Genomic DNA, 57,671 nt, shown 5'->3' on the forward strand with positions numbered 1-57,671 from the left:
ATGGGGATCTTGGAACATGACAGTTAACTACTACGCGTCTCTTTTTAAAAGGTTAAGGTGGGCACGACTTTATCAAGAGCTTGATCAGTATTGTACGAACTTTAAAACAGGAAAATCAGTCATGCTTCCCGTCGTCTTGAAAAGAGCATTTCCATCCATTTATCGAAGTTCTCCCCTACATGAACCTTCTGAAAATCAAAATCAAACACTCATTAGTGCATCATTTGCACAAAGAACAAATGTTTTTGCAAAACTTTTGGAGAATGGTATTGATATAACCGGGACGTCAAAAGAAGATCCGTATGAAATCAGGAAAAAGCACTTTGAACAGCTGTATTATTGGAATAAAAACGGGATTGCCACTACGAAACTATCTTTACGTTACTCCTTATGGGATCGTGATCCTACAAATGATTTACGAGTCATACGTTTTTGTCTGGCTGTGCCAGAAGAACAATACGTTCAGGGTGGCTTACAACGATCGCTGATTCGAAGATCAACTAAAAACATGCTTCCTGATAAGGTTAGATTAAACCAACAAGTTCGCGGCATCCAAGGGGCTGATGTCATACATCGTATAGCTTCAAATTGGCATGCTTTTATTGAGGAGCTAAACCAGCTTGTATGTGATCCAAGAGTTTCAGAGATGCTTAATATGGATGTAATAAAAAGGGCGATTACAAATATCGGGCACAATCCCCGTCCAGAACTCGCGTTTGATAACGAATTTAAATTGTTAACGCGTAGTTTAATGGTTTATCGGTTTATTAAAACGCTTGCGTGAGGGGAGGTGAGTACATGAAAAATAGTTGGGTAGCACCAGTATTGGAAGTTCTTGATGTTAGCTTCACAATGGGTGGACCAGGGAATGCGATTGCTGATAGTTATTGCACGAATAACCAGGATTTTGAAAATCATGATGATATGTCAAATAACAGCTGTACACATAGCAGTTAACTTAAGCATAATTTCTGTAGCCCTTATACCTTTCAAACGTATAGGGGCTTTTTACTAAGTACGACCCAATTAATCACTTAGGGAGAATTACCTATATGATACATACAAATGAAAAAGCCATGTATAGAGCGTTTGGTCGAAATTGATGAGTTATCGCGATTAGGGTCCATGTTAGCTGTTCCTAACGAGTCTTTTATCACTAGAGAGAACTTCGTTATGTTTGAAGTCCCTGATACGGCTATCTACGCGATACAAAATGGAAGCAAGATTACGGTTGAACCTAAGGCTTCACTGCTTATGAGCTTGCTTCCTTAGTCATAGAGACAATAGAAAACGAAAAACAGGCCCATTTATCTAGAGGCTTTATATAATAAGCAGGAAGGGAACAAAAATATGAAGCAAACGTTCTATTTTGTTAAAAAACTACATGCCTTTTCAGGAAAAATTTTATATATCAATCTTCTTGCTATGATTTTCATTAGTCTGCTACAGGGAATCGGAATTTTATTTTTAATTCCAATGATAACGGCAAGCGGTATTATAAAGTTAAATGCAACAGGGATCCCCTTTTCGCATTGGTTTGAGATATTTCATAAGGTTCCTGCTTTACTTGAATTACCCCTAATCTTAGGGATTTATGTTTTACTAGTGATTGGGCAAACCGTATTTCAAAATCATATATCGATTCGCAACGCAAAAATACAGCATGGCTTTACCAGACATCTACGATTAGAGACCTATGGTTTCATACTTCAAGCCAACTGGGATTTTTTCATAAAAAATAGAAAATCTGATTTAATAAACTTGTTAACTTCAGAACTTGCTCGTGTTAGTGCTGGCACACATACCTTTTTGCAATTTATTGCATCCATTATTTTTACGTTGGCTCAAGTGAGTCTTGCTTTTTGGCTCTCACCTAGGATCACTGTTTTTGTTTTAGTTAGCGGATTGCTGCTGATCTTCATCTCTCGTAAGTTTCTTAGAAGATCGCTAAAGTTTGGTAATTCGACATTTGAGTTAGGACAAAGTTATCTTGCGGGTGTCACAGACCAAATTAATGGAATTAAAGATATTAAGAGTAATCGATTAGAAAAAGCGAGAATGGATTGGTATGTTGCCCTGACCGAACGGATGAGAAATGAACAAGTGGCATATACCAAGTTACAGGCAGGATCTAGCAAAATGTATAAAGCTTCATCGGCAGTATTAATCGCAGTTTTTATTTATATATCTGTGAACTTATTTCGTGCTCAGCCTGAACAGTTGTTGTTGATTATTATCATTTTCTCTAGGCTATGGCCTAGATTTATTGGGATTCAATCAAGTATGGAGCAAATTGCAGTGGTAATGCCATCCTTTAAGGCGTTGGTAGAGCTACATGAACAATGCGCGGTTGGGAGAGAATTTAAAGAGGGTATGGATCATGAACCCAAAGAGCAGAGGATTCATATGAAACAAGGGATTAACCTTGAGAATGTCTGCTTCCGCTATGATTTGGGGGAACCCGCATATGCTCTTCAAAAAGTTAATTTGCATATTCCTGCTAACCGCATGACAGCCATTGTGGGGCATTCTGGTGCCGGAAAAAGTACCTTAGTAGATGTAGTAATGGGATTGCTGAAACCAGAGAGTGGAAGCGTCATGATTGATGGCATCCCGCTAACAGATGACATCCTATTATCGCTAAGAGAGTCTTTAGGTTATGTTTCTCAGGATCCTTTTTTGTTTAATACGAGTATAAGAGACAATCTGCTCATGGTTAAACCGCATGCAGAAGAGAAACAATTGTGGGAAGCTTTACAATTCTCATCTGCTGCTGACTTTGTAAGGAAATTACCACAGGGTCTTGATACGCTCATTGGTGACCGAGGAGTCAGGCTTTCAGGTGGAGAAAGACAGAGGCTGATCCTCGCTCGAGCGATGCTGAAGAAACCTTCTATTTTGATTTTGGATGAAGCGACTAGCGCATTAGATAATGAGAATGAAGCAAAAATTCAGGAGGTCCTAGAACAGTTAAAGGGGAAAATGACGATTATCGTGATTGCCCATCGCTTATCGACAATAAGGGATGCTGATGAAGTTATTGTCATGGAAGAAGGTAAAATTATTCAAGTCGGAAAATATGAAAAACTGGCAAAAGAGAAAAAGGGTGTATTCAGTTTTTTGGATAAATATGAGTTGATGACTGTCCAAAAAGCAGAAAATTTCACCTGATGGGACAGCCCCGAATCGCTGTTAGAATGATACGGTGAACCGTACCACAAATGACGCAAATTTTTGGTATTAGCTGTAGTTTGTGGGATCATGCCTTTTTTGGTCCCGATCTTTTCCGAAAAATATGTAAGAAGGGGCCCTCCAAATTAAGAATGAATATTATTTTCAATCTTAATTTGGAGGATGAACTTCACAACATGATGCATACGGATACAGAACTCCGCTTTATCAACGATGTGCGGACAAACATCATTCCAGGATGACCGTGCTTCGTATTATTGATTACGATCAGTTATATAGTCCATTTCAATCTTTGATGAAGTAATCCATCAGAGTCTTTATTTTCTCCCACGACAAAGTCGGTCATATGGTACATTAGATATTCTCCGTAATTGCTTTCGGTGTTGAGCAGGAGCTCATGAACATTATAAATACCTACAGGAATATCATCTAGGATTAGGCTGGCCAAGCCTGCATAAATGCCGCATGCGACTTGGAAATACGTAGCATTCGTTTTGTACTGAGCATAAATGTCACTACTTTTCATCGAATTATACATAAACTTTTCCATATCCTCGTAAACCAAAAGAACCCCAACGAGGTCTTCACCTTCAACTTTGCCCTTCTCTGGATCAATTAAGCGCTGGTTCCAATCCCATAAATCGTCTACATGATCTAAATTGTTTCGGATTAATTCCGTTGTATATTCACTGACACGATAAATAAATCCAATCTGTATATCAAATAATTCACCTAGTGTTAGTACTTCTTCATGCGGCATCAGACATCCGAAAAATTCCTTGTCTCCTAACCTTACTTTGTATTCCATTGCATAGACTTCTTCATAAAAATAATGAGGCAAATGATTATGGACAAACATCGGATAGCTTAATATCGATTCATCCAGGAAACATTCGACCGACCAAGAAGTGTAGATGGTGTTAGGTTCGATTAATGTTTGATCTGCAAAAAAGGAAGTATCATGCTCAACAATGTAGCAGGCTAAAGGTTTTTTGCCTGGATTTTCTTGCATCAGTTTAAGAGCCATCCATTGTACGACACCGGGATTCATACCCGAGCACGTAATGGCCGTTGTATGGGTAAAATCAGTTTTTCTAGTTTTATATCTAAGATATCGCTCTGCAAGGGGAAAACCGTAAAGACTCTCGTCCTCATCGACCTGCGCATTTTCAAGGGCTGAATTGACGTACAATACGCCTAATTCGTTACAGCAGTTAAGCATCTCAATCGTATCGGCCCATGATACATCAATGACTACTTCTGTTTTTGTCTTAGTGAGGTGTTTCCGAAAGGCGTTTACATTTTTAAGATCTAGCTGGTGGAGTTTGATTTGATTCGAGAGATGAGGGAATAGTTGATCAAAATATGCTTTATCCTTTTGATTAATATCAATGAGGTGAAGTTGCGAATGGCTAATGATAGGGTATATAGGGTCATTTTTATCTTGAACAGATTGATTTATAATGGCTAATACCGCTTTAGCAGCACCTCCGCTGCTGCCTAATATCGTAATGGAAGAGGGTCTTGTACAATTCAACATCTCATCACTTCCTTCAAGTCATTCATGCTGTATGTTTTAATATATGATTCTACTAATCGCAAAGTAAGTGTTTCTACCCATTAATAAGAGATATGTTGAAAAGAAACAAGATTAAGTTTAAGGAAGAAGTGGTAATTTTAGCGGTGATAGGTTAGAGGGGGAACTAACTAGTTGATAGAGGAGTTACGCTGAACCGTACCATAAGTAACGGCAAGTTTTGGCGATCCATTGATATGATGTAGTTTATTTCGAAATTGATTGTATGTTGAAAGTAATTTATGAAATAATTGTAATGAAGTGTAGTGGTATGGATTACAAATTTAGGTAATGGAGGTTTTTCGTAATGTCGGATAACACCGCAAGCGACAATCCAGGGAAAATGCATTTCATGTTATGGTCTACGCCGCCAAGAACAACTTTTTCTCAGGATATGACAGTAGAAGAACGTAACATTATGCACCAACATATCGCCTATTGGACGGATAAGCAGAATCAGAGGATAGCTCTGGTCTTCGGACCAGTTCGAAAACCGAACGATCCTCATGGGCTCGCCGTCATTGAAGTTGAGAATGCAGATCAAGTCCCAAAACTCATAGCGGAGGATCCTGCCGTTATCGCGGGAATAATGAATACAGAATTTTATCCAATGATGGCAGTCTTACCGAAATAACACTTATTACTTTGAAGTAAGTAGGATTAACTTAAATCGAGGGACGAATACGATAGCAGAAAATAGTGGTAAAGCAGAGAATTGAAGTAGTAGTTGATCGTATTGCCAATTAAAGAAGTCTTTCTCTTAAAACTATCGATACAATAACTAATTGAAATGATGAGAAGCCTCGTTTAAGGGGCTTTTTTACGTTAAGCAGCAATATATCTTTGTCACTCAGAGAAGAATTCTGCCAATATCCTTCATTTGTAAGCTGGTGATATAATAAGGAGGTAACGAAAGAATTATGATGGTAGTCTTGCTCCAGAAAGATACATAGAGGCTCAGGTTTGGGATGATGAGGTACTTAAATACATAGTGTAAAAGAGCAATTTGATTGAAATTGAAAGGGGTAGCGAGCGTTTCGCATGGGTAGGAATTTGATCGGTAAGGCAAATTTTCAACCCGATGCAAATGAGGGCATCGTTACTATTTTTCACAATAAGAAAGGAACTGATTCCCAGCCATGAACCAATTAATAGATCAATATAGCGATGAGATTGTCCAGATCTTCGGGGAAGCCTCGGCTCAATTGCAGACGCTACCGGAGGAATTGAAGGAGCAAGCTTTGGCGCTTCTGGGCAAGTGCCATCCGTTGAATCGGAAGGACAATGAGGGACCTAATATGATCAGCTACCTTCTCCCGTATTGGGTTGGAGAGACCTTGGGGAGTCCAATCGAGCTGTGTCGGGAATTAGCGGTGGGGAATTTGTACGGGATGGTAGCCTTCTTTCTCTTGGACGATGTCATGGATGAGAAGAGGGAGGTTCGGCGTTCGCTGGCCCTAAGCACGCTTTTGAATCAACGATTCTTGGAGGTTTATCAGCGGTGTTTTCCGGGAGACTCTCAACTGTGGGTTTGTTATCATCGCTATTTAGCGGAATGGGCAGATGCGATGTACCGTGAGGCGGACGAACCAATGGACCCGCGGGATCCTGGCCGCTTGGCCCGCAAGGCTGCCCCGGTGAAGCTGTGCGCCGCGGCATTGTTGCTTCAAGCGGGAAGGGCCCAAGAGATTCGGGGTATGGAGACAGCCATCGATTTGGCCCTTGCGGTTCTCCAACTCTCCGATGACTGGACAGATTGGCAGGAGGATTTGCCGACGGCTTCGTGTAACGCCTTCCTAGTGTTGCTGCGGGAGAACCTTCAGCTAGAGGCAAGCGAAGTTTTGGATGAGAGTATGGTGAAACGCAGTATTTATCGTGAGATGGCCTTAGGAGAATTTTCGGCCCTTGCAAGCGGTTATGCGGATCAACTGAGCGCTATGAAGGATGCTCCTGAATCTCTCCAGATTTTCTCATCCTCCATCGCTCAAAGCTTGCAGAGCAAGGCAAACGAGATCAGAGATCGTTACGATAGTTTGTTAAATGATGGGGGATTTTCAGTTTATCTGACGATAAATGGTTAATAATGGTACAACATGTCTAGTTCTATGGTATTATGAAGATGCAAATTATCCTAATATTTGGGAAGGTTGTGTTGTCATGTCCATGGATACGTTGAAAGTGAATATCATCAAGAAAGCTTGGGAGGACGAGGATTTTAAGGCACGTTTGCTGGCAGATCCCCGTAGTGCGCTGCAGCAGGACTTCGGACACAATATTCCTGACGGTATTGAGTTGCAAGTGATGGCGGTAACACCCACTAAGTATGCGCTGATCATTCCCCCGAAACCGGAAGAATTGGATGGATTGAAAGCTACTGGAGTACAACCACAGATGTATTCTTGGAACTAGGGGTGAAAACGAGAGGGAACCGGACGATGGCTTCGGTTCCTTTTCCATTTTCACTATGGAATTCCAGGGTGTCCTCCAACTCTCTAGGTTTTCGCACACGTCTTCGCTCAAAGCTTGCAGCTTACGGCTAAAATGATCTGAAAGCATTACGATGGTTTGTTGAATCATAGCGAATTTAAAATTTATTTGTCGAATAATGGTTAATAATGGAACAAAAGATCTAGTTCCATGGTATTATGAAAATGCAGATATCCTAATATTTTGAAGGGTTGTGTTGTCATGTCCATGGATACGTTGAAAGTGAAGATCATTAAGAAAGCTTGGGAAGACGCAGATTTCAAGGCACGCTTGTTGGCAGATCCCCGTAGTGCGCTGAAGCAGGACTTCGGAATTGAAGTTCCTGAAGATATTGAGCTGAGTGTGCTGGCAGAAACACCAGCTCATTATGCGCTGGTCATTCCCCCGCAACCGGAGGAATTAGATCAATTGAAATCTACTGGGGTACAACCGCAGATTACTTGGACCTAGGGTTGGAAACGAGAGGGAACCGGATAATGGCTTCGGTTCCTTTTCCTTTTTCACTGTGGAATTTCAAGGTGCCCTCCATCACTTCGATAATACGGAAGGTGACCATGAGGCCGAGGCCGGTTCCTTTGGTTTTCGTTGAGAAGTAAGGCTCTCCTAGTTTCGCGATCTGCTCCGGCTCCATGCCTTCGCCGTTGTCTGCAATGCGGATGATAGCGGTTTCTCCCTCGGCCCAGGCGTTGACGGTAATGTGGCCATCTTCTTGAAGGGACTCGATGCTATTCTTGATGATGTTAATCAATGCCTGCTTGAACTTGGATGAGTTGCCCAGAATGATTTGAGGTTCGGGAACGTGGACTTCCATCTCCCCCTTGTTCAGCAAGACCAGCGGCGTCATCATGGTTTCGATTTGTGCCAGCTCATGCTGCAAATTCATCTCTACCAGGGTATCCAGCTCCGGTTTCGCAAAGGTTAGGAAGTCTGTTATGATGCCTGACGCCCGATCCAACTCCTGAATAGCCAGGGTAAAGTAGGACTTGTCGTGCTCGACTGATTTTCCCGAAAGTAGCTGCAAAAAGCCTCTTGTGACCTGAAGCGGGTTGCGTACCTCATGGGCAATGGATGCGGCCAGTTCGCTGATGATCTGCATTTTCTCCGTCCGCTGCAGTTGGTGATTGTAAAGCTCTAGCTCCTTGGAGTAGGATAGGAGCCGGGCATAGTCAGATGCAATGCGGCGGTTGAGGATCATCACCAGGGATGCGATCAGAATGATGATGCCAAGTTTCCATAAACTGAATATATGGGGTGTATCTATCGCGTACATCAGCAAGAGATCCGTCACACCGCAAAGGGCAAGGCTCAGAATGCCCAGGGAGAGGATCATGGAATTGGGATTCTGCATGGCGTTCCGAAAGGCGAGAACGCTAATGAGAATTAGTTGTCCGATAATAAGCGGTGCACCCAACCAGAGGGTTAGGAACGCGTAAAGAGAATACAATGGCGTTCCGATGATCTTATAACATATCATAACGCAGAAGCTAATCAAATAATAGACGACAAGCCAGCGGAATACCCGTTTGATCCATGGATACCGGCCTTCGAATATGTGGATGACAAAGTACAGCAGGGCAGGAAACAAAATATAAATAGACGTATCAAATAGAAATACGAAAACGTGTCCAAGCTCAGGAAAATAGTAGTAAGGCATAGCAGAGTAGGTCATGATCAGAATGCCGCTGCACATGACGAATAGAGTAAGCGCAAGGGCGGTACTGCGTTGGGCCTGGTTTAGATACCAGGAGCAGAGAAGCATCAGGAGCGACAGGAATACGAAGCCGCCCCCTAACAACAGGTCAGGGAGTTCCTTGCGGACGGCTTGCCAGGAGTTTTCGGAAAGCTCGCCAAGATGGACAATACTGCTGATGCCTGCCTGTTCCTTCGCCGTGAGCCGCAGGTAGAGATCGCTGGCTATCTCAGTATGGTCGAGCGGCAGTTGGAGATGGGTACGCTCGAAGTCAAAGCTGCGATTAACCTGATAGACGGGCTTGCCATTCTCATAAATCATTATGTTCATTGCGAACAGGCGTTCAATATACAGTCCAGGTTTGGATAGGTTGGACGTCGGGGGAACAGTCAGGTGAATCCATGCGCCGACCTTTCCTTTGGGAATGGTATTAAACGGGTGCTCAACCGTGGCAGATAGCCACTCTCCGTCTATGCCAGGAGGCGCGTCTTCTGGAGCTCCAACAGGAATCCATTGCACTCTCCAGGTGGTTATTGGAATCCCCGTGGAATCCTCCGATGAGCTTATATAGGAATACGGGAGCAATGTCAAGAAAGCAAAGCCGCAAAATGTGAGTAGTAACAAGATCAAGTGGAAACGCTTCATTTGTGCACCTCGTGGGAACAACCCAATATGTCATGTATGCCTATAAATTCGACAAAATTGTGTATAAATCCTTTCGTTGCCGACAAATTTTTACAAATCCCTCGACATGCCAAAAGACCCACTTCACAACCGTAAACGAACGGATAGAAGAGGGTCTGTATTCAGATTAGGGCATTAAATTCTATCGACCAGCCAGAATGGCATCAGCCAAGATATCGATCTGATTCTCGACGGCAATAGGATCATCGTTATACAAGTAATTATAGTTAACTACGTGGACGTTTCCATTTTTGACTGCTTTTAAATTTTTCCAGAGAGGGCTGCTCTCTAGTTCTTTTAGAACAGTCGAAGTACCCTCAGGGTCATAGGTCGTCAAGATAATGTGATCCCCTGCAAATTCAGGTAGAACTTCGTAAGAGATTTCACGATACCACTCTTTGGCATTGCGGAATTCTTTATCTACTTTGGGAGCAGGTGTCACTTGCAGACCTTCATATAAAGCGTAGCCTCCCATATTGACAAACCCATATACGCGCAGTTTATTTTTCCAAATGTTGAAAATGGTGAAAGTCTCATCCTTGCTAATTTTGCTGGAAACCTTTTTCCGAGCTGCTTCTACTTTCGTATCAAATTGCGTAATCCATTGTTCCGCTTCAGCTTTCCGCCCCAGAATGTCTCCAAAGATGCGTACAGAATCCTTAGGTCCACCACTTAGTTCCAACGGCACGGTTGGAGCTATCTTGGAGAAATTATCGTATTTCGAAGCTCCCCAGGAAATGATAAGATCGGGCTGCAACTCAACGATCTTCTCCAGCGATTGTCCAATGCTCTCCGTGCCATCTTTCTTAATGAAGGGATGATTCTTGAGTACGAAATCATCTGTACCAATAGGCTTTAGCCCAAGCGCAACGAGTTGGCCATAGTACCAGTCAGTGACTACACGTTCTGCTTTGACAGGAATTTCAGAGGTACCTGACATATGTTTATAGGATCGAGTTTTCGCTTCTGTATTCGGCTTACCCGTTTCCTTAGTAGCGTCTACTGATTGGTTATTGGCAGTTGGTGTTCCCGCGGAATTGCTGGTTTCCTTTGCATTACTGCATGCGACAGTCCCCCCAACCATCATGATGATGATGAAACAAATTAGTATGATTCTCTTTCTACCCATTACCTATTGCCCTCCTATATATAATGATTCTCATTCTCATTTACAATGATAACAAGATCATTCATCCATGTACATGTCAGATTATTCTCTGTTTCTTTGGATAATTGGGCAAAAGGTAATGGATGACATCATGTAATTGGGCATCTAGTGCAGCTGGCCCGTAACCGTACCATTTGGTCATATCCACGGGATATACATATTGTTGCTTCCCGGCAGTTAAGGCAAGCCACTCTGGGCTTCTCATCATGGTCACAGCACGTTGTTTGGCTGCTTGATTATTCTCAATGGATACAAAGTAATGATCGGCATCGAAACTGCTTAACTCAGAGATAGAAAACTCGGGGTGCTCTAACCCTTGGGCGTACATGGACGCAACAGCCTGAGGGCGTTGTAGCTGCAGAATGTCATAGAGTAAGTCTGCCCCCATATAGCCGTAAGCATAAATCAGTGAACGACTACTGCGCACATTCAAGATGGCAACTGCGGCGTGAGGACCCAGTGTATGGCGCAAAGCTTCTCGCACTTGTCCTGCTCTGTGATCGAAGGATTCCAACCAGTTGCGTGCCTGCTGCTCCATACCTGTTATCTGGGCAACACTCATAAAATGCTGCTTCCAAGTAACACCGCGCCACGGAATCTGAATGACCAGCCCCGCCTGGTGATAGCGTTCAATTTGTTGGTATTCATCGCCTTCTACTAGCGGATGCAAAATGATATCAGGCTTGACGCCTGGAGTACCTGCAGCCGTCTCGCATGCTCGGTTTCCCAATAGAGTGGTTGAAACGAACGTGAGTCATGTAATAATTGAAAATGATCATTCATCCAGGTATCTGTAATGGCTGCACAAGGATTAACGCCAAGCGAGAGCAAGTCCAGTGTGTAGGCATGGTCCAGGGATGCGATTGTATGGGGTTTACGTAAATATATCGTTGGGGACATCCCCGTGACTTGCTTAAATTTACGGCTTAAATAGAACTCGTCGGCATAACCGACCTGGCGAGCAACTTCGTTTAACGATTGTCGGGATTGCAGCAAAATAGTCTTAACCTTGTCAATGCGAATACGATTAAGATATTCGGTAAAGGTAGAGCCTGTACGCTGCTTAAAGCTTAGCGTTAACTGCCGAAGGCTTAAACCGGATAGGCGTACAACATCATTTCGTTTGATTTTTCGCTCATAATGCTTATGTACATAAGAAATGACTTGGTCGATACCGTCCAGCGGCTGAGTAAAAGAAAGGCAATCAGGCTGTTCGAGTGCCCAGCATGCATCAGCAAAAAGGGAAAGGAATTGGGCCTGTAGAGGCAGACGCTGTGATAGGCTGTTATAAAGTCGATTTTCGTATGAATCGAATAGGGAGGACACTTGATCAAGCAGAACTGAATGGGTCAGTTTAGCCAGCATCGGCATAAACGGGGAGTCCGTGGACGATTCCTCGCCTATCCAGTCATAGTTGCAAGCATAGAAACGAAGCTGCTCGGTAGATGATGGAAGTTTGTCTATCAGATCCTCAAATTGAATATGAAGGGATGTATGGGACGGTAGGTATACACAACCGATACCTTCAAGCCTGTGTGTGTGATTGTTAATCGTAAGTATAACGGAACGTGCACGTATAAATAATAAACTATAGGCATCCCGATAATAGTGAAAGCCCTCGGTGTGCCAAGCCTCTGTGTACGCGTACATAGACATGTTTTTGAGAACAGGAAGTCCTGAATGCTTCATAACGAGTACCAGCTCCTTCTATGATGCCTCTTCTTCATTAATCAATTTACTTATTCGTGAAAAGAACCATTCTCTCCTGTAGACCTTCCATAACCTCTTTAGGCACTTCCCTAATCTTGATATCTCCACCTAAGAAAAGCAGCCAATTTGTGATTTCGGCCAATTCATCCGAGTGATGAATATTGATGAAAGTCTTTAGAATAGCCGTAGACTGATAAGGATTCGTGTATGAAATTGACATTTTTAACGGATGGTACTTTTTGAACTGGGCAATCGCTTTTGGACCTAGTTCAAGGACAAGATTGATGACTTTTTCCTGCTTGCTTAGTTGTTCTATAATCTTCTTTTTGGTTATTCTTTTTTTCCCAGAGTAGGGTGTAACATCGGTGAGATTGTCGACAGGAATAATGCGCCTCTTCTCTTCCTCTAGGTCAAACCCTTCAATTTGCCATGAGCTTTTTTCACGATATAAGTGCAGCAGATAGATGGGATAAGTCTTGATTTCCCTCCCTACCTCGACGGAAACCACTAAGTAGCTATCCATAATAATGATTTGGATAAGTTGTTCTAACATAGGATGGGGCAGATCTGACAGATCAAGCAGGTCGGGATTGTGGGGGTTGGTTCCCTCAAATAGCAAGATTTGATTTAAGATAACAAGATCATCTTGCTGGTTTTCCGAGATGAGTCCGAGTAATTTTTCCGCTAAAGAGTGACGACTCTTGAGATAGGGGAGTTGTTGATTTCTAGTGGCCATGAAGGCAATAAAAAGGGCTTTGATCTCATTATCGGTAAAGCGGACAGTCGGTAGGACGGAATTTTTCATGACAAAATAACCCCCATCCCTACCGACTTCGGCGACAAGCGGCATTCCCATCGTTTCAATTTCTCTGATATCTCTAATGGCTGTCGATCGAGAGATATTAAATTCCTGCATAATCTCAGAAATGGTAAAGTGGGCGCGGTTATTGATATACCGCATGATGATGTTGATTCGTTCTACTTTTTTCATCGGGTCCTCTAAACAGTATCATTTTTTGACATGGTTTATGGTTATTATAAACGTATCAAGTGAAAAAACAAATCACTTCCAGTTGTTAAGAAGTAAACAGGATCAGAGGAGGAATGAAAATGAGTACAATTATTAGGAATGAAAAAATGGCGAAAGTAGAGTCCCGCCCTTTTGGACGGGTGGCCGCTTATTGGACCGTCACAATCATACTTGCATTCTCAATTGCATTAAGCGGTATCGGGCAACTAATGCGATATGGGGGGAATGTCGATCTAGTGACCGATATTGGTTTTCCGTTATATATCACAAACATTCTCGGAACTTGGAAGTTGCTTGGCGTCATTGCAATCGTAATGCCAGGTTTCCCCCGGCTTAAGGAATGGGCTTATAGCGGTATCTTTTTTCTAATGACTGGTGCGGCCTTATCTCATGTGTTCGCTAACGATTACGGTGATTACGGATTCCATATTATTCTTCCGCTTTTCTATGCCGCGCTTAGTATCGCCTCTTGGGCGCTGCGTCCCCAAAGCCGCAAACTTTAATAGGTAGTAGAGATTTCATCGGATCTTCTAAACAGTATCATATTTTGACATCATTTAAGGTTAGTATAAACGTATCAAGTAAAAAAAACATTAATTTGAAAAAAGGAGATTTACTTATGACAATGTATACCCTTGAGGAAAAAGACAGCTTTATCGTTCTAGGTATTGGCACGGAGCTGAAGAGTAATTACACGGATTATGCCGGTATCAACAAGGAGAAGGAAAACTTTTGGCGGGCAGTAGAGCAAGATGGAAGGCTTGACGCTTTAAAAGCGATTGCTACGAACGACTACATTTTTGCTGTGAACGAAGCGGTCAATCACAAGATGATGTACTATGCTGGTGTCATGACAGGAGCATCGGTACCGGAAGAACACAGAGTTATTCAATTCCCTAAGGGACAATACCTCGTGGTTAAAGGCGAAGGGAAGACGGCGGATGAGTTGAGTAACAGGCTCACTGGTATTGCCTTTGGTCAAGTTCTGCCAGAAGCCCAAAATTTCGCCTATGTAGGCGGGCCAAATACAACGGTTGAGATGGGGCAGCGTGACGGCCTCGTCTATGGTGAAGTTTGGATTCCTGTTGTTGGGAAATAAGCGAGGTCATGGGAGGGATGAGCGTGTCTCAGATCGTTGATTTTAAAAATGTATCTACAGTTGGTTTAGAGTCTTCACCAGTAGCAGAAGCGCTAGCTGGTTTACGTGCGAATGAAGCCCGTTACTTTATGAATAAATACAAACATGAATTTTCGGTTACGCCCGCTAGCGAAAGTCAGGAGAACCTTGAATATGTGAACCGCGTTTTGAAAGAACGAGATATTTCGTTTGCGGCAAAACCGTTAGAAACGTCGCGTTTTCAAGTGGAAAATATCCAATTTACCTACGTCTTTTATGAAGATGGTCTGGGGATCAATGTCATGTATACGGTTGATGACCCTAAGAAGCGGGCTGTGGGTTTTAAGCTTTCTGAGGGAATGGACGTACCTAAGGAATTGGAAGAGAAGAAATTTAAATTCGCTAGACAGAAGTCCAAGTTAGCTGGAACAATTCGAGGTTCGTTCTTTGTCATTAAAGGACAATATTAAAGTAAGCAAAAGCACAATTAGAAAAAGTCTGAATGAACTCCCACAGTTACGTTGCGTGGATTCATTTAGACTTTTTTCTTTATGGTTGGACTAGCGTGTCCATGCTTCGCATTTTTATTGATTATGACGAATTGTTTGGCTGGATTAAGATTTCATCATCATCCCAAAACCAAGCCATTTTGAAGTAAGACACTTCCCGATAAGATGAAAATAACGACGGTGAAGGGAGGGAAGTGGAACGGCTGACGACCGAGTTAAGCAAACTGGTATAACTAGCGCAGGTGTAACCAAGCAAGTGATTTGCCAATAGGAGAGGAGACGATTGACAATGAGTAACGCTTTTTCAATTCGTATGTCCAAGCTTGCGGTTTCTTTGATGACAGCATTCCTACTTTCGGCCCCTTTCAATGTATCTTCATTCGTACATGCAACCTCCACCTACGATACGGCCGTACTGGCTGATAACCCTGTTGGATACTGGCCCTTATCCTCCGCGGTAACGGCTGATCAATCGGGGAACGGTCTGAACGGTACGTTTACCGGAAGCCCGACCGACACGACGATGCCAAATGGGGATGCAGCTCCGGTATTCAACGGAACAAATCAATATTTTACAATCCCTGATAACGATTATCTGGAGGTTACGCGCACAGGGATCTTGACCGTCGAAGCTTGGATGCGGCCAGATACGCTGCAATTTACGAACTATGAGGGCAGCGGGTATGTGCATTGGATGGGCAAAGGGACGTCCGGACAGCATTCTTGGGTGGCTAGAATGTACAATCAGACGAACACCGAAAACCGTCCAAACCGCATCAGCGGGTATTCGTTTAATTTGAGCGGCGGCTTAGGCGCAGGCTCCTACTTCCAGGATACGGTGACCGCCGGTCAATGGATTCACTACACCTTAGTGATTAATACCGTAAATACGAACTCCACATACACAACAGGCTACACGAAGGTGTTTAAAAACGGCGTCCTGCGAGATCAAGACAAGCTGTCTGATTATAGCATCGTACCCGGAAACGGCACGGCTCCAATGCGCATCGCCACGCGAGATCTCGCATCGTACTTCCAAGGTGCAATCGGAAAAGTTGCTGTGTACGATTATGAGCTGACGCCTACCCAGTTGGCTGCGCATTACAGCTCAATGACAAATTAAGCAATAGCTGTGCACAAGGCAGCTTAGAAATGAATAAGGACGATCCTCCAAAGTAATTTGGTCAGGATCGTCCTTTTTTTAGTTCATATGAGCTCGCCTGAACTCGCTCGGCGTAATGCCTGTATGCTTTTTAAACATGCGGTTGAAGGAAGCAATCGTGTAATAGCCGACAAGCGTAGAGACGTCTTGAATTTTGAGATCCGTCTTCTCCAGCAGCTCCATCGCTTTATTCATGCGCACTGTATTGACATAATCGCTAAAATTAATGTCGGTCTTTTCTTTAAAATACGTCGACAGATAAGCGCCTGTAATGTTGAGCTTATCCGCTAACAAGTCCAGCGATAGATCGCTGCCGAAATGCTCATTGACGTATTTCGTTACGAAACTGGTAATGTGGTCGGTCGCTTCTTTCTTCTGACGAATATCGGAGGCGGACTGTGTCAGGATTTCCTTGAAAAACTGCTGAAATTGTTCTAGCGTGCGGCAATTCCTGAGAATATCCGCAGGGCTCCTCTTATCATCCAGCAAGGAGATCGGATTATGGCTGGAATAGAGCGTTTTAATAATCAAGTTGACGATTTCCTTGGCAAGGTCATGGATTTGCGCGTAGGAAGCGCCTCGTTTGACGGCGAGCTCTAACGTTTTTGAAACGATAGGAATTGTGATTGCGGGGTTACCGGAAGTCAAATTCGCCGTAAATTCTTTCATATTAGCCGGTGTGAACCAGAGATCTGGAGGTAGCGTTTCCTTGTCCCTAATGATTTGGACACCTTCCCCAAGCTTCCGTTGTTTGGCTAACAGCAGCGTGTTCTCAAAAGCTTCGTTGAAAATAAACGCATTGTCATGGACAGGACTCACGGCAATGGTGACGGAACAATAGGAAGCATCCAGTTCAAATATTTTTTTAATATCAAGCAGTAGATTGTCTAATACGGAAAGTTCGGAATCGTTTGTAAAAATAATTGTTAGAATTTGATCCTTCTCAATTTGGAAGGTCAAGGCGTCTTTATAGGCCTGAATAAACTGCGATTGAACGAATTCCTTAATGTAATACGAGGCGCGATTAGGATCCATGTCCATGGCGGCTAACTGGTTGTCGATATACATGAGCTGGTAGAGAACGATGACATAGGGTTTATCGGAATCAATGGATATTTTTGCGTCCTCAATATCGGTGTGAATCATTTTCACCTTATTTAAGTAGGCGTAGTGCTTGAGCAGGGAGTTTTTGCTTAGTAGGTCTCGGTTAATCGTTTCATTGGTCAGAAATAAATCATGCAGCTTCTGGCTAATGACGTTGAACTCGCGAATGGGACTGACAAAGGGAGCGCTTTGGTGACGATCCATCTGTTGAATGGAACTGATGATGGTGGTGAGCGGGTTGTTAAACCGTTTGGCAAAGAGAATTGAAATGCTGACTCCGATGATGATGGAAAGAAAGATCAGCCCAATCATAAACACATTAAGCTTGAAGAACTGTTCGGAAATCGTAGCGAAAGGCACGATCAGCACATAAGTGTTCCCGGTCACGGCACCTTGCTTGTAGAAATAATAATTGGTGCCTTCCAAATAATAGCCGGAGCTGCCAGTATGCGGCTTCAATTGCAGTGGATCTTTCCGACTGGATACGGCGTACGTTGTGCCCCCAGCGTCATCCAGAATGTAGAAGCCGGAATCTGCTTGGAAATGGCTGAAGGCCTCGAACATTTGATCGCTGTCTAGCAAGGCTATAATGGATAAGCCGTCTGTAGCCGCGCTTTTGAAAAGAACGGGATTAAATTCCCCAAAACTTCTAGTAGAGAAGCTTGTACGTTCTTGGAATTCAGCAGAAGGATACACACGGAAGGAGAGCGAGGATTTCCCGGTTTCCGTTGACCAGAATTGCTCTGGATAAGTGGGGGACGTATAAAACTTACTAAACATCATTTGCGCATCGCGGGATCCATCTTTATCGATAACAAAGTCACGGTTCGGAAAGTAATAGATGATGTTATATAAAGAAAGCTGATTGTTCGCTAACACATTTTGCAGCTCGCGTTGAACCTGACTTGAAATAATAAAGTCGAGCTTTTGTGGATTATTCTTGAGCGCTTCGGTATGGGTGTTGAAGTATAGGCTGACCAGCAGGCTTTTGATTAACGAAATATTTTTTTCATAACTGGCTACGGTCGTCTCGAGATTCAGAGAGCTGTTCTTAATAATTTCTTCGCGAATGCTGCTTCGAAAGAAGGTAAAGGAGGCCACATTAAAGGATACGAGCAGCAAAATGATGATAATGAAACTGATCAATAGTCGGTAGAACAAGGAACTGCTGTATCTTTTTCTAGGGACATAGGTGGTTTGCATGGTCGTCTCCTTTCGCTAGCCAGTAGTATGTGGAAATTATAGCATGGTGAAATTCATGGTGTAAGAAAGAATTTACAATTCCTTATATGAATTTTTACGATTCTTATTATTATTCTCGATTTTCAGAAATTTGCGAATGAGTCGATGAGGAAGTGGATAGTCGGCATGGTGTTTTTCCGATACGATGGGCTTGTCGATACAGAGCCTTCATAACCGAGGGGGCAACCCACATTGAGAAAAAGGAGAGATGACTATTGCGTACGAACCCATCGGCCGCCACGACACAAACGTCTGTTTCGCAAGCGAATCTCCGGTCGAAAAGAAGTACCTATCTGAAGCAGTGGAAACGAGGGAAATACTTATTTCTCCTCTTCCTGCCTACCTTGCTGTTTTATTTGCTTTTTAAGTACGTTCCTATGTTCGGTTTGGTCATATCTTTAAAAAATTACAATTTGTTTAAGGGTGTCTGGGCAAGTGAATGGGTCGGATTCAAGTATTATAAGCTGTTTTGGGAAAATCCCGACTTCTTTAAGCTCATCTACAACACGTTTATGCTCGGGATTTATAGGCTTATCTTTGGCTTTCTTGCACCGATTCTACTGGCGCTGCTCCTGAATGAAGCGAGGCACGCATTCTTCAAACGATTTGTACAAACGGTCAGTTATTTGCCCCATTTTATATCTAATGTGGTGGCAGCGAGTATGGTACTCATGTTCCTTTCGCCTTCCAGTGGGATCGTCAACCACCTGATTCAAGTCTTCGGCTTTGAGCCGATTAATTTCATGGTGATGCCCGGGATGTTCCGCTCGGTCTATGTGATTTCGGAAATTTGGCAGCATGTCGGCTGGGAGACCATCATTTATCTGGCAGCTTTGACGTCGATTGATCCTCAGTTGTATGAAGCGGCGGAAATGGATGGTGCGAGCAGGTGGAGGAAAATAGGGAATGTCACGCTCCCTGGCATTGCGCCGGCTATCGTCATCGTCTTTATTCTAAATGTCGGGCACGTTCTCGATATCGGTTTCGAAAAAGTGTTTCTCCTTTATAATCCCGCCATCTATGAAACGGCCGATATTATTAGTACCTATGTGTACCGCACGGGGATCGGTCAGGGCAATTACAGCTATGCGACGGCGATTGACTTTTTTACAGGGATCGTCAGTTTAGTCTTCATATACTCGGCCAACTGGATCAGCCGTAGAGTCGGCGAGACCAGCTTGTGGTAGAAAGGAGGTACGCATGATGAAAACGAAATTTGGTGTGGCTGACCTACTGATCATCCTTGTGCTGTTTGGTGTGGTTGCTGCAACGCTGTACCCCTTTGTGTATATGTTGGCGGTCTCGTTCAGCGATAGTACGCACATTTTAAAAGGCGAAGTTACGCTTTGGCCAAAAGGATTCAACGTGGAAATGTACAAAATCGTCCTACACGATCCGCGTATTTCCTCCGCCTATATCAATACCATTCGATATGTACTAGTCGGGACCTTGGTCTCGCTAATTATGACAGCCATGGGTGCGTTCGCGATCTCCAAGAAGGAGCTGCCGCATCACAAGCTGTTTACACTGCTCATTGTGTTTACGATGTTTTTCAGCGGTGGTATGATTCCGACCTTCTTGGTGGTCAAAAGCTACGGTTTGGTAGATAGCCTGTGGTCTATGGTGTTACCAACGGCTGTCAGTACGTGGAATCTCATCGTAATGCGAACTTTTTTCTCCGCAATGCCCAAAGAGTTAGAGGAATCGGGTAAAATGGACGGATTGACCGATATCGGTATTTTCTTTCGGCTCGTGCTGCCGCTTTCCAAAGCGGTGCTTGCCACCATCGGGCTTTTCTATGCCGTTGGCATCTGGAATAACTTTTATTCCGCCTTACTCTACCTGCGCAATCAGGATATGTTCCCCCTGCAAGTTGTTCTACGCAATATCGTCTTGCAAGGGCAGATCAACTCAGCGAACGTGTCCAGCGTAGGCGGCGATAATTTGGTCGTTGATGATGCCTTGAAATTTACAACGATCCTTGTTTCCACCGTACCGATCCTCCTTGTGTATCCGTTTCTGCAAAAATACTTCGTCAAGGGGGTGATGATCGGTTCGGTGAAAGGTTAGTTCATATTCAGTAATAAAAAGCTGTGGGTCTAAACAAATGAAAAGGGAGATGGGTTCTATGAATAAAATAGTAAAAGGGTTGTCAATTTGTTTAGCTTTGGGACTATCTATGACGGCAATCGCCGGTTGTTCAACAAGTACGAACGAGACATCAACGGCAGCGCCTTCTGCCAGTACGGGGACAACAGCTTCAGCTCCTGCGCAAGTGGTCAAACAAACCTTTAACGTGCTCAATTATTCGAACCCAAGCTGGCCTTACAATAAAGATAATATTTCCTGGAAATTAATTGAAGAGAAAACAGGCGTCTCCCTGAATGTGCAGCTGCCGTCTGGGAAGCTGGATGACGCGCTAAGCGTTACAATTGCCTCGGGCAATTTGCCGGATATGATGATGACGCAGGACAAAAAGCTGGCAGATAAATATGGACAGCAAGGTGCGCTGGTTAATATTCTGGATTATGTAAACGAGATGCCAAACTTGAAAAAGTGGATGGAGAAGTATCCCGTTGATACGCAAAACACGATTTCGTCGGATGGCAAAATGTATATGTTCCCGAATGCGGGAATCGGGGAAACGAATCGCATGATTTGGATGTATCGCGATGATGTATTTAAGAAGCTTGGGCTTTCCGAGCCAAAAACGTGGGATGACTTGTATGCAGCGCTTAAGAAAATAAAAGAAGCTTATCCGAAGAGCTATCCGCTTTCATTCCGGAATGGTTTGCAGCGTCTCTTGAATTTTGCTCCAGCCTTTGGCACCGGTTCGGATGTGTACTATGATTTTGATAAAAAAGAATGGCGCTATGGTCCGCTGGAAGACAATTACAAGCAAATGATTGTGTATTTAAATAAATTTTATAAAGAAGGCCTCATTCCGCCTGATTTCTTGTCTGCAGATACGAAGCTATGGCAGGACCTGATGTCTACGGAGCGAGCCTTCGTAACAGTCGATTACATCGGACGGATTGATTTCTTCAACTCGGCGTTGCGCAAGGATAAACCGGAATTTAATCTGGCTTTCATGGGAGCGCCGACTGGATTTGCAGGTGCGCCTGCCAAAAATGCGTTCACGCAGTATTTGGACGAAGGCTTCATGATTGCAACATCTTCGAAAAAAATCAAAGAGATTATAAAGTTCATGGATTTCTTCTATAGTGAGGAAGGTAAGACGCTAGCCAGCTGGGGGAAAGAAGGGGTCACTTACAAAACGGAAAATGGCAAGAAGCAGTTTATTGAGAAATATGCGGATGTAGCGGACATGAGAAAGAAGACGGGTATTTCTACGGACGGCACCTATGCGTGGTTCGATTATGATGCTCATCTTTCCCTGTCTTCGCCTGAGCTGCAGAAGGCTTATCAAGAAGCGCCCAAATATGATAGTCTGCAGCAGCCGCGCCCGGCTTTCACAAGCGCAGAGATGGAAACCCTCTCTCTTTCTGGGGATACCATTATGAAGAAACGCGATGAGAATATTTCCAAGTTCATTGTTGGTGAACGCAGTCTGGAAGATTGGCCGAAATATGTAAGTGACATGAAAGCGTTAGGCGTTGATAAAATGGTGGACATTTACAAAAAAGCGTATGATCGAGCTTTGAAAAAATAAAGTTGGAGGATCCCAACTTACTAGCACAACGACAAGAAACGCCGTTCTTTAAAAAAGAACGGCGTTTTCTTATTGAGCTTAAAAAGTGACCATCAGTGGAACGCTTTGACCGCAATATCGTGTTTGCGACCTTTTTCGGAGATTAATACAAAGTGTTGATGATTGATTATGTCATGTACAAATAATTTTTTCTAGCATATTGCTTCTTATTTTTATATAATACCACCAAATAAGAGATGGGGGTGACAGGTGCGTGCAGAAACACTGGATCGAAATAATTGAAGCACAATTGCTTCCGAATTTGCAGATTGCCAGTGAGCGGCCCTATGACCCGATCGTCGTTTACAGTTTTCCTGAGCCTTGGCAGCTAGTTGGAGCGGGTAATTATGCGGCTGTGCTGATGCATCCAAGCTATCCGGAAATGGTGGTAAAGGTGTACGCACCTGGGCGGCCGGGTATAGAGGATGAAAAGGAAATATATCGACGTCTGGGCAAGCATCCAGCTTATTCCGAATGTCTGCATGCGGGTGATACTTATCTTGCGCTGCGTCGATTAACCGGCGTAACGCTGTATCAAAGTTTGTTGCGCGGCATCCCGATTAAGCGTCAAGTGCTGAACGACATCGATGAAGCGCTGAAGTACGCGGTTAGCCAAGGACTGAAACCACATGATGTACATGGCAAAAATGTGATGCAGCATAACGGTCGAGGCTTGGTTGTCGATGTATCGGACTTCTTGAAAGAGGACGATTGCTCGATGTGGGACGATTTGAAGCGCGCCTATGATCGCTTTTATTTCCCATGGCTGCGCAGGATGCCGCTTCCAGAGTTCTTGCTGCACTTAGTTCGGCGAGGCTACCGGAAATACCGCAGATGGGCGCGACCTTCAGGTGAGTTACACAAGAAGGGTATGTAAAATGGTATAATTGAAGGAGCTTGCCGCGGCTAGCTCCTTTTGTATTTTTGCCGTGAGGATAGGAGAGATTTTAATGGGAAATACGGATAAGTTTGAAATGATAGCAAATGTATATGACACGCCTGAAAGAATGCAAATTGCTAAGGTATCCTCAGATGCCATTCGTGAATATGTCGTTGACGCAAAAAGTAAGAATGCGATTGATTTTGGGTGTGGAACTGGTCTAGTCGGATTGAGTCTATTAAACGAGTTTAACTCGATGCTGTTTCTGGATACTTCACCAAACATGATTACGCAACTAAAGCAGAAAATTTCTGATTTACATATCCAGCATGCAGATACGCTATGCTTTGATTTTGAAAAGGAAGGTCTATCGGATTTGCATGCCGATTACATTTTTATGGCGCAAGTCCTACTCCATATTCCGGATGTAGAATTCGTTTTATCCAGACTATTCAATGTACTCAATGAAGGCGGACATTTACTAATCGTGGATTTTGATAAAAACGAAAAAGTAGTTTCCGATATGGTTCATAACGGATTTAATCAAGAGAAGCTAACGGACATGATGACTAAGATAGGTTACAAGAATATTCAATCGAAAACTTTTCATCAGGAAAGCAACATATTCATGGGACAAGATGCATCCATGTTTATTCTTGATTCTCAAAAGTAATCGTTACAGCGGCGGAGAGCTTTATTATAAATGTAGGTAAGACGGAGATGACTCAGTCGCAAACGGGATTGAGTCTAGTGGATCATTTCGCAAACACAAACGTTTATATTGAATTCATTTTTGGTATAATAATAGGAAATAGTGATAGAAAACGAGGGATGTAAATGTCGTATGTCGTTGATTTTAAAAATGTGTCCACGGTAGGTTTAGAGTCTTCACCTGTAGTAGAAGCGCTTGCTGGTTTACGTGCGAATGAAGCCCGTTACTTTATGAATAAATACAAACATGAATTTACGGTTGTACCCGCTAGCGAAAGTCAGGAGAACCTTGATTATGTGAACCAAATCTTGAAAGAACGTAATATTGCGTTCGCGGCTAAACCGCTAGAAACCTCGCGTTTTCAAGTGGAAAACATCCAGTTTACCTACGTTTTTTATGAGGATGGTCTTAGCGTTAATGTCATGTATACGGTGGATGACCCTAAGAAGCGGGCCGTTGGGTTTAAGCTTTCTGAGGGGATGGAGATTCCCAAGGAGTTAGAACCGAAATTTAAGTTTGCTAGACAGAAGTCCAAACTAGCTGGAACGATCCGAGGATCATTTTTTGTAATTAAAGGGCAATATGAGTCTTAAGAGATACGTGTAAATAAAAGTAGGTATTTCACAGCGCATGTGAGATATCTACTTTTTCATTGCAAAAAAGAAGGAATCCGGTCGAAAAATATAGAATGTTAATATTTGTCAGGTCTATTATGCAGGGGGAACACATCTATGGTATATCGAAATAAGCTTTTAAAAGTGTTGCTTGGTCTCTTTATTGCAGTATCGGGATTGTGTATGGCTCAGCCGCAAGTGGAGGCGGCATCTTATTCTTCCTATTGGTATCCACAAGGAAAAGTTGGATTGATGAAGCCAACGATCGTGTTTGAATTTGTAAAAAGCGATATCACACCCGAGTTCAAAAGCTATACAATGAAAATCGATCAAGTCAAAGTAGATGCTCAATGGGACATTGGTAGAATGATCCTGTCTTATACGCCAACGGCGGATTTAAAAGCGGGAGAGCATACCGTTAATATCGTATTGGAACTTAAGGATGATGGCTATTTGCCGCTCGAGAAGAGTTGGACATTTCGTGTTGATGAGAAAGCCATTTCTGAGCTGCCTGGGGCACCTACTGCCCAGCAATTAGAAGGTATTAAGGCGATCAACGATTACAGGGTTATGCATGGCCTGAATCCCCTTACCTTCAATAAGAACCTAACGTATGCGGCCAAACTGCATGCTCAGTATTTAGAAACGAACAAGGTCAGTGAATCTGGGGTATCCATGCACGAAGAAAATAGTAAGCTCCCCGGCTATATCGGAAGTAAGTTGTATGAGCGCGGTATGTACGCATCGTATGCCGGTAATTTCTCAGAGGATGTATCTTATAATGGAAACTCGCAAGCAACGATCACACAAGCAATTGATGGCCTTTTCGATGCTCCTTATCACCGTACGCCGTTCTTAACACTAGATGCCATAGAAATTGGTCTTGATAAACAAGGCGATTATACGGTTATTGAATTTGGATTAACGAATGAATGGAACTCGCGATTAGTCGTTTCTCCGGCTCCGGGCGATCCCTATGTTCCAATTGGTTTTGATGGTCATGAATCACCAGACCCGATACGAAACCATGCGGGTACCAAGTACCCTGTCGGTTATCCCATCATGGCGCAGCTATCTGGTAGATTTGTTAGAGATGTCAAATTAGTAGAATCCAAGCTGATGGACAGTACGGGCAAGGAGCTGGATCTATTGCTGAATACGCCGCTAGACGATGATCATCTGCAGAGTGAGGTTATGTTAATTCCGAGCAAGCCACTCTCCCCAGATACAATCTATACGGCATACGTTAAATTGTCCGTCATTGAAGATAATCAACCCAAGATTTATGAAAAGAAATGGGATTTCCGTACGGAACCTATCGCGTATGTAGGGAAAAGTAAATTGCATAACGATTCTACCGCGTATTTGAAGAATATGAACCAACCTGGCAAGTTGCAGCATGTGGTTTCTTTTGGACTAGCAGATAATAAATTCATCTTGGATGATGTTAAGGTGCCAATGAAGCAAAAGCCTATTATTAAAGAAGGAAGCTCCTACCTTTGGATAAGAGACTTAGCAGGGGCACTCGGGGCATCCGTAGAATGGGACGATAAACTGAAGGCAGCTATATACACGAAACAAGGCAGAACCATCACCCTTTTTACGACCAAAAGTGCTTATGCGCTAAATGGTGTAGAAGTTGCGACGGATTCGCCAGCTATTTTGGACAATGATTCTACAATTATCCCAGTGAGACTGCTATCTGAGGTGCTTGGGGCTAAGGTAGATTATGAGGACAAAACGCGAACGGTTAGAATAAGTTATTAGCTTAACCTTAGTTACGAATCCTAGAGAACACCCATATGGAAGAGATCGTTGATCGTTGACGGTCTCTTTCTTTTTGCTTCGTTATCAGCAGAAAAAGTAGAGAAAACCGAACAGATGAATCCGGCCTGTGTAACAGTCGTCCACAAAGAGGTTTTTTCTATGGATAGGTATCGGCTTAAAACCGACAAATCGCAATAAATGCAGCTAACGCGAAGAACACAATGTTCACGCCGATTTCTCGAAATTCCTTTCGAGAAACATGGAATAGGGCGCCGAGAAGAACGATTGTGGCAAGCCCAGTTGCAGCAATTGGTGTCCATATAGGAGCAATATTCGTCGCCTGAGGCAGAATAAGTCCAAGTGCCCCGATCAATTCGACGATCCCAATGAAGACAACGAACGATTTTGATACGTCTTTTACCCATCCCCAAGAGGCTTTGGCTTGTTCATACTGAAAGGCCTTCAACCAACCGGAATAGACAAAGCCTATTGCTGCAAGACCTTGAATGATCCATAGTGCGATATTCATGAATGTTGTAACCTCCTCATTACTTTTCAATATCTCTACAGGTATAATAGACGCAAGTATTCGATTAAGGAAGTAGGCACTAATTCTAAACATAGTAAATAAAAAGTTACCTAACAAAGGAAGTGTGGGAGGTTTTTATGAAAGAGTATTGTAAATTTGAATCGGCGCTGGATATTTTCACATTCGTGCAAATGGTGAAGAAATTACAGTTTCAGATGCTTACTTTGATTACAGTGATTTGAATTATCGAACAATTAAACTCATGCTCTCCTCACCTATACAACTCAATGCAACAACAGTTGCTGTAGACATACAGCGTGGAGCGTTACGGACTAATCTATTTAAATTAAGCAATACGATCTCAGGTAGGCAGATAATTACGTTTAAATCAGTAGATGTTATAGTGGATGATCAGATTAATATCGAAGATATAGCTGCAATCGCTAGTCGTTCAGAATGGCATATCGATGTAAATCGCGATGGAGTCTTTAATAGTGATGATGTGATGAGTCTACTAAGTCAAATTCAAGGAGTAGTAGATCAAAATCACCATACTGATTAGTTTCGTTTTGAGAGATAAGGGAAAAGCCACTTCCATGATGGAAGTGGCTTTTTGCAAGTTTCAATATACGATCTTTCGCTGAGCCCAATAGCTGAACGAAAATAAAAGGGCTTCAGTTATGAGTTTTGCAGCTATGAGCGGTATGCCGATGTTTTCGTGAAACAGGTACATGAACCCGTAGTTCAATAACATGATAATGATAACGAGAGAGAAATACCGGGGCAACGATTTGCGGATAGCCGTTCCGTTCCTTTTGGCAAAAACAAATTTGCGATTCATGGTGTAATTGAATATGGAACTGAACAGTCGGGATCCAATGATGGATACGAGCAAATTGGAGGTCATCCCTTGCAGCAAGAACAGCAGTATGAAATCCAAGATTGCGGCGAATCCCGAAGACGCACAAAATTTCAGGAAAGGAAAGTAAACTCTAGCAGAATCGGCGAGTGGACGAAAATGCGAAGATTTATTGTCGTCCAGATAGATGGTGTCGATCGGTACCTCGACCAAGTCGTATCCTACATGAGGTGCCTCGAGAAGCATATTCATTTCATACTCGAAGCGATTGCCTGGAATTTGGCATAGCCAATCCAACATCTCGGAGGAATAGCCCCGCAGGCCAGTTTGCGTATCTTGTATGGGTTTACCCGTTGCCAGAGAATAAACCAGCCTCGTCGCCGAATTCCCGATGCGGCTGCGCAGGGGGACTTTGCCCGTGAATTGTCTGCTGCCCAGTACGATATGATTACGGTGCTCGCGAACGACTTTCGTGAGTCTTAGAATATCTTCGGGCAGATGCTGTCCATCACTGTCGGCGCAAACAACGCCATCACTTCCACCCTGCTGTCGCACATAGTCAAAGCCCGTCTTCAATGCGCAGCCTTTCCCTTGGTTCATCTTGTGCGTGAGCACGGTACAACCTGCTTGCTTCGCTGAATCAAAAATACCGCGATATTCTTCACCGCTGCCATCGTCAACGACAAGGATCGAATCGTCGCTAACTTCTTTTAGATGATGGATAAGAGAAATTAACCTTTCGTCCGGCTCGTAGGAGGGGATGAGGATGGTCATGGTATCAGTCCTCCTTGCTAAGATTTAGGAATATAGATAATGTCGCTTACGCCTCGTTCATTGCCTTTGCCAAGTGGATTATTAACGACTCTGCCCATAAAATACATCGTGGAAGAACCGCCGCCATCGAGATTATAAGCTTCGGTAGCGCCGAGTTCATGGAAAAGATTCGCGAATTCAGTTAACGTCATGCCACGGCTATAGTTGGTTTTTCGTCCGTCGACCACAACAAACACGAAGTGATTCGGCGAGATCATCCCAATGCCGGTGCGCGGATTGGCATCTTGAATCGATCGGTTTCCGAAATTTTTATCAATTTGCACGGCGGAGAAATCTCCAGCTATCTTGCCATCTTTGACGAGGGTAGGGCCGAAGGAAAAGGTGTTTGTCGTTCCCTTAGCGAGTAAATCATCTGAAGAGATCTCCTCTTCGTTATAAGCTTGCAAAGTACCGTTGCTGAGTAAGGCGAGGCCATCACGCGCAGGTTCATCGCGGTAAACGGTACCGCCTCGAATGATGACGCCGTCGTTGCGAAATCCGTAATAGTCGCCGTTGATCGCGAATACGGCGTTGTTGCTTGCAGCAATCGTCGAAGTGTTTTCGATGATGTTTGTGCCGAAGGCATTTTTAGCGAATGCTGTGAGCAGGTTCGTGCTATTGTTGAACGTCACATCAGCAACGAAATAGGTGATCGCATCAGCTCCGGAGCCCGTTTGTACTTGTTTGATGCTAATCGTCTGGTTGTCGTCCTTATAATTCCAGTCATCGTAGTGCGGTTGTGACGCTGTTTGTTTCACGGGCAAATCTTGCGTTACAACGTTATTCGGGGCGACGACAACCTCAACGTGCTCGAATAAATAACGATTAGCAAGCCAGTAAAGAATCGCAGCGATAATAAGTAGACATATAGCTATGATGGTGATAATTTTGGTTTTTTTTCGCTCACGGAAAATGATAATCACTCCTCTTCGGGTCATAAAACTATTTTAGTGCGGCAACCTTTAGCGAATCTTAAATGTCAGCAGGTAGGCAAGCGAGTGACTGTTATCACACTTACATAAAGTTCAAAGTGTACGATTTAACCACTAAAGTTTAAACTTTAACATTTGAATTTTGAACTTCTAACGCCAAACTTTAAACGCCAAACTTCATTTCCTCCCCCAAAATCAAAATTGTTAAAAATTCCTAGTAACCGTCTTAAATCCCCTCTATTAACCGAATCTATTTATAGTATCTATTAAGGTTGGGAGAGGAAATAGACATGGCTAAACATGATATTCTTACCACAACTATTCACTTATCCATTGATAACGGCAGCAGTCATATTAAAGGCATATATGACGATTTGAACAACAGCTTTATTTTCCCGAATGTAGTCGCACAACCTTTTGGGGAGCGCTTTTTGCTGATGGAACAAGGAGATCCCTTGGATTTCTTAGATGTGCAAATTACATCGCCAGCGATTGATACAGAGCAATATCGTCATGTCTACGTTGGAAACTTGGCTATTGGTGACGAAGGAATTGTGCATGAAATTGTAGGAGATAAAGCGGTGCAAAAGAAGGCTCAGCGGCCTGAAACCATGGTTACACTTCTAACGGCTGCGGCATATGCCATTGTCACGAAGCATGAGGATGCGATTAAACGCGGTAAGAATCGCATTAAGGCTACGGTGCACTTAGGAACAGGTCTGCCCATCAGAGAAATTACGAAGTTTAGCGAAGAATTTGCACAGAAGATAACAGGCGGTGTTCATTCTATTACGTTTGTTACGACACCAATGTTTAAAGGCGTAACGGTAGAAATGGAGTTTACGCTGCCGTCGGATATCAGCATTGACGATGTGTCAGGTGTTTATGATATGGAGGCTACAACCAAGTCACAGCTATCACATAAAGGCTTCGGGATTGCGGATGTTGGCGGTGTCGATATGGATATTGCCTTCTTCAGACCGGGGCTTGATCTGGATCAACGGCATTCAACGGGAGCTAAAATCTACTTAAACGATGCGTTGGAAAGCATTCGTAATGAAATCAACGCCCAAGGAGAAGAGCTAATCTCAAGCACGGCAGAACTGACGATCATGCTAGTCAACAAGGAGTATGAAATTTACGCTGAGGGTAAAGTGGCTTTTGACATGACGAATCTCGTAAACCGTCACATGCGTATCCTAGCCGAAAAGGTGTTAAAATACGCCCGCAACTCGTGGAAACATGTTCGGTATGCCAATGAGTTTTGGTTTATCGGTGGTGGGGCCATCGTTCTGCAACCGTGGATCGAGAAATTAAATGCCGAATTAGGCTTGCCGATTCGATTTGATAAATCAGAGTACAGTCAATTCCGTAATGTGCGCGGTACTTTCTTTTTGCTGGAGCATGCCTTGAAACATACGAATAATGAAGCAGCGGCAAGCATGGAAACCCAGAAGGAAACTGAGGCTGGGAGCGGAGCGGATTGAAGAAACGGAGATCGACTGTTTTGGTGAGTCCGGGTAAAGATGTGACGCTGTACATCCCGACAGAAACACCGCCAGAGGTCATTGCATATATGAACCAATTGAAAGCTGAAGGTATGTTTAGTCATGGTATTATGGAGATTTTGACAAAGCATATCCTTCGTGAACAATCTCTAGCTACGTTGGTAGGCGAAGAGGATCCACATCATGATATTCAATCATTCGTAGAGGATGATATTATCTTTACCGCACCCATAGAACACCAGGAATCTGTAGATACCCCGGTTTCTAACAGACAGAAGAACTTCAGTTTAGAAGATATATTTCGGCAAGCTGGTCGCAATGCTGGCAAGCTTATGTAGGATTTAATGGGTGGGGTGAACTCCGATCATAATGAAAAGGAGGACATCGACATGTCTAACGGACAAGTAAGTGAGGGTACACGTAATTTTACACTGTCAGATGATATTTTCCGTCAACCAGGTCTAGATTTGTGTTCTCAAATGGTCTACATTATTCTGAAAAGCTTTGGCTCTGAATCCAATTTCCCTGTGATATCGGAGATTGCTATTCTTGGGAGAATGACGGATAAGCAGGCGATGAAGGCGCTGCAAGATCTCGTCGATCTTAAAATTCTTCCGCACAAACTGTTCCGCCGGATGGTTGGAGATTTTAAAGATGACCGACTCTCATGGGCGGCTAAGGGTTTACTTATCTTTTGCAAAGAGCACCCGCATATTCAATTGCATGACCTGCTGGAGTTAACGAGCCAATCGGGAGAGGACGAACACAGCATTCGAAATTCGTTAAAAGAGTTGAGTCAATACGGCTACTTGGATGAATACCCCGAATGGCTACAAATCGCGAACTGAGATGAGTGAGGATGGTTTGGAGCCAAATGAGACACACTAAAGCGTATGCCAAGGCCAACGTGTCTGGCAATCGAACCATCAACGCAAAGAGGTGATCATGTGAGCGGAAGAAATAATAAGCCGGATAATGACGGCCCAGCAGGGCAGCCAGGCAGGCTTGACCAGTATGGTGACAAGCTGGGATCAAGCAATGAGGCAGAGTTTGAAGCGGCAGCCAATCAAGCATGCGACGTTCCCTCGACAGAGGATTTGAGCGATGAAGGGAAGCACGAATAAGGGGTTTCGTTCAAGGTTACAAAGCAAGGCCATCCTACTTAGGATGGTCTGTTTGATGTCTATCATTTATGGTAATTGAAGAAGATTCTTCATGAGCAGAACAAAAGGAGATCCACACTTGATACCTCATATGGGTTAGATCCATATAAGGGATGGTGAGATTGGTTTGGACGATATCGCGACAATTACCAGTTCTGCTGAAATGCAAGTGGATGTGAATCAGGATGGTGTTTTTGACCGCGAGGATGTTAGCAGGTTATTGAGCTAGATTTCAAAGGTAGTCGAATAAGCGTTGCACTGCTAATTAGCCTACAAACGATTCAAATCGTTTGCAAGGCTTTTATTTTTTGGATCGTATCAAATTCAATCAATTGCTTATAATAAACTCGCACTGTCTCAAACCTACACCATAAGGAGTGTGAGCAACATGTCAGGTCACAAACAGCAAGGACAATCCAGAAAAAATACAACCACACGTACAGAGGACCAGAGCAGTAACAAGGGTGGAAAATAACGCTGATTGTACATGAGGAGGCTGCAATATGCTCGAAAATGTAGAAAGCAATTATGATTGCGCGAATGCAGGAGATGATTTGCACAATTTAATACAGGAACTTGAACAGTTCCAAGGCTCGGAAGAGCAGCGTAATCGGCTAAAAAATCAGATTCAATTTATACAGAATAAATGCTCCATCACGCATGAGCATAACCCTAAGTAAAGAAAAGTCCATGCCTCTACTTCAGAGGTGTGGACTTTTTTAAAGGACATTAACCCTTCGTCATCCGGTTGAGATCGGAAGTGAGCTTATCGAGCTGAAGGAAGCTCTCTAGGATGTCGCTAATGCGACTGTCTTGTGTCGTCATACTTGCGGACATTTCTTGGATAGATGCCATGTTTTCTTCGGTAATACCAGCAATCGTGACGATCTGGTCCGTAATTCGTGTGTATTGTTGGTGAAGATTCTCCGCTGATTGTTCCACGTGAGCGGACTGACTTTCTAGGTGACCCGCATCGGTCGCCAGTGCATGCATGACTTGTACGACTTTCTGCGCGGCATCACTGCCATTCGCTACGGATTGCTGCCCCTGTAAGACTTGCGCCGCGGCTTGCGTTGTTTTCGAGCGAATATCCTCGAGGATCTGCTCGATCTGCTCGGTAGATTGCTGCGAGGTTTCGGCCAATTTACGAATTTCGTGAGAAACAACGCCGAATCCTCTACCGTGCTCACCTGCACGTGCGGCTTCAATGGCGGCGTTCAGTGCAAGCAAATTCGTCTGCGTCGAAATATGCTTAATCGTCGCAACTATATCACTGATCCGCGAGTTCTGACTGTCTAGATCGTTCATCAACTGAACGGAAGAATCCATGGTCTCGTGGGCACTTTTCATTTGAATCTCTAAGGACTCTGCTTCTTCACTCCCCGCCTGGGTCAGTTGGGCAGAGCTTACGGAGAGATCTCTCATTTCCGTTGAGCGGTCTGCCAAGGATGTGACGGATTGCTCGATCTGTCGAATGGATTCGCTGATATCACCAATACTGGATGTTTGCGTTTCTGTGCTTGCGGTAATTTCCCCGAAGGCTAAGGTTACTTCTTTGGAAATAGTGCCCGTTGCAGTGGCATTCTGCTTCAGATTAGAGCTGAATTCGGTCAGTGAGACTAGCGAAGAGGACACCAGATTAACCAATTCGACGGATTTGTTTTTCTCAAAAACAGCCTGCTCGCGCTCGGAAAAAATAGTGGTTTGCAATTTCTCGCTGAATCTTGTAGATGCGAATAACGGCACGGCGATAAAAGCAAGATACATAAACATCGTAACAATGTTGTTTTCACCGAATATTTCTGTTTTGTAGGGGCTAAGGAAGAAGTAGATAGTTAAAATGGCTCCCATAAAACTGGAAAAAGCAATCGCTCGAGAACTGCTGTATAAGGTCATGATGGCTAGATTAACGTAGATAAGCAGGTAAGTTGTTAGGATAGGACCCGTAAGCATTAATAACCAGATCAGTAGTGTAACGATGGCGGATATGATATACATGATGTAGGATGTAAGCCAACGTTTGTAGGTAAGAACGGTAGCCACGCCGCTAGTCAATGTGCCGACTACGAGCAGGACGATAATCGAATCCATACCAGCGCCAGTCAGGAAATCGACGGCTATGCCAAGGACCAGCATCCCCCAAATAATATTCACAAGCAGTTTGTTGCGGCGGTGCAATGTCTCCATATAATTCATCATCCGTCCACCTTTTCTGTATAGTGTTACGTTAAGATGATAACATGAAACGACAAATTTTTACATAAATATCAAGCGTGCTAATCCGACGCTCCCCGCCATTGGTTTAGCAATTTTTCATGCAACTGAGCAGCTAGATCAAAGCGGTACGTAGCAAGGAGATTCTCCAGCTTCACTGGCGCAAGGAGCGGATTCACAGGGATATTAGGCGCTACCGGGAAGGAAAAAGCCGTGTTCATATAATCAGTTTGAACCTCTTTGGAGAGCATGAAATCAACAAGCTGTTTGGCCGCGGCAGTATTGTTGCCTCCCTTTAGGATAGAGACAGCTCCGATTTCCCAGCCTGCCTGTGGGGGAATAAACGAGCTTATGTTATAGCCCGAGTTTTTGAACCGTAGCTGGTCGCTTAGGAAGGAGACGGCTGCTGCCACTTCGCCTTCAGCTAAATGCTGTGCGCTCGTATTGCCGGCGAACGTCATGGAGGCGCTTTGCTTCTTCAGCGCTTGCATGAGATCAATCGCTGCGCTATCCCCGCGCTGCTGGGCAACCGATGCGAGCAACGTGTAGCCTGTCCCCGACGTCTCGGGGTCGGGAATCTCAATCTTGCCCTTGAGCTCAGGGCGCAGCAGATCCTCGTACCGCTGTGGCAGCGGAAGATTCGCCAGCTGAGGATCTTGCTGCCAGACGGTTTGGTTGACGCCAATGGCCAGTGCACCCATGTAAATACCGGTCCAATAACCGTCCGTATCTTTGTACTTGGAGGGGATGCTGCCAGCGGAGGCAGATGAATAACGAAGCGATTTGCCCTTATTTTTGAGCTGTTCGTGTAGATCAGCAGGGCCACCGAGCACGACATCAATACCCGTTTTACCCAGCGTCAGCAGGTGGTAGCTCGCTTCACCACTGGACATCCGGATGATATCATACGGTTGATCTGTTTTTTCCTTGAACGTCTCGAGCAGAATTTTTCCTGCATCCTCCTGGAAGATGACGTATACCTTAAGAGGCTGGTTACTTTTCTTCTCCCCGAAGACGAGATATCCAAGATACACCCCAATACCGACTATGAGCACGAGCAATCCTTTTTTCCACATGGCGAAACTCCCTCCTGAACAGCTAAAAAAGGAAACCAAAGTTTCCCTTTTCAACCTGCTGCTTTTTCTTATGTTAAACTAACTTATTTTAATCAAATGAATTTTATCATCGGCTGCACTAATCGTGACATTCCCCTGATATCTTGTCAAACCGATATCATACGCATCGACAATCCATTCTTTCATATCATCATCTAAAATGAAGTATCGTTCCTTCTCGCCGAGGAACATGGAAGATTTCACGAAGCCGCTCACTATAAATTCGCCGGCATTCGTTGCATTAATACGCATGGACTCAGGTCGAATACTGAGCAGCACTTTGTCACCTGCCGTCACAGCTTCATCAATCGTCACGCTTGCCGTATGTTTGCTCGTACCATACTCCACAGTGGCTTTGCCATTGGCAGAGTCACGTACAACGGCATCAACGAAATTCGTTGTCCCGATAAAGTCGGCGACGTAAGGCGTGCGAGGCTTGTAATAAATATCATGTGGCGTGCCGTACTGATCAATCGCGCCTTTGTTGAAGACAACGATGTGATCGGACATCGATAAGGCTTCCAGTTGGTCATGGGTGACATAAATGACGGTTAAACCAAGCTCTTGTTGGATGCTGCGCAGCTCCACACGTACTTCTTCACGCAGCTTCGCGTCCAAATTACTTAGCGGCTCGTCAAGCAGGATGATCGGCGAGTTCATGACGAGTGCTCGCGCCATAGCTACCCGCTGCTGTTGCCCCCCGGACATCTCATGCGGATACCGCTCCTCAAGTCCGGTCAGTTTCACTTTAGCCATCGCAGACTTCACGCGATCCTGTATTTCCGCCTCTGGGCGCTTTTGAATATCTAGCCCGTAAGCAACATTATCGAATACCGTCATGTGCGGGAATAGTGCGTATTCCTGGAATACCATCGGTGTTCCACGTTTATAAGGGGGCAAATCGTTGACGAGCTGGCCATCAATCTTGATTTCACCCTCATCAATGGTATAAAAGCCGGCAATCGAGCGCAATAGAGTCGTTTTCCCACATCCACTTGGACCGAGAAATGTAATGAACTTCCCGCGTTCAATCTGCAGATTGATCTGTTTGAGAACGTGGTTGCTGCCAAACACCTTACTTACATTTTTTAAATCTAACAATATGTGTGAACTCATGATTCTCACTCCTTAGGACGTCAGTGTTACGTATAGTTAGAAATCGAATATTTTGACCTTCGAACGGAAAATGAGCTTCATCACACCAAGTGTAGCCAGCGTTGTCCCCATCAAACCGACGGCAACAGCTGCTGCCCAGTAGTAAGTGCCGGTCTCTGCATAATTGAAGATGGATACAGCGGCGACGACCCACTTGGGCGTAATAAGAAAGACGATGGTGCTTAGCGTGTTCATATTTTTCATAAAGGCATAGACGAAGTTCGCAACGATGGTCTTTTGCAGCATAGGAAATACGATGGTTGTTAATGTGCGGCGGCTGTCTGCGCCAAGATTCGTTGCAGCCTCCTCAATCGATTTATCTACCTGCTTGAAGGAAGCGGTGAGCCCGCGATAGCCGACTGGCATCTGTTTAAGCAGCATGGCGACGATAATGAGAATGGCTGATCCTTGTAGCATAATCGGTCCATTGCTGAAAGCGACGATCAAGGCAAGACCAACGAACGTTCCAGGCAAAGCAATCGGCAACACGGCTGTGAAATCCAGCAATTTTTTGCCGGGGAATGGCTTGCGTACAACCACATAGGCCAATACAAGACCGAAGCCAACAGCCAGAATAGAACTGATGAGCGATAAGACTAAGCTGTTCATGACAGCAGGGCTGGAGGGGTTAAACACGATTTTGAACATATGATCCAGCGTAAAGGTGTTGTCGCGTCCGAAGTTTTTGGTAAAAGCGAACAGGATGGTGATCACGAACATAGACAAGATGAAGAGCGCCATAATGCTGTTGAATATGAAAAGGAAGACATCGGTCTTGCGGGAAGTCTTCACCCGGTTGAGTCCTGAAACAGGCTTTCCAGTGATGGTCGAGTAGGAACCTTTGGACAGCAGTTTGGCTTGAATCATGAATACCAACAGGGCAGGAATGACGAGAATAATACCCATGACGGATGCGAGCCCAGGCTCGTTATTAATGATTTCTCCATAGATTTCAACAGCTAAGAGAGAGTAATTGCCCCCAATCAGCTTGGGATTCCCGAAGTCGGCAAAACAGTTGATTGCGACGAGTAGAAAGGCGTTAATGACGCCGGGAAGTGCTAATTTAAACGTAATGGTGCGGAAAAGTTTGAAGCCGCGCGCACCTAGATTCTGTGCAGCAATTTCTAGATTGGGCGAAATGGAGCGAAGGACGCCTGTTATCGTCATGTAGGCCAGCGGGAAATACGAAATCGTCTGTACGATCCAGAGGCCAGGCAGTCCGTATAAGTCTAGTTCGACGTTAAACCATGCTTTCATGGTTTGTGATACCATACCTCCTCTGCCGAATAAAAGCAGGAAGGCTAGGCCGGTCATGACAGAAGGTGCGAGAATCGGAAGGAAGGCGATAAAGCGGAAAAACTTTTTCCCCGCGATGTTGCTGTAATGAATCGAGTACGCATAAATAAAGCCGCAGATGGTTGCGGTTAGTGCGGATAGGGAGGAGCTGACAACCGTATTGAGCAGAGCCTTAGCATACCGGCTTTTGCTGAAAAAAGTTGTCCAATCCGTTGCTCCTGGCAGCGCTATCACATAAATTAGCGGATAAATGACGAAGAGACAGAGAACAGCGAAACTGATGAGGACAAGGATCAGCGATGATGGATCTTTCATCAGTCTGCCGATCGATGAACCCATACCCTTTTTTTCTATGATCATAAGGGGTTCACGACCACCTTCCAAATTCATTGTGTAGGAGGGCATTGATCAGCTTAAGAAGCATTGCTTCAATGCCCTGTACAATAGGCTTTTATTTAAGATCTTTTAGCGCATCTTGCAGCTCTTTACGCTGTTCAGCAGCTTTCCACAAGCTGTAGGTTGTGTTATATTTCGTTGCTTTGATATCGATGCCGCCTTTAGGGATCGGTACAGTAGGTTTTACGGAACTTGCAAATGCAGACTCGGTGTAAAGAAGTCCAGGTTCATTGGTTAGCATATAGTCCATTAGTTTCTTAGCGCCCGCTGTGTTAGCGCCGCCTTTCACGACAGCCAATCCACCAACTTCATAGCCTGCGGCTTCAGGGACGATACTAACAATCGGGTTGCCTTGATTTTTCATCTTTAACTGGTCACCAAGGAACGTAATACCGATGGTGTATTCGCCTTTAGCTGCTTTCTGAATCGGCTCAATGCCGGATTTCGGTCTTTCTTTAAGATTGGGAAGAAGTTTGGCAACATACTTCAACATTTCATCTTTCCCCCATACTTGCGCAAGGGAAGCTACCGCTGTATAGGCTGTACCGGAAGTAGCAGGGTCGGACATGCCGATCTCGCCTTTAAATTTCGGATCTAGCAGCTCTTGGAAGGTCTGCGGGTAAGGGGCTGCAGCATATTTCTCTTTCCAACGCTGTTCGTTGATACCAATAGCGATAGGATTTAGATAGAATCCGGTCCAGAAGCCTTCTTTGTCCTTCATATTGTCAGGAATATCTTTGGCATTCGGCGAAATGTAGGCTTCAAGCGCACCGGCTTTTTTCAGTACCTCATGCGAATCAGCGGGACCGCCCATCAGGAAGTCGGCCTGAGGCTTGCCCATCTCATTTTGTACACGGGTCACGGCCTCACCACTTGGCAGACGAAGGACGTCATAGTCAATTCCCGTTTCCGCTTTGAATTTATCTAAAATCTTGCGGGCTTCTTCTTCTTGGAAGATAGAGTAAACCGTAATTTTACCTTTCGATGTCCCGCCGAAAACGCCGGATTTGTACAGGAAGAATCCTGCAACTAGTACGACAACAATGACCGATACGATCATAATGGAACTATTGCTTTTCTTTCTAGCCATTTCATCAACCATCCCCTCGATATGTTAGGAGGCATCACTTAACTTGAAATAGGCTTTATGGTTGGTTTCATCTAACAAATCGAACACAATGAAGTAAGCGTTATCATATCGGTCGAGATGCAGCCAATGCTTACCGTTCGCGGCTTCGTCGGTTAATTGTACGACATAATGGCTACTAGGCTGTTCAGCCATGAAGTCGAAATGACTGAAATCGATTAGCCTGACGGCAGTTCGCATTTGCGTCGTAAGTGCAGCCCGATCTGCCTCGGAAAGCGTTGTAAGAAGGCCATCTTGCAAACGAAATACTTGATGGTTCCTGTTTGCAATAACGCCACTAACTGTATCCGCAGTGAGCGTCTTGTCGATGAGCATATTCTGCAGTTTCCGAATTTCAGCGCTAATTTCCAGTGAATTGACCGAGTCTGTTCCGAAGCGAAAGCCGCTGGTACCAATTTGGAATGGGATATCCTCTTGATCCAGATAGGCAATGGAGCCCGTTAACAGCAAACGTGAAGCGTTTGCACGCGTTTGCGGCTTTCCCCCGTTTAATATGCGGGTAAACGACGCTTTCCACGAAATAAGCTCTTTCGGATCATCAATGGAAATCGTGCCAACGCCAGGATACGTCACGTTCATACGCATAGGAACACCGTCGAACATATCACGGCTGTTTGCTTCCTTAGGGGCGATACGCACTTCATCGACGCCGATACGAAACACATAGGCAAAAATGCCGATCAACGTACACCCAATAACGATTTGTAGTAAGATGAGACGCAACCATGAAAGCCCTTTCTTCTCCTCTTGCATGTAGATTACTCTCCTTTTATCTCAGAAAAATCATGGATTTGTATCAATTTTGTAACAAGCCTTGCGTGAGGGTTGGTTCGTTTTGGAACATCAAAATGACTTCAGTACCAATTTTCTCACGGCTATGTACGGTGATACTACCGCCTTGCAGCTCCATTAATTGCTTGCAGAGCAGTAAACCAAGCCCATGGGAATGCGTCGAAATGGGACGCTTCTGATTGTGCTCAGAAGAAGCTAGGAACAGCGCCGCTGTATCTTGCTCGCTTAAGCCTTTACCGTTATCCGAGATACGGACATGGCAATGATATTCCAGCTGCTCTAATCGAATATGGAGATGTGTGCATTCACTGTGTTTAATCGCATTTTCAATGACATTAAACAAGACCTGCTGCGTGCGCTTGGGATCCACATAGACTTCGCAAGGCTCGACCTGCAGCGTTGTCGAAATGGATGATTTATGCAACGTAGGTTCAAGAATTCGCAGACTATCCGTTAGAATTGCCGCTAGATCTGCGCGCTCAAGCTGTACGCGCCAAGCTTCATCGCCTTTGAGCGATGTTTGTAGCAGCTCTTCAACCATTTGTAACAGACGTGTGCTTTCCTTGCGGATGTAGACATTGCATGTTCGAATATCTTCGACACGCTCCATTTTGTCAATCAGATCAGAAAAGCCAATGATAGAGGTTAGCGGTGTTTTGAGCTCATGCGTCACGTTATCATAAAATTTCTTCTGTTTGCTTTGTTCATACTGAAGGAGCCCGATATGCTCTTGGAGCGCTTCTGACATTTGATTAAAGTCATCGGCCAGTTCCCGCACTTCATCTTGACTGGTGACAACAATCTTTCGGCTGAAATCACCCACGGTTACTTGCTTTAGCGCCTGTTGGAGGGCGTGCAGGGGTCTCATGATAAAGAAGGAGAAGGAGTAGCTTGCAAGCAACGCGATCAGTAAGCAGCCGAGCGCAACGCCAATAAACCAAGAGCGCATCTCAGATAGCGTTTCTTCGTGCTTATTCAGATCTAGCAGGTAGCGGAATCCGCCTACAATTTTCCCCTCATAGGTGAAAGGGGAGGCATAAATAAGAATTTTGTTATTCTCACCTTCGGTAATGACAGTTGCCGATTGTCCAGCTAATGCAGCGTCAATATCGCTTCGTTTCATCAAGTCTTCTTTGTTGCCGCTATCGCCGATAATGGTACCCTCCGGATCAAATAGCTGTACTTGAAAGTTGCTGTTAGCTGCAAGGTGGGAGGCAATCAGCGGAGCATAGGTCCCAGAAAAGAGCTGTTCAATGCTAATTTTCTTATCGTTAACAATTTTTAAAGCTTCAATGCGGTGCAGACCATAATACTGGGCTAAGGTTTGGGTATCCCGCTCGATCATGCTTTTACTCAGTGTATAATTCACAACAACATACATCGAGGCAAGCAGCATAATGATCGTTATAGAGTGCTGGATGAACAGTTTGTTGCGAAGCTTCATGGCTTAAACCTCCAGTTTATAGCCCGTACCATGAACTGTGGCGAGTACGTGATCGTAGGGTTTAATTTTTTCCCGCAGCCGATTTACCATCATATCAACAGACCGCGTCTGTCCGTAATATTCAAATCCCCAGACTTGGTCCAAAATGTGCTCTCGGGTAAAAACTTTCTTAGGATTTTTGCACAACAGCCAGAGGAAATCGAACTCTTTGCTTGTCGTTTTAATAGGTTTGCCTGCCAGCTTGAAGGATCGCTCATTTCTATCAATTTCGATCATGCCAACTTGAAGGACGTCAGCAGCTTGTGTGGTTGTATCCGATGTTACACGGCGCATGACAGCGCGAATCCGCATAATAAGTTCTCGTGTCTCAAAGGGTTTGGTTAAATAATCGTCGGCTCCGAGTTGGAAGCCTAGTATTTTATCATTCATTTCATTTTTGGCCGTGAGTACAATCACCGGTATTTCCTTATGAATTTGCTGGAGTGTCTTCAGGAGCTCAAAGCCTGACTGATCAGGCAACATCAGATCCAGCAAGATGAAATCGATAGGCTCTGAGGCGAGTACCTCAAGACTAGCAGCGACAGTGCCAGCAACAACAGGATGAAACCCCTCTACTTCCAGACTTAATTTAAGCAGCATTTGAATGCTGGAATCGTCTTCGATAATTAAAATATTCATAGGAAAAGCTCCTTCCTTTCCGGTCGCATTTTGCTTACCTCATTCACTACTAATGAGCATGTTCCTTGTGTATCCATTCTACACAAGGATTACAACATGTAAATACGTGAATGAAATGTGGCTCTCCGAAAAGGGTAAGCCCGCCGGGGCTGCGGCGGGGTTGAGGGAGGGATAGCGCCCCCGGAATTGCCGAACTACTCTCACAGAGTGTGCTATGAATTCTAACGCGGCTTCTGGTAAAACGAAAAAGAGCTAAACGCTTGATAAGCCGCTTAGCTCCCAAATAATAATCTATGAAGGAAGCTGCACATAGAACGACGTTGTCTCTTGCAGCACACTTTTGGCATGAATTTTCCCCTTATGCTGCTCCACAATGGATTTGGCAATGGCTAATCCAAGCCCGTAGCCGCCGTGCTTGCGTGAACGCGATGGATCCGCACGGTAGAAGCGGTCGAAGATCCTCTCCACATGCTCAGGTGAGATACCTTCACCCGTATTGGTCACGGTGAGAAGCGTATCGCTATGATGCTTCTTGAAGGTGAGCGAAATGGCTCCCTTCGGCGGCGTATATTTGATCGCATTGTCCATAAGAATCATGACAACTTGCTTGATTTGCTCGCTGTTGCCGTGCAGGGTTAAGTCGGGCTGAATCTCGTAATCCAGCGTAATATCTTTCTCGAACACGACGGCTTCCATCGTGAGAAGAACACTTTCCACAGATTCACTCACGTTAAATTCGCTGTACAAGATTCCCGCTCTAGTATCGTCCATTTCCGTGAGATAGAGGAGATCGTTGGTGAGCGTCTTCATGCGTTCCGTCTCCGATTTGATGCGATGCAGCCATTTCGATTGGCTATCGATGGTATCCTCGCTATTCGCTAAGAGTACATCCGCATTGGTATTGATGACGGCTAGCGGTGTTTTCAACTCGTGAGATGCATCCGCGATGAATTGTTTCTGTTTCTGGAAGGCTTCTCGGACTGGCGCGATGGAACGATTCGCGAAATAGCGGCTCGTAAAGAAGATGACGATCAGCATCACCAAGCCGACGAGTGTAAAGGTATAGACAAGATTCGTCAGGATGGTCTTCTGAGCCGTAACGTCGAGATAAACGACGCTATACCCGGTGTCATTCTTTTGCACCATATACGCCCATTGGTTGCCACCCAGCGTGAACTGGCCGATATCCGACCTGTTGGCGGAGGCTTCCTTAATGGCCGTTTCGTAGAACGCAGTGTCCATGTCAAAACGGGAGTTCGTTGCTGTGATGTTCCACTGGGCATCTGCTTGCAGCATGAAGGAAACCGATCGCTCGGGTGGTGAATCATTGTAACCCTGAGGTTCTTGCGGGTGATGCCCGCCATTAGGTCCACCCTTCGGACTCCCCTTTTTCCCATCAGGCTTGAGATTGAATTCCGCAACGCGATGCAGTTCCATATCGATGTCGGCCTTTACATTCCCATATGTGATGAAATAAATCGTAGCGAAAGACAAGAGCATGATACAGGATATGATGACTAGATTCACGATGAGAAATCGGTTGCGCAGCTTGTTAAACATCAGGAGGTCACCTCCTCCAGCACATATCCGACGCCTCTAAGGGTCGAGATACGGACTGCCGCGTGTAAGAAAGTCAATTTTTTGCGTAAAAAAGAGATATACACTTCCACGTTGTTATGCTCCACCTCGGAATCGAAGCCCCACAGCTTCTCGATGATCTGTTCCTTCGATGTGACAGCCTGCTTTCTCGCCATTAACAGCTCCAGGAGCTCGCTTTCTTTTAGAATCAGCTTGAGTTCCTTCCCCTTGCATGTCAATTTGAGATTCCCTGTATGCAATTCGATGTCCCCAAACTTCAAGGCATCCTCTGGCACAACCTCGCCCTTGCGTCTTAACGCCGCGCGTATCCGAGCCAACAGTTCTTCTGTTGAGAACGGTTTGGACACGTAATCGTCAGCACCGTAATCCAATCCTGCGATTTTATCTGAAATTTCTCCCTTTGCCGTAAGCAGAATTACAGGTGTTGAAATCCCCTTGGTGCGCAGTGTCTTGAGAATCGTGATTCCGTCCATTTCAGGCAGCATGATGTCGAGCAACAGAAGATCATATATACCACTTAACGAATTATCCAGCCCGGACTGTCCATCGTGAACAACGTCAACGGAGTAATGGTGTTTTTTTAAAATTTGAGTTAACGCTTCAGCTAAATGTACTTCATCTTCCACGATTAGAATTCTCATGGTCGTTTCCCCCTTGTGCCTCAAGATGCTTCGAATGGCATGGCTTCATTATAGGCCTGTGAACCTTTAACCAACCTTAATAGTAGCACCACAAGTGCGGATTTACGAAAAAAACATAATTCATTTCGCATTTAAGTTTCACTAAAGGTTCGAGGGCTAAGATACAGTCATGGAAGCGGCGAGCAACACGCAAGGTGAAACAAGAAGGAGGCGCATCACAATGGCGATTGAAGTATTTAATCGGTATGAAAATAAGTATCTGATGGATACGAAAGCCTTTTACACGATCTATAATCGACTGCTCGAATATATGGAAATGGACGCCTACAACAAGAATGAACAATTCTATTCGATCAGTAACATCTACTTCGATACCGAGCATGATTCATTAATTCGAAATTCGCTGGCGAAGCCGAAATACCGAGAGAAGCTGCGAATAAGAGCTTACGGGGTTCCAAACGCAGATGCGAAGGTGTATCTAGAGCTGAAGAAGAAGGTGTTCGGCCTGGTGAATAAAAGAAGAACAGCTCTGAAGCTGAACGAGTCATATGACTTTGTACGAACCAAGGTAGAGCCTGAATTCAAGGATTATATGAACAAGCAAGTTATTCAGGAAATTAAGTATTTCCTACAGCGTTATGATTTGGAGCCGAAGGTATATCTGGCGTATGACCGGATTGCGATGTTTTGTAAAAATAACCGAGATTTGCGGATCACCTTTGACACGAATATCCGTTCCAGACGGTATGATCTCAAGCTCGAAAGTGGCGATCATGGTGAGCAGCTGATGGGCCGCGGGCAATGGCTTATGGAAGTGAAGGCGGAGAAAACGATCCCGCTCTGGTTGTCGAAGATGCTTTCGGAGCATGACATGTTTCGAACGAGCTTCTCGAAGTACGGTAACGAATATAAGAAAATGCGAAATGAACAGCTAACGGGGGAGAGGATTCAATTATGATCGATTCAATTTTTGCACAAGTCACAGCAGGCACAGAATTAACACTAATGAATGCTTTATTAACCATACTTATTGCAATTGTACTAGGTGCTATGATCAGCTTCACTTATATGAAAACACAAACGAACTACACACAAAGCTTCACGTTAACCATGATTGTTCTGCCAGTAATTGTAGCCATTATTATTTTATTAATCGGCAGTAACATCGCTAGAGCGTTCAGCCTTGCAGGGGCCTTCTCCATCATTCGATTCCGAAGCGCTCCTGGAGATCCAAAGGACATTTCCTTCGTTTTGTTCACAATGGCAGCAGGACTTGCCTGCGGTGTTGGTTCGTTTGGTTACGCGGTACTTTTCACGCTTGTACTGTGTGTCTTGATGTTTGTCCTGAAAGTCACCAATTTTGGTGCGAAGAAGGCTGCACAGAAGCTATTGAAAGTGACGATCCCCGAGAGTCTGGGGTATGAAGAAGCGTTTGCTGAAGTGTTCAAGATGTTCGACATTGCCTATGAGTTGAAAAAAGTGCGTACAACCGAGTTAGGCAGCTTATATGAGTTAATTTACGTCGTGACGATTGATCATTTGACGAGTCAAAAAGAGTTCCTAGACGCTATCAGATGTCGTAACGGGAACTTAGATATCACCTTAACGATGAGCCCTACAGCGGCTGAATTTTAAAAATAACGTAATGCGAAAGGAAGAGATCCCTATGAAAAAACCTTTAAAAATGAAAGGCGCAGGTGTCCTACTATTATGCGCTGTTGTGTTAGCAGCATGCAATGAAACGACGGATATCGCTTCGACTACTACGGAGGCTACACCAGCTGTAACAACGACGGGAACGACGGCTTCAACTGCAAAAGCTACGACCACAGATATCATCCAGAAGGTGGAGTATGCGGCGGAAGATGCTTATACAGACTGGGCTTCTGCCAATCCAACGAAGATCTCGTTGACGGGTACTAGTGCAACCATCGAGGGTGAGGGCGCAGCGGCGAAGGACGGTAAGATTGTGATCACGAAGGCTGGTACGTATATCTTGAGCGGAAAATTGACAGGTGGTCAAATAACGGTGAATGTGAAGGATAAAGGCGTAGTTCGTTTAGTTTTGAACGGCGTGGAGATTTCGAACAGCACGTCTTCCGCGATCTTCGTCGAAGAAGCGGGCAAGACGATTATCTCTTTACAAGAAGGAACAGAGAACATCGTTTCTGATGGGACCAAGTATGTGTACCCGGACGCTACGACAGATGAGCCTAATTCGGCGATCTTCAGCAAAGACGATCTGACGATTAATGGAACAGGGAAGCTTGTCGTGAAAGGGAACTACAACAACGGGATTACCAGTAAGGATAAGCTGAAAATTACGGGAGGCACACTGGATATTAAAGCTGTTGATGATGGTGTGATGGGGCGTGACTTAGTCGCTGTCCAAGCAGGTACATTGACCATCGATGCAGGTGGACATGGCATCAAAACCTCGAACGATAAAGAGGGTGAGGAAGGTTATATCAGCCTTGCTAGTGGAACCTTCACAATCAAATCTGGCGAGGATGCGTTGCACAGCAGCGGCGGCCTTGATGTGAGCGGTGGAGATCTTCACCTTAATGCTGGCGACGATGGTATTCACGCCGAGGTATCACTTGCTATCGCAGGTGGTACGATCGATATCACGCAAAGCAATGAAGGGATCGAGGCGCCTGCGGTTCTGATCTCGGGCGGTAAAACCAATGTCGTCTCTGCGGACGACGGTGTGAACATCTCCAACAGCGCTGAGTCTGCTGAAGGTGGCGCTGCTGCTCCGGGAGCGGCGACTGGCGGAGCAGGAGCAGGAGCAGGAGCAGGAGCTGGTGCCGGTGCCGGTGCTGGCACTAGCCAGGCTGGGGCAGCTCCTGCAGGTGGTCCTGGCGGTGCACCAGGAGGCGCACCAGGCGCATCCGGCGCGAATTCGAGCAATATGCTGACGATTACCGGCGGCCTCTTATCCGTCGACTCGAAAGGCGACGGGTTGGACTCGAACGGCTCCATCACGATGAGCGGCGGTACGGTGGTGGTCAACGGGCCGATCGAGAATAACAACGGCTCACTCGACTATGACGGCACGTTCGTCATGACAGGCGGCTTCCTTGTTGCCGCGGGAAGCTCCGGCATGGTGCAAGCCACGTCCGACAAGTCGACGCAAGCCGGCGTCCTGATGACGTACACCAAGACCCAGCAAGCGGGTGCGCTGGTTCATCTCGAAGATAGCGCAGGCAACACCATTATTACCTTTGCACCAGCGAAGAACTACCAGTCGGTGTTCGTCAGCTCACCGAACCTGAAGCAGGACGCTTCGTACACGCTTAGCTCGGGTGGATCTTCGACAGGCACCGCTACGAAAGGCTTGTTCGAAGGTGGCACGTACCAAGGTGGGACGAAAGTTGTCGACTTCAAGACGGCGACATTGATCACGTGGTTGTCCGAAACAGGCGTAACGGAAGCTAGAAGCGGGATGATGGGTGGTCCTGGAGGTGGCAGACAAGGCGGAGGTGGAGGCGGCATGCCACCACAAGGTGGTGGACAGCGTCCGCAACGAGCCGTACAGTAAATCGAGCGAAATCATCATGTTATGAGACTGTCCTCACGTAGATCATTTACGTGAGGACAGTTTTTTTGTCAGTTTAATTGTTTCGCAGCAAGCTCATATATTTTCTTAGAAATGAACTCATTCTAAGAAGATTGAGCAGCGTCCATTTTGCATGTTTGGGCTCTTCTTGAGGTAACCTCTGCGCAGACTCCCCAATATGAGCAGTGAGAAGTAGTTAGGATAAAGAGAAGAATGTGGGAAAGTGGATTAATGTGAAGCAGTAGGGGAGTTTGGAGTAAGGTGAAGTAGTAGAAGAGTTTGTAGTAATGTGAAGTAGTATGTGGAGCAATGAGTAGCAAGGAAGTGGGGGCGACAAATGTAGTGCCCGATGGAGTAAGGTTGTTGATTTTTTGATTTTCAAGTCTTAAAAGCCTTCAAGTATCAAGTCCTCAAGCCTTCAAGTCCCCCTCTCCCTGTCAAAAATGCAAAAGAGCACTTTTCGAACGGGCTTCTCCTCCGTTATATGAAATTGATGCAAAAAGGCATCAATTTTGAGTGATTTCAGGAGATTATCATAAAATACGTTAAAAAGGTTGCCTATTTGCACGCATTTACTAATTTGCGCCATAAATCAGAAGAAAAGGTTGTATTTTTGCATTTTTGAGAGGGAGAGGAGGTGGCGAGGGTGATCAATCCAACACTCCACTCAGCCTCTCCGCCCCGCCTACCAGCAGTCTGCCGGTGCAAGCTGGCCCACAAGGCCGCATTGCTACGACTATCCTGACGTTACCCGTGTTGTCTCCACGCCAACAAACAACCCTCTCGCCACCACGTCCACAGTATCGCGCGCACGCCAGCAGCAGCTCGTCCGGAATGCCACCCGCTGACCTCACGTCACACCGCCACCGTTCGAGTTTCCGTTCAATTGAAGTTTCAACCAGATGAAAGGGAACCTAGATGCGCTAATACGCCAAAATCGGCTATTCTTTGCGTCGAGAGGAACGAGAGTGCGCTAAGTGTGCGATTTTTGGTGTTTTTCGTATTTTTTGAATAAATAGGACACGCACGTTCCCTTGGATGGCACTTTTCGTGTATTTCGAATAAATAGGACACTCACGTTCCCTTTGATGTCTTTTTCCCCATATTTCACGGTCAGTAGCGTCCTCTTGTTCCCCTCCCCCAAGGTCGGCATCCCCGCCAACCCTTTCTCCCTGTTCCAAAAAAGCCATTGACAATTCGTGGGTATGCAAATATTCTTATAGTGCACTAGTTCAATAGTGCACTGGTTTGCGGTGTAGAGGAGGGTAGGACGGTGCAACTTAATTTTAATAGCCCGAAACCGATTTATTTGCAGATGGTCGATGAGGTTAAGAAAGCATTGGCTAGGGGCGAGTTATCGCCAGGTGATAAAATTCCGTCCCATAAGGAACGGGCACAAATATCACAAGTGAATCCCAACACGGTGATGAGAGCTTACCAAGAGATGGAGCGGGTGGGTTTGACGGAAACGTTACGAGGACAAGGTACTTTTATCAAGAATGATCCGGCGATGCTCCTATCGATTCGTTCCGAAATGGCGCAGGCTGCCGTCCATCAATTTATTGAAGAAATGCGCGGTTTGGGCATTAAGTCGGACGAAATGGCGGATATGCTCCGCGATACTTTACATATGGAACGTAAGGAGGGATAGACCGTGTCGAGCGAAGAGAATCCGTACATGATTGAGCTCAGAGGTATTCAAAAGAAGTATTTATTAAAACAAGCCATAAAAGGCATCGACCTTCAGGTTAAGAAGGGGACGATTGTTGGCTTACTAGGGCCAAACGGGAGTGGGAAATCAACATTGCTCAAGATGATGGCCGGTCTGATCTATCCAACTTCGGGGACGATTCTTGTAGGCGGAAGGAAGCCGGATGTCCATAATAAGCAGCATGTCGCTTACTTACCAGAGATCGATAATTTATATGGGTGGATGACGGTGAAGGAGACGCTGCGATTTATTTCGGGGTTCTACAAGGATTGGCAGGCAGAGAGAGCGGCGGAGTTGCTTGTCAAAATGGAGCTGGATGAGAACCAGAAGGTTCGGAATCTGTCCAAAGGGATGCGGGCGCGCTTGAAATTAATTGCAGCGTTATCTCGGAAAGTGCCGTTAATCCTGCTGGACGAGCCGTTCTCTGGTATTGACCCCTCGTCGCGAGCCAAGATTATCCGCTCCATCATCAGTGAGTTCCAATCGGATGAGCAGACGATTGTGCTTTCCACCCATTCGGTGAATGAATCTGAGCCTATGTTTGATGACGTTATTTTTCTACAGAATGGGCAGGTTACGATATTCGACTCAACGGAGAATTTGCGCGAGACGTACGGCTGCTCGTTAGAGAACATTTGGGAGAAGGTGTACGGGTAGATGGCACTCTGGAACCTATTTAAGAAAGAAATAAAAAGTATTTCCCCCTTATTCGGTTTTTTCACAGTGGGTGTGGTTGCGCTGCATGTAATTGTTTTGTACAAAAGCTCCGATTTCCAAATGGATGCGACGATGGTATTGGCACTCATTATACCTTACTTATTCTTAGTCGCCTTAGCGATAGGAACGGGCTACTATCAACTCCATGTGGAGTGGAGAACGAACTCGATTTACCTCCTCCTTTCCTTACCTATTCGGGGGTGGAAGGTGTTAGCGGCCAAGCTAGCGGCAGTGCTATCCTTGCTAATTGCAACGTCTATCGTGATTGCAGCAAGCTTTGCGAGCTTGTTACTCCGTGTGATGTGGGAGGAAGTAAGCACAAGCGAGGATTGGTCGGAGCTAGGGCCCAGCCTTATGAGTCTAGTGCTCAATATCTACTGGATCTGCCTTTTCGTTATGTTGTTCTTATTAATTGTCGTGCAGTTCACGTTCCTATGTGGGCAGCTCGTAGCAAAATTCAAATGGTTTGTGATGGTTAGCGCCTTTTTTGGCATCATCTGGCTGTCCCTTCTTCTCAGTCCGTTGCTATCGAACCTGCTGGTCTGGACGCCTGAGATCGTGATTGGACATAAGGATTCAGATATGGCTTTCTTGCATTCGGGACCTTTTATTGTCCTCGGCTTACTCTGTATAGGGTTAATAGCGCTGAATGGTTTCATTTTCGAGAAAGAAGTGGAGGTGTGAGGATGTCGTTCCGGCAAAAAAGAAGTGTTCTTCTCATCTCCGTTGTGATGCTGTTCCTACTCTCCATTCTGGATGTGTTCATCCGTAAGGAAGATGTTTTTCAAGCGTTCATCGAGCAATTCGTGAATGAAGAGAAGACAGAGGCCTATATCGGCGAGAGGCGAGCTGTAACGGCAACCGCGCAGCTTCAATCAGAAATTAACAAGCCAGAGATCAAGGAAGTACTGCTAACAAGTCAAAAAGGCAAAATATCCGTACAACGTTCGGAGACGTCTACGATTCGGTTACAGGCTACGGTGACAGTAACTGCCGCGAATACAGAGGTGGCTAATCGCAGGCGAGACGCTGTTAAGGTCGAACAAGAACTCCAGAATGGACAACTCACGTTTGTTACGACAGCGAACGGAAAGGCCATTGATCCCGACTATGTATCTATCGATTATGTACTTGCTATCCCCGAAATGATGAAGTCGACGATTGAGAATGAAGATGGCGCTGTGCGAATCAGCGGGATTAACGGGAATGTTACGGCTACATCTACCAGTGGGCTCATGGAAATTGTTAATGTAAAGGGAGATCTCAAAGTGAAATCCTCCTATGGAAGTCTATACATGGCCGACATTAAGGGAAATGTGGAATTGGTGAACCGATCTAGTAATGCCAATATGGATCGTATGCAAGGTAATCTGGTCCTCGATCATCAATCAGGCGATACCGATCTAACAGACATTGCAGGGGAAGTAACAGGGAAAACGAAATACGGTTCCGTATTCTTTCGTGATATGAAGGGTGCTGTATCCGTTGTAGGACATGGTTCCGATATGAAGTTTGACCATATCCTGGGAGACACGCAAGTAGTGTCGAACGCGGGCGGTAGTATGACATTCATTTTGTCCAAAGATGAGGGGTACACGTTGGATGCTGCGGTGAGTGCCGGACGCATTCAATCCTTACTTCCTTTACCTATTCAGAAGGTAACCGACAACGAATATGGAACCCGCATGAACGGTGTCTTGGGAAAAGGGACAAGGAAAATAGAGGCCAAGGTGGCCTCAGGCGATATCATTTTCCAAGTTAACTAAATCGAGAAGGAGGCTTATCCATGAGCGGTGAACCTATTGTAAGTCTGCGAGGGGTTACGAAGCGTATCGGGCGAACGACCATTATTGATAATCTAACGTTTGACGTGCCGCAAGGTGAGATCTTCGGATTCCTCGGGCCAAATGGTGCAGGGAAGACGACAACGATTCGTATGATGGTCGGATTAATGTCCATCACGCAGGGCGAAATTGTGATTAAAGGGAAGAACATTAAGCATGATTTTGAGCAAGCAATCCGCCACGTGGGAGCAATTGTTGAGAATCCGGAAATGTATAAGTATTTAAGTGGCTATCATAACCTTATTCATTATGCGCGCATGGTTCCCGGAGTTACGAAGGAACGCATTGACGAAGTGGTCAAGCTGGTGAAGTTGGAGACGCGGATACATGATAAGGTGAAAAAGTATTCGCTCGGTATGCGCCAGCGACTAGGTGTCGCTCAGGCGTTGCTGCATAGGCCGTCGCTGCTCATTCTGGATGAGCCGACGAATGGCCTGGACCCTGCAGGGATACGTGAGCTGCGTGATTACCTGCGTTATCTGACGCGATCCGAAGGGATCACCGTTATTGTTTCCAGTCATTTGCTGAGTGAGATGGAGCTGATGTGTGATCGTGTTGCCATTCTTCAGCAAGGCAAACTAGTTGATGTGAAGACAATTCAAGATTTCATGGCAGATTCGCAGGATGGGACGCAAACGTACTTGATCGAAGCCACACCTGCAGAGCTGGTGCACTCGGCCATTGCTGGCATGAAGGGCATCAAAGATGTGAAGATTGTTCCGCAAGGCGTAGAGGTTGTGACAGAGAGAGACTGTATTCCTGACATTTTGGCAGACCTGATGCGTAGAGATATCCGGATCTACGGTGTTCAGGTACTGCGACAATCCCTAGAAGATCGGTTCTTGGAAATGACTGGGGGTGAGCAAGTTGGTTAATTTGTTTCTGAACGAAAATATGAAGCTTTACCGTCGTGTGCGTACTTGGATCATGGTCGCCATCATGATTGGCGCCGTTTTCTTAGGCAGTTTCATGGATTGGTACTATGATGACAAATCGGGAGAGGTCGATGCGTGGCGGAATCACGTGATCGAGCAGAAGCAGGAGCTCACCGATGCGCTGAAAGAGCCGAAACGGAGTGCTGAGAGCAAGGCCAGCATCGAAAAGCAGATTGCTAGGTACGACTACCATCTCGAGCATAATATTCACCCGGAAGGGGGGACCATGTGGAGCGGAATTAACGATTCGGCGCACTTAATTATCTTAATCACCTTGTTCACCGTTATTGTAGCAGGGGACAGCTTGGCTGGGGAATTCACAACAGGGACCATCAAGCTGCTCTTGATTCGACCTGCAAATCGAACAAAGATTCTAGTGTCCAAATATATATCGATGATTGCTTTTGGTTTGTTCTTGTTAATTATTCTGTTCGTTGTGTCTATTCTAGTAAACGGGATTCTATATAAGTTTGGGTTGATTGACCTACCCCTAGTAACCACCGATGCAGCCGGCCAGGTTGTAGAGAAAAGCATGGTTGCTAACCTATGGAAAACCTATCTGCTCAATGGTGTGTCTACGATTATTTTCGTCACCATGGCCTTCATGATTTCTTCTGCTTTCCGCAGCAGTATCATGGCGATTGGTTTCTCTATCTTTGCTCTATTTGCGGGAGCGATCTTCATGGAGCTCTTGCAGCCTTACGAATGGAGTAAATACCTGTTATTCGCTAATATTGATCTATCCCAGTATTTGAGCGGTCGCCCGTATCAGACCGGAATGACACTTCAATTCTCAATTATCGTATTGAGCATCTATTTCTTCATTTTCAATGTAGTGGCTTGGCTGGTATTCACGAAGAGAGATGTGGCGGCATAATTGGTTTGTAAATAGAAGAGGCTGTTAGGTCATGTAGAAGCATCTACGTTACCTAACAGCCTTTTGTTGCGGGATGCGATGTTTACTTTAACATACAACGTTGCTTCTAAGCATCTTCACATAAGCTTCAGCGGATAATGGCCGACTCAAATAGTAACCTTGTACAGCGTTGCACTGAAATTGTTCTAACAACGTGAGTTGACTGGCCGTTTCAACGCCTTCAGCTACGACTTTCAACTTCAAAATATGAGCCATGGCAATAATCGCCTGCACAATCGCAGCATCTTCTTCCGAATTCGTGATGTCGTTAATGAAAGACCTGTCGATCTTCAGGGTATCAATAGGCAATTGCTTCAAATAGCCGAATGAGGAGTAGCCTGTCCCGAAATCATCAATGGAAATGCCGACCCCTAATTTCTTCAAAGCGATTAATTTCTGTATGAAAAGATCGACGTTGTTCATGGCGTTACTTTCCGTAATCTCGAACTCCAGATCCTGCGGTGCGAGTCCGGTTTCATTCAGGACTTGCTCGACCATTTCGATGAAGTTCTCCTGTCTCAGTTGCAGCATCGATAGATTAACGGCAACCGACATGTGCAGCATTTCTTGGGTTTGCCAAGCTTTGAATTGCTTACAAGCGGTGTGAAGTACCCACTGACCAATTGGAACGATGAGCCCGGTTTCTTCTGCCAAAGGAATGAACTCCGAGGGGGCAATGAAGCCCAATTCGGGATGCTGCCAACGAATTAAGGCTTCGGCTCCCGTAATTCTCCCAGTAAGTACATCAACCTTGGGTTGATAATGAACAACGAATTGATTTTCTTCCAAAGCTTTGCGCAGCGCATTTTCCATATTTAGCTTCTGATGAATTTGAATGCCCATCGTTTCATTAAAGAATTGATAGGTGTTTTTTCCTTTATCTTTGGCACGGTACATCGCCGTGTCCGCATTCTTTATCAAGATATCCGCGCTCTCTCCGCCAGATGGATATAAGCTGATGCCGATACTAGGAGTGACAAATAACTGATACTCCTGCAAGGTGAAGGGCTTACTAAAGGCGTACAAAATATCCTGTATGGCTTGTTCAAGCTCTTCCTGCGTATGCCCTGAAAGAATAATCGTAAATTCATCGCCACCTTGCCGGGAAATCGTTGCTTGTTTGCTCAGACATTCGGTGATTCGCCCAGCGACATTCTGTAGCAGCACATCACCGACATTATGTCCGAGCGTATCATTAATAAGCTTGAATCGATCTAGATCCATATAAAGAACCGCGATGCTGGTATTGTTCCGTTTTGCGGATTCAAGTGCAGTGTTCAGCCGATTTTTGAACAATCTTTGGTTCGGCAGACCCGTAAGTGCGTCGTGATAAGCCATGTATTTCACGATTTTCGTATGCATGCGTGTGAATGCAATGAATGTCGTAATCGCGAAAAGCATAACAGCAATAGCGCTTGGATATAATCTGTATTTTTCAAATAGATTCAGAATACCAATGCTATAACCAACAGCTATGACAGACGTGAAGACAAGCAGGAAAGTACGTTTATCTTTCTCCGTTATTTTCAGGCTGACAACGAATGAGAATACCAAGCTGATGATAAGCAGCACGACATTGAGATGGAAAACCCCTGCCCAAGGCCCGTTAGCTGGAAACATGAAGTCAGTAAGGCTGTCCATTTTGACAAGATACAGATTTTGGATCCCTAGCTTGGTCCAACCGATCAGATAGACAAATAGGCTCCAGGAAAACACCAATACCACCATGGTTTTACTCACCGCTACCCGAAGCCATCGAGATTTCTGACTCTCCGCCACTTCGCTGGCCATACTGTACGCCACATAGATCAAAGCGGGTGTAAGCATGATAGAACCAAATCGGAAGAAACGAAATAAAAACTCAATGGTTGTTTCAGACAGTAGATGGTGTGCATACAAAACGGCGGTGTCTAACTCCCACATGGAAGCAAAAAATAAAAACATGAAAATAGCTCTCGCCAACTTGGTCTTCTCGAACATAAATAAGATGGTCAAACCAACGAAAAGCGGAATAAATGTAATAATTAATAGCAATAACAGGAACATAAAATCACCTCTCAGTCAATCTTGGTGACAAATAGACAAGTGTTGTTGCCTCCGTATCCATGTGTGGTAATAGCCACGCTTTGGATGTTCTGATATCGAGTTTCTAGCACGATTGGCAGATTCTCGAATCCTTCGGCATTCGTTTTAATAGTCGGAGGTATAAAGCCGTATTCCATGCTAAGAAGGGAAGAGATGACTTGAATGACTCCCATAGACCCTAGTGTGTGTCCTGTCATACCTTTAATTGAGGTGATGGGAACAGATGGACCAAATAAGGTTTCATGGATGATACTTTCTACTCGGTCATTTACTTTCAAACCAAGAGCCTGGCTGTTCAAATACGTCGGAATATGTTCGCCTACAGCGGTTCGAAGAGCTTGCAACATATTTTGTCCTGTTTCGTCGCTTTGCAGAATGGAGGTGCCTTCATTGTAAGAGGCAGTCCCTTTGATAGCACCGTAAAGAGAGGCTCCTCTTGCTTTAGCTTCTTTCTCACGTTCTAAGATAAGAACACCGGCGCCTTCAGCCAATACAAATCCTTGATGAGCATTGGAAAAAGGAACGCCAGTTTCCATGATATCAACATCGGGCGTGATCCCTTGGATTTTCAAAAAACCTTTCATCGTCCAACCCGTAATGGCGGCATCGGAACCACCCACTACACAAACATCTGCCATCCCGCTATCCAGGAGAAGTTTCCCCATGCAGATTGCGTCGGAACTTGATGTACAGCCTGTCGTGATTGTATAAACCTGCCCCCTTATGTCCAAATGATGAGCCACCGCTGCAGATAAACTGTGCGCATTAGCTAATGCTACACTATGAATGGGCAATTTCTCATATACGGCACCGCCTGCAGAATATTCTTCCATTTCGGAAATGCCCGCTGCGGATGTTCCCAAAATTACGGCAATACGCAGAGAACCTCTGTCGTCAATACCGGCCATCTCCATCGCATCATCAGCAGCTGCCATAGCAAATCGAGCCATCCGTGGATATCGCTTCAGATTTTTGCCTCGAACGATTTTGAAGTCGTTATCAATAACGCCGCAAACAAAGTTTAGATCGTTTATTTGGCTCTTTATCACGCGATGCGTGCATATCCCATGTTCCAAGACCGTCTTAAATTGCATCTTGTTATCAATATGAGGGGCTTTGATACCAAAACCCGTGATGACTACATTATCCACAATAAATCCTCCATGAAGCTCCTATTAGTAAACATTTGCTTTCTTCTAGTAAAATTTACTTTCCTTAATAAAATTCGATAGATTTCTACAGAATCCTACTTCATATTAAATAT

At 44.9% G+C, this 57,671-nt stretch carries 56 protein-coding genes (1 of these 56 only partly in view); 34 read left to right on the forward strand and 22 right to left on the reverse strand.

Annotated elements, in window-relative coordinates; genetic code table 11:
- From ACSQ8O_RS01540 to ACSQ8O_RS01555, 4 genes are all read left to right on the forward strand, one after another.
- On the forward strand, positions 1 to 784 hold the 3' portion of the coding sequence (locus ACSQ8O_RS01540; protein WP_436240172.1) for an asparagine synthase-related protein. 1,169 nt of this gene lie to the left of the window's left edge; the window shows 784 of its 1,953 coding nt (coding positions 1,170-1,953); the start codon falls outside the window, past its left edge; its stop codon occupies positions 782 to 784.
- A 14-nt stretch (positions 785 to 798) separates the two neighbouring features.
- Positions 799 to 957, forward strand: coding sequence for a paeninodin family lasso peptide (locus ACSQ8O_RS01545; RefSeq protein WP_436240173.1), 159 nt, complete (start codon positions 799 to 801; stop codon positions 955 to 957).
- Between the two features lie 108 nt (positions 958 to 1,065).
- The gene (locus tag ACSQ8O_RS01550) at positions 1,066 to 1,272 is read left to right on the forward strand and encodes a hypothetical protein (protein ID WP_436240174.1); all 207 of its coding nucleotides are present in this window, start codon (positions 1,066 to 1,068) and stop codon (positions 1,270 to 1,272) included.
- Between the two features lie 78 nt (positions 1,273 to 1,350).
- Positions 1,351 to 3,171: an ABC transporter ATP-binding protein gene (locus ACSQ8O_RS01555; protein ID WP_436240175.1), complete on the forward strand. Its 1,821-nt coding sequence runs from the start codon at positions 1,351 to 1,353 to the stop codon at positions 3,169 to 3,171.
- Positions 3,172 to 3,463: 292 nt separating this feature from the next.
- On the opposite strand, the gene ACSQ8O_RS01560 is transcribed toward ACSQ8O_RS01555, so the two are convergent.
- Positions 3,464 to 4,732: a saccharopine dehydrogenase NADP-binding domain-containing protein gene (locus ACSQ8O_RS01560; protein ID WP_436240176.1), complete on the reverse strand. Its 1,269-nt coding sequence runs from the start codon at positions 4,730 to 4,732 to the stop codon at positions 3,464 to 3,466.
- Positions 4,733 to 5,075: 343 nt separating this feature from the next.
- On the opposite strand from ACSQ8O_RS01560, the gene ACSQ8O_RS01565 reads away from it, so the two are divergent.
- The 4 genes from ACSQ8O_RS01565 to ACSQ8O_RS01580 all read left to right on the forward strand — a co-directional run bounded on the left by ACSQ8O_RS01565 (position 5,076) and on the right by ACSQ8O_RS01580 (position 7,705).
- Complete coding sequence (locus tag ACSQ8O_RS01565) at positions 5,076 to 5,402, forward strand: YciI family protein (protein ID WP_436240177.1); 327 nt, start codon at positions 5,076 to 5,078, stop codon at positions 5,400 to 5,402.
- Positions 5,403 to 5,907: 505 nt separating this feature from the next.
- A complete protein-coding gene (locus ACSQ8O_RS01570; protein WP_436240178.1) occupies positions 5,908 to 6,849 on the forward strand; it encodes a hypothetical protein in 942 nt (313 codons plus the stop codon).
- Positions 6,850 to 6,925: 76 nt separating this feature from the next.
- Positions 6,926 to 7,177 (forward strand): NHLP leader peptide family RiPP precursor, encoded by a 252-nt coding sequence (locus ACSQ8O_RS01575; RefSeq protein WP_436240179.1) that lies wholly within the window; start codon positions 6,926 to 6,928, stop codon positions 7,175 to 7,177.
- Positions 7,178 to 7,456: 279 nt separating this feature from the next.
- On the forward strand, positions 7,457 to 7,705 hold the full coding sequence (locus ACSQ8O_RS01580) for an NHLP leader peptide family RiPP precursor (RefSeq protein ID WP_436240180.1): 249 nt from the start codon (positions 7,457 to 7,459) through the stop codon (positions 7,703 to 7,705).
- Here ACSQ8O_RS01580 and ACSQ8O_RS01585 read toward each other — a convergent pair.
- From ACSQ8O_RS01585 to ACSQ8O_RS01605, 5 genes are all read right to left on the reverse strand, one after another.
- Positions 7,692 to 9,590: an ATP-binding protein gene (locus tag ACSQ8O_RS01585; RefSeq protein WP_436240181.1), complete on the reverse strand. Its 1,899-nt coding sequence runs from the start codon at positions 9,588 to 9,590 to the stop codon at positions 7,692 to 7,694. The genes ACSQ8O_RS01580 and ACSQ8O_RS01585 overlap by 14 nt on opposite strands.
- 181 nt (positions 9,591 to 9,771) lie before the next feature.
- On the reverse strand, positions 9,772 to 10,758 hold the full coding sequence (locus ACSQ8O_RS01590; RefSeq protein WP_436240182.1) for an ABC transporter substrate-binding protein: 987 nt from the start codon (positions 10,756 to 10,758) through the stop codon (positions 9,772 to 9,774).
- Between the two features lie 76 nt (positions 10,759 to 10,834).
- The gene (locus ACSQ8O_RS01595; RefSeq protein ID WP_436240183.1) at positions 10,835 to 11,467 is read right to left on the reverse strand and encodes an ABC transporter substrate-binding protein; all 633 of its coding nucleotides are present in this window, start codon (positions 11,465 to 11,467) and stop codon (positions 10,835 to 10,837) included.
- Positions 11,455 to 12,486 carry a helix-turn-helix domain-containing protein gene (locus ACSQ8O_RS01600; RefSeq protein WP_436240184.1) on the reverse strand — a complete coding sequence of 344 codons (1,032 nt, stop codon included), beginning with the start codon at positions 12,484 to 12,486 and terminating at the stop codon, positions 11,455 to 11,457. Before ACSQ8O_RS01600 ends, ACSQ8O_RS01595 begins: the two co-directional genes overlap by 13 nt.
- 46 nt (positions 12,487 to 12,532) lie before the next feature.
- Complete coding sequence (locus ACSQ8O_RS01605; protein ID WP_436240185.1) at positions 12,533 to 13,498, reverse strand: helix-turn-helix transcriptional regulator; 966 nt, start codon at positions 13,496 to 13,498, stop codon at positions 12,533 to 12,535.
- A 119-nt stretch (positions 13,499 to 13,617) separates the two neighbouring features.
- On the opposite strand from ACSQ8O_RS01605, the gene ACSQ8O_RS01610 reads away from it, so the two are divergent.
- The 4 genes from ACSQ8O_RS01610 (at position 13,618) to ACSQ8O_RS01625 (ending at position 16,286) form a co-directional block, all read left to right on the forward strand.
- Complete coding sequence (locus ACSQ8O_RS01610) at positions 13,618 to 14,040, forward strand: DoxX family protein (protein ID WP_436240186.1); 423 nt, start codon at positions 13,618 to 13,620, stop codon at positions 14,038 to 14,040.
- 116 nt (positions 14,041 to 14,156) lie between these two features.
- A complete protein-coding gene (locus ACSQ8O_RS01615) occupies positions 14,157 to 14,636 on the forward strand; it encodes a GyrI-like domain-containing protein (RefSeq protein ID WP_236292282.1) in 480 nt (159 codons plus the stop codon).
- Positions 14,637 to 14,659: 23 nt separating this feature from the next.
- On the forward strand, positions 14,660 to 15,124 hold the full coding sequence (locus ACSQ8O_RS01620; RefSeq protein WP_436240187.1) for a phage tail protein: 465 nt from the start codon (positions 14,660 to 14,662) through the stop codon (positions 15,122 to 15,124).
- Between the two features lie 328 nt (positions 15,125 to 15,452).
- Positions 15,453 to 16,286 carry a LamG-like jellyroll fold domain-containing protein gene (locus tag ACSQ8O_RS01625; RefSeq protein ID WP_436240188.1) on the forward strand — a complete coding sequence of 278 codons (834 nt, stop codon included), beginning with the start codon at positions 15,453 to 15,455 and terminating at the stop codon, positions 16,284 to 16,286.
- 78 nt (positions 16,287 to 16,364) lie between these two features.
- Here the strand turns inward: ACSQ8O_RS01625 and ACSQ8O_RS01630 are convergent, their stop codons facing one another.
- The gene (locus ACSQ8O_RS01630; RefSeq protein WP_436240189.1) at positions 16,365 to 18,632 is read right to left on the reverse strand and encodes a helix-turn-helix domain-containing protein; all 2,268 of its coding nucleotides are present in this window, start codon (positions 18,630 to 18,632) and stop codon (positions 16,365 to 16,367) included.
- A gap of 332 nt (positions 18,633 to 18,964) precedes the next feature.
- Here ACSQ8O_RS01630 and ACSQ8O_RS01635 point away from each other — a divergent pair, with 332 nt between their 5' ends.
- The 7 genes from ACSQ8O_RS01635 to ACSQ8O_RS01665 all read left to right on the forward strand — a co-directional run bounded on the left by ACSQ8O_RS01635 (position 18,965) and on the right by ACSQ8O_RS01665 (position 26,356).
- The gene (locus ACSQ8O_RS01635; RefSeq protein WP_436241919.1) at positions 18,965 to 19,858 is read left to right on the forward strand and encodes an ABC transporter permease; all 894 of its coding nucleotides are present in this window, start codon (positions 18,965 to 18,967) and stop codon (positions 19,856 to 19,858) included.
- Positions 19,859 to 19,874: 16 nt separating this feature from the next.
- A complete protein-coding gene (locus ACSQ8O_RS01640) occupies positions 19,875 to 20,741 on the forward strand; it encodes a carbohydrate ABC transporter permease (protein WP_436241920.1) in 867 nt (288 codons plus the stop codon).
- A 58-nt stretch (positions 20,742 to 20,799) separates the two neighbouring features.
- Positions 20,800 to 22,344 (forward strand): extracellular solute-binding protein, encoded by a 1,545-nt coding sequence (locus tag ACSQ8O_RS01645; protein WP_436240190.1) that lies wholly within the window; start codon positions 20,800 to 20,802, stop codon positions 22,342 to 22,344.
- A 253-nt stretch (positions 22,345 to 22,597) separates the two neighbouring features.
- On the forward strand, positions 22,598 to 23,260 hold the full coding sequence (locus tag ACSQ8O_RS01650; RefSeq protein ID WP_436240191.1) for a serine/threonine protein kinase: 663 nt from the start codon (positions 22,598 to 22,600) through the stop codon (positions 23,258 to 23,260).
- A 73-nt stretch (positions 23,261 to 23,333) separates the two neighbouring features.
- Positions 23,334 to 23,936, forward strand: a complete 603-nt coding sequence (locus ACSQ8O_RS01655) for a class I SAM-dependent methyltransferase (RefSeq protein ID WP_436240192.1) — start codon at positions 23,334 to 23,336, stop codon at positions 23,934 to 23,936.
- Between the two features lie 164 nt (positions 23,937 to 24,100).
- Complete coding sequence (locus ACSQ8O_RS01660; RefSeq protein ID WP_436240193.1) at positions 24,101 to 24,568, forward strand: phage tail protein; 468 nt, start codon at positions 24,101 to 24,103, stop codon at positions 24,566 to 24,568.
- 138 nt (positions 24,569 to 24,706) lie between these two features.
- Positions 24,707 to 26,356, forward strand: a complete 1,650-nt coding sequence (locus ACSQ8O_RS01665; RefSeq protein WP_436240194.1) for a stalk domain-containing protein — start codon at positions 24,707 to 24,709, stop codon at positions 26,354 to 26,356.
- A gap of 175 nt (positions 26,357 to 26,531) precedes the next feature.
- Here ACSQ8O_RS01665 and ACSQ8O_RS01670 read toward each other — a convergent pair whose 3' ends face one another.
- A complete protein-coding gene (locus ACSQ8O_RS01670) occupies positions 26,532 to 26,885 on the reverse strand; it encodes a DoxX family protein (protein ID WP_436240195.1) in 354 nt (117 codons plus the stop codon).
- Positions 26,886 to 27,123: 238 nt separating this feature from the next.
- Between ACSQ8O_RS01670 and ACSQ8O_RS01675 the strand changes: the two genes are divergently transcribed.
- Positions 27,124 to 27,447, forward strand: a complete 324-nt coding sequence (locus tag ACSQ8O_RS01675) for a hypothetical protein (protein WP_436240196.1) — start codon at positions 27,124 to 27,126, stop codon at positions 27,445 to 27,447.
- 60 nt (positions 27,448 to 27,507) lie between these two features.
- Here ACSQ8O_RS01675 and ACSQ8O_RS01680 read toward each other — a convergent pair whose 3' ends face one another.
- Complete coding sequence (locus tag ACSQ8O_RS01680) at positions 27,508 to 28,518, reverse strand: GtrA family protein (RefSeq protein ID WP_436240197.1); 1,011 nt, start codon at positions 28,516 to 28,518, stop codon at positions 27,508 to 27,510.
- 17 nt (positions 28,519 to 28,535) lie between these two features.
- Positions 28,536 to 29,495 carry a phosphodiester glycosidase family protein gene (locus tag ACSQ8O_RS01685; protein ID WP_436240198.1) on the reverse strand — a complete coding sequence of 320 codons (960 nt, stop codon included), beginning with the start codon at positions 29,493 to 29,495 and terminating at the stop codon, positions 28,536 to 28,538.
- 284 nt (positions 29,496 to 29,779) lie between these two features.
- On the opposite strand from ACSQ8O_RS01685, the gene ACSQ8O_RS01690 reads away from it, so the two are divergent.
- The 5 genes from ACSQ8O_RS01690 to ACSQ8O_RS01710 all read left to right on the forward strand — a co-directional run bounded on the left by ACSQ8O_RS01690 (position 29,780) and on the right by ACSQ8O_RS01710 (position 32,840).
- Entirely contained in the window at positions 29,780 to 30,976 is a 1,197-nt protein-coding gene (locus ACSQ8O_RS01690; RefSeq protein ID WP_436240199.1) for an Alp7A family actin-like protein, read from the forward strand.
- Positions 30,973 to 31,335 carry a hypothetical protein gene (locus ACSQ8O_RS01695; protein WP_436240200.1) on the forward strand — a complete coding sequence of 121 codons (363 nt, stop codon included), beginning with the start codon at positions 30,973 to 30,975 and terminating at the stop codon, positions 31,333 to 31,335. Before ACSQ8O_RS01690 ends, ACSQ8O_RS01695 begins: the two co-directional genes overlap by 4 nt.
- Positions 31,336 to 31,386: 51 nt before the next feature.
- Positions 31,387 to 31,845, forward strand: a complete 459-nt coding sequence (locus ACSQ8O_RS01700) for a hypothetical protein (RefSeq protein WP_436240201.1) — start codon at positions 31,387 to 31,389, stop codon at positions 31,843 to 31,845.
- Between the two features lie 99 nt (positions 31,846 to 31,944).
- Positions 31,945 to 32,121 (forward strand): hypothetical protein, encoded by a 177-nt coding sequence (locus tag ACSQ8O_RS01705; RefSeq protein WP_436240202.1) that lies wholly within the window; start codon positions 31,945 to 31,947, stop codon positions 32,119 to 32,121.
- 542 nt (positions 32,122 to 32,663) lie between these two features.
- Positions 32,664 to 32,840: a DUF2524 domain-containing protein gene (locus ACSQ8O_RS01710; RefSeq protein ID WP_436240203.1), complete on the forward strand. Its 177-nt coding sequence runs from the start codon at positions 32,664 to 32,666 to the stop codon at positions 32,838 to 32,840.
- Positions 32,841 to 32,889: 49 nt separating this feature from the next.
- On the opposite strand, the gene ACSQ8O_RS01715 is transcribed toward ACSQ8O_RS01710, so the two are convergent.
- The 10 genes from ACSQ8O_RS01715 to ACSQ8O_RS01760 form a co-directional block, all read right to left on the reverse strand.
- Positions 32,890 to 34,359 carry a methyl-accepting chemotaxis protein gene (locus tag ACSQ8O_RS01715; protein WP_436240204.1) on the reverse strand — a complete coding sequence of 490 codons (1,470 nt, stop codon included), beginning with the start codon at positions 34,357 to 34,359 and terminating at the stop codon, positions 32,890 to 32,892.
- A 77-nt stretch (positions 34,360 to 34,436) separates the two neighbouring features.
- On the reverse strand, positions 34,437 to 35,450 hold the full coding sequence (locus tag ACSQ8O_RS01720) for an extracellular solute-binding protein (protein WP_436240205.1): 1,014 nt from the start codon (positions 35,448 to 35,450) through the stop codon (positions 34,437 to 34,439).
- Between the two features lie 78 nt (positions 35,451 to 35,528).
- Positions 35,529 to 36,605, reverse strand: a complete 1,077-nt coding sequence (locus ACSQ8O_RS01725) for an ABC transporter ATP-binding protein (protein WP_436240206.1) — start codon at positions 36,603 to 36,605, stop codon at positions 35,529 to 35,531.
- A gap of 36 nt (positions 36,606 to 36,641) precedes the next feature.
- The gene (locus ACSQ8O_RS01730) at positions 36,642 to 38,300 is read right to left on the reverse strand and encodes an ABC transporter permease (protein WP_436240207.1); all 1,659 of its coding nucleotides are present in this window, start codon (positions 38,298 to 38,300) and stop codon (positions 36,642 to 36,644) included.
- A 91-nt stretch (positions 38,301 to 38,391) separates the two neighbouring features.
- The gene (locus tag ACSQ8O_RS01735; protein WP_436240208.1) at positions 38,392 to 39,426 is read right to left on the reverse strand and encodes an ABC transporter substrate-binding protein; all 1,035 of its coding nucleotides are present in this window, start codon (positions 39,424 to 39,426) and stop codon (positions 38,392 to 38,394) included.
- Positions 39,427 to 39,450: 24 nt separating this feature from the next.
- Entirely contained in the window at positions 39,451 to 40,236 is a 786-nt protein-coding gene (locus tag ACSQ8O_RS01740; protein WP_436240209.1) for a DUF3919 family protein, read from the reverse strand.
- Positions 40,237 to 40,279: 43 nt separating this feature from the next.
- On the reverse strand, positions 40,280 to 41,719 hold the full coding sequence (locus ACSQ8O_RS01745) for an ATP-binding protein (protein ID WP_436240210.1): 1,440 nt from the start codon (positions 41,717 to 41,719) through the stop codon (positions 40,280 to 40,282).
- A 3-nt stretch (positions 41,720 to 41,722) separates the two neighbouring features.
- Complete coding sequence (locus tag ACSQ8O_RS01750) at positions 41,723 to 42,397, reverse strand: response regulator transcription factor (RefSeq protein WP_436240211.1); 675 nt, start codon at positions 42,395 to 42,397, stop codon at positions 41,723 to 41,725.
- Positions 42,398 to 42,688: 291 nt separating this feature from the next.
- Positions 42,689 to 43,957 (reverse strand): sensor histidine kinase, encoded by a 1,269-nt coding sequence (locus ACSQ8O_RS01755; RefSeq protein WP_436240212.1) that lies wholly within the window; start codon positions 43,955 to 43,957, stop codon positions 42,689 to 42,691.
- Positions 43,957 to 44,637, reverse strand: coding sequence for a response regulator transcription factor (locus ACSQ8O_RS01760; protein ID WP_436240213.1), 681 nt, complete (start codon positions 44,635 to 44,637; stop codon positions 43,957 to 43,959). Before ACSQ8O_RS01760 ends, ACSQ8O_RS01755 begins: the two co-directional genes overlap by 1 nt.
- Before the next feature lie 220 nt (positions 44,638 to 44,857).
- Here ACSQ8O_RS01760 and ACSQ8O_RS01765 point away from each other — a divergent pair, with 220 nt between their 5' ends.
- The 9 genes from ACSQ8O_RS01765 (at position 44,858) to ACSQ8O_RS01805 (ending at position 54,283) form a co-directional block, all read left to right on the forward strand.
- Positions 44,858 to 45,595 carry a polyphosphate polymerase domain-containing protein gene (locus ACSQ8O_RS01765; RefSeq protein WP_056622508.1) on the forward strand — a complete coding sequence of 246 codons (738 nt, stop codon included), beginning with the start codon at positions 44,858 to 44,860 and terminating at the stop codon, positions 45,593 to 45,595.
- A complete protein-coding gene (locus ACSQ8O_RS01770; RefSeq protein ID WP_436240214.1) occupies positions 45,592 to 46,272 on the forward strand; it encodes a DUF4956 domain-containing protein in 681 nt (226 codons plus the stop codon). Before ACSQ8O_RS01765 ends, ACSQ8O_RS01770 begins: the two co-directional genes overlap by 4 nt.
- 31 nt (positions 46,273 to 46,303) lie before the next feature.
- Entirely contained in the window at positions 46,304 to 48,181 is a 1,878-nt protein-coding gene (locus tag ACSQ8O_RS01775) for a carbohydrate-binding domain-containing protein (RefSeq protein WP_436240215.1), read from the forward strand.
- A 1,291-nt stretch (positions 48,182 to 49,472) separates the two neighbouring features.
- Positions 49,473 to 49,850, forward strand: a complete 378-nt coding sequence (locus ACSQ8O_RS01780; protein WP_436240216.1) for a GntR family transcriptional regulator — start codon at positions 49,473 to 49,475, stop codon at positions 49,848 to 49,850.
- A 3-nt stretch (positions 49,851 to 49,853) separates the two neighbouring features.
- Entirely contained in the window at positions 49,854 to 50,567 is a 714-nt protein-coding gene (locus ACSQ8O_RS01785; RefSeq protein ID WP_436240217.1) for an ABC transporter ATP-binding protein, read from the forward strand.
- Entirely contained in the window at positions 50,568 to 51,311 is a 744-nt protein-coding gene (locus tag ACSQ8O_RS01790) for a hypothetical protein (protein ID WP_436240218.1), read from the forward strand. It abuts the gene before it with no gap.
- 2 nt (positions 51,312 to 51,313) lie between these two features.
- Positions 51,314 to 52,393, forward strand: coding sequence for a hypothetical protein (locus ACSQ8O_RS01795; RefSeq protein WP_436240219.1), 1,080 nt, complete (start codon positions 51,314 to 51,316; stop codon positions 52,391 to 52,393).
- A 20-nt stretch (positions 52,394 to 52,413) separates the two neighbouring features.
- A complete protein-coding gene (locus tag ACSQ8O_RS01800) occupies positions 52,414 to 53,346 on the forward strand; it encodes an ABC transporter ATP-binding protein (RefSeq protein ID WP_436240220.1) in 933 nt (310 codons plus the stop codon).
- Positions 53,339 to 54,283 (forward strand): ABC transporter permease, encoded by a 945-nt coding sequence (locus tag ACSQ8O_RS01805; RefSeq protein WP_436240221.1) that lies wholly within the window; start codon positions 53,339 to 53,341, stop codon positions 54,281 to 54,283. The genes ACSQ8O_RS01800 and ACSQ8O_RS01805 overlap by 8 nt, the downstream gene beginning before the upstream one ends.
- Positions 54,284 to 54,370: 87 nt before the next feature.
- On the opposite strand, the gene ACSQ8O_RS01810 is transcribed toward ACSQ8O_RS01805, so the two are convergent.
- Both ACSQ8O_RS01810 and ACSQ8O_RS01815 read right to left on the reverse strand, forming a co-directional pair.
- Complete coding sequence (locus tag ACSQ8O_RS01810) at positions 54,371 to 56,368, reverse strand: putative bifunctional diguanylate cyclase/phosphodiesterase (protein WP_436240222.1); 1,998 nt, start codon at positions 56,366 to 56,368, stop codon at positions 54,371 to 54,373.
- Positions 56,369 to 56,379: 11 nt separating this feature from the next.
- The gene (locus ACSQ8O_RS01815; RefSeq protein ID WP_436240223.1) at positions 56,380 to 57,558 is read right to left on the reverse strand and encodes a beta-ketoacyl synthase N-terminal-like domain-containing protein; all 1,179 of its coding nucleotides are present in this window, start codon (positions 57,556 to 57,558) and stop codon (positions 56,380 to 56,382) included.
- Positions 57,559 to 57,671: the final 113 nt, after the last annotated feature.

The organism is Paenibacillus sp. LjRoot56, from assembly GCF_964253335.1.
GTDB lineage: Bacteria > Bacillota > Bacilli > Paenibacillales > NBRC-103111 > Paenibacillus_E > Paenibacillus_E allorhizoplanae.

What these genes read in the sequence shown, in the direction of transcription:
- ACSQ8O_RS01545 (WP_436240173.1), top strand. Translation starts at nt 799, where the DNA reads ATGAAAAATAGTTGGGTAGCACCAGTATTGGAAGTTCTTGATGTTAGC.
- ACSQ8O_RS01550 (WP_436240174.1), top strand. Translation starts at nt 1,066, where the DNA reads ATGAAAAAGCCATGTATAGAGCGTTTGGTCGAAATTGATGAGTTATCG.
- ACSQ8O_RS01555 (WP_436240175.1), top strand. Translation starts at nt 1,351, where the DNA reads ATGAAGCAAACGTTCTATTTTGTTAAAAAACTACATGCCTTTTCAGGA.
- ACSQ8O_RS01560 (WP_436240176.1), bottom strand. Translation starts at nt 4,732, where the DNA reads ATGTTGAATTGTACAAGACCCTCTTCCATTACGATATTAGGCAGCAGC.
- ACSQ8O_RS01565 (WP_436240177.1), top strand. Translation starts at nt 5,076, where the DNA reads ATGTCGGATAACACCGCAAGCGACAATCCAGGGAAAATGCATTTCATG.
- ACSQ8O_RS01570 (WP_436240178.1), top strand. Translation starts at nt 5,908, where the DNA reads ATGAACCAATTAATAGATCAATATAGCGATGAGATTGTCCAGATCTTC.
- ACSQ8O_RS01575 (WP_436240179.1), top strand. Translation starts at nt 6,926, where the DNA reads ATGTCCATGGATACGTTGAAAGTGAATATCATCAAGAAAGCTTGGGAG.
- ACSQ8O_RS01580 (WP_436240180.1), top strand. Translation starts at nt 7,457, where the DNA reads ATGTCCATGGATACGTTGAAAGTGAAGATCATTAAGAAAGCTTGGGAA.
- ACSQ8O_RS01585 (WP_436240181.1), bottom strand. Translation starts at nt 9,590, where the DNA reads ATGAAGCGTTTCCACTTGATCTTGTTACTACTCACATTTTGCGGCTTT.
- ACSQ8O_RS01590 (WP_436240182.1), bottom strand. Translation starts at nt 10,758, where the DNA reads ATGGGTAGAAAGAGAATCATACTAATTTGTTTCATCATCATCATGATG.
- ACSQ8O_RS01600 (WP_436240184.1), bottom strand. Translation starts at nt 12,486, where the DNA reads ATGAAGCATTCAGGACTTCCTGTTCTCAAAAACATGTCTATGTACGCG.
- ACSQ8O_RS01605 (WP_436240185.1), bottom strand. Translation starts at nt 13,498, where the DNA reads ATGAAAAAAGTAGAACGAATCAACATCATCATGCGGTATATCAATAAC.
- ACSQ8O_RS01610 (WP_436240186.1), top strand. Translation starts at nt 13,618, where the DNA reads ATGAGTACAATTATTAGGAATGAAAAAATGGCGAAAGTAGAGTCCCGC.
- ACSQ8O_RS01615 (WP_236292282.1), top strand. Translation starts at nt 14,157, where the DNA reads ATGACAATGTATACCCTTGAGGAAAAAGACAGCTTTATCGTTCTAGGT.
- ACSQ8O_RS01625 (WP_436240188.1), top strand. Translation starts at nt 15,453, where the DNA reads ATGAGTAACGCTTTTTCAATTCGTATGTCCAAGCTTGCGGTTTCTTTG.
- ACSQ8O_RS01630 (WP_436240189.1), bottom strand. Translation starts at nt 18,632, where the DNA reads ATGCAAACCACCTATGTCCCTAGAAAAAGATACAGCAGTTCCTTGTTC.
- ACSQ8O_RS01640 (WP_436241920.1), top strand. Translation starts at nt 19,875, where the DNA reads ATGAAAACGAAATTTGGTGTGGCTGACCTACTGATCATCCTTGTGCTG.
- ACSQ8O_RS01645 (WP_436240190.1), top strand. Translation starts at nt 20,800, where the DNA reads ATGAATAAAATAGTAAAAGGGTTGTCAATTTGTTTAGCTTTGGGACTA.
- ACSQ8O_RS01655 (WP_436240192.1), top strand. Translation starts at nt 23,334, where the DNA reads ATGGGAAATACGGATAAGTTTGAAATGATAGCAAATGTATATGACACG.
- ACSQ8O_RS01660 (WP_436240193.1), top strand. Translation starts at nt 24,101, where the DNA reads ATGTCGTATGTCGTTGATTTTAAAAATGTGTCCACGGTAGGTTTAGAG.
- ACSQ8O_RS01665 (WP_436240194.1), top strand. Translation starts at nt 24,707, where the DNA reads ATGGTATATCGAAATAAGCTTTTAAAAGTGTTGCTTGGTCTCTTTATT.
- ACSQ8O_RS01670 (WP_436240195.1), bottom strand. Translation starts at nt 26,885, where the DNA reads ATGAATATCGCACTATGGATCATTCAAGGTCTTGCAGCAATAGGCTTT.
- ACSQ8O_RS01680 (WP_436240197.1), bottom strand. Translation starts at nt 28,518, where the DNA reads ATGACCATCCTCATCCCCTCCTACGAGCCGGACGAAAGGTTAATTTCT.
- ACSQ8O_RS01685 (WP_436240198.1), bottom strand. Translation starts at nt 29,495, where the DNA reads ATGACCCGAAGAGGAGTGATTATCATTTTCCGTGAGCGAAAAAAAACC.
- ACSQ8O_RS01690 (WP_436240199.1), top strand. Translation starts at nt 29,780, where the DNA reads ATGGCTAAACATGATATTCTTACCACAACTATTCACTTATCCATTGAT.
- ACSQ8O_RS01700 (WP_436240201.1), top strand. Translation starts at nt 31,387, where the DNA reads ATGTCTAACGGACAAGTAAGTGAGGGTACACGTAATTTTACACTGTCA.
- ACSQ8O_RS01710 (WP_436240203.1), top strand. Translation starts at nt 32,664, where the DNA reads ATGCTCGAAAATGTAGAAAGCAATTATGATTGCGCGAATGCAGGAGAT.
- ACSQ8O_RS01715 (WP_436240204.1), bottom strand. Translation starts at nt 34,359, where the DNA reads ATGATGAATTATATGGAGACATTGCACCGCCGCAACAAACTGCTTGTG.
- ACSQ8O_RS01720 (WP_436240205.1), bottom strand. Translation starts at nt 35,450, where the DNA reads ATGTGGAAAAAAGGATTGCTCGTGCTCATAGTCGGTATTGGGGTGTAT.
- ACSQ8O_RS01725 (WP_436240206.1), bottom strand. Translation starts at nt 36,605, where the DNA reads ATGAGTTCACACATATTGTTAGATTTAAAAAATGTAAGTAAGGTGTTT.
- ACSQ8O_RS01730 (WP_436240207.1), bottom strand. Translation starts at nt 38,300, where the DNA reads ATGATCATAGAAAAAAAGGGTATGGGTTCATCGATCGGCAGACTGATG.
- ACSQ8O_RS01735 (WP_436240208.1), bottom strand. Translation starts at nt 39,426, where the DNA reads ATGGCTAGAAAGAAAAGCAATAGTTCCATTATGATCGTATCGGTCATT.
- ACSQ8O_RS01740 (WP_436240209.1), bottom strand. Translation starts at nt 40,236, where the DNA reads ATGCAAGAGGAGAAGAAAGGGCTTTCATGGTTGCGTCTCATCTTACTA.
- ACSQ8O_RS01745 (WP_436240210.1), bottom strand. Translation starts at nt 41,719, where the DNA reads ATGAAGCTTCGCAACAAACTGTTCATCCAGCACTCTATAACGATCATT.
- ACSQ8O_RS01750 (WP_436240211.1), bottom strand. Translation starts at nt 42,397, where the DNA reads ATGAATATTTTAATTATCGAAGACGATTCCAGCATTCAAATGCTGCTT.
- ACSQ8O_RS01755 (WP_436240212.1), bottom strand. Translation starts at nt 43,957, where the DNA reads ATGTTTAACAAGCTGCGCAACCGATTTCTCATCGTGAATCTAGTCATC.
- ACSQ8O_RS01760 (WP_436240213.1), bottom strand. Translation starts at nt 44,637, where the DNA reads ATGAGAATTCTAATCGTGGAAGATGAAGTACATTTAGCTGAAGCGTTA.
- ACSQ8O_RS01765 (WP_056622508.1), top strand. Translation starts at nt 44,858, where the DNA reads ATGGCGATTGAAGTATTTAATCGGTATGAAAATAAGTATCTGATGGAT.
- ACSQ8O_RS01770 (WP_436240214.1), top strand. Translation starts at nt 45,592, where the DNA reads ATGATCGATTCAATTTTTGCACAAGTCACAGCAGGCACAGAATTAACA.
- ACSQ8O_RS01775 (WP_436240215.1), top strand. Translation starts at nt 46,304, where the DNA reads ATGAAAAAACCTTTAAAAATGAAAGGCGCAGGTGTCCTACTATTATGC.
- ACSQ8O_RS01790 (WP_436240218.1), top strand. Translation starts at nt 50,568, where the DNA reads ATGGCACTCTGGAACCTATTTAAGAAAGAAATAAAAAGTATTTCCCCC.
- ACSQ8O_RS01795 (WP_436240219.1), top strand. Translation starts at nt 51,314, where the DNA reads ATGTCGTTCCGGCAAAAAAGAAGTGTTCTTCTCATCTCCGTTGTGATG.
- ACSQ8O_RS01800 (WP_436240220.1), top strand. Translation starts at nt 52,414, where the DNA reads ATGAGCGGTGAACCTATTGTAAGTCTGCGAGGGGTTACGAAGCGTATC.
- ACSQ8O_RS01810 (WP_436240222.1), bottom strand. Translation starts at nt 56,368, where the DNA reads ATGTTCCTGTTATTGCTATTAATTATTACATTTATTCCGCTTTTCGTT.